This is a genomic window from Rhizobium sp. AN68 (assembly GCF_030758035.1).
Classification (GTDB): domain Bacteria; phylum Pseudomonadota; class Alphaproteobacteria; order Rhizobiales; family Rhizobiaceae; genus Agrobacterium; species Agrobacterium tumefaciens.
In genome coordinates this window covers 2,339,726-2,397,396 of the sequence record NZ_JARWMI010000003.1, presented here as the reverse complement: position 1 = coordinate 2,397,396, position 57,671 = coordinate 2,339,726, and the positions used below count along the sequence as shown (strand labels likewise).

At 59.2% G+C, this 57,671-nt stretch carries 50 protein-coding genes and 2 pseudogenes (2 of these 52 running past the window's edge); 30 read left to right on the top strand and 22 right to left on the bottom strand.

The window, feature by feature from the left end; all coding sequences use genetic code 11:
* Nucleotides 1-1,072, bottom strand: the beginning of a protein-coding gene (locus tag RBH71_RS24745; RefSeq protein WP_323687538.1) for a sensor histidine kinase. It extends 1,091 nt beyond the left edge of the window; the window shows 1,072 of its 2,163 coding nt (coding positions 1-1,072); it begins with the start codon at nt 1,070-1,072; its stop codon lies beyond the left edge, outside the window.
* Nucleotides 1,069-1,809, bottom strand: a complete 741-nt coding sequence (locus RBH71_RS24740; protein WP_003514167.1) for a response regulator transcription factor — start codon at nt 1,807-1,809, stop codon at nt 1,069-1,071. Before RBH71_RS24740 ends, RBH71_RS24745 begins: the two co-directional genes overlap by 4 nt.
* Nucleotides 1,810-2,038: 229 nt before the next feature.
* On the opposite strand from RBH71_RS24740, the gene RBH71_RS24735 reads away from it, so the two are divergent.
* The 4 genes from RBH71_RS24735 to RBH71_RS24720 all read left to right on the top strand — a co-directional run bounded on the left by RBH71_RS24735 (nt 2,039) and on the right by RBH71_RS24720 (nt 7,549).
* Nucleotides 2,039-3,031, top strand: coding sequence for an ABC transporter substrate-binding protein (locus tag RBH71_RS24735; protein WP_035251897.1), 993 nt, complete (start codon nt 2,039-2,041; stop codon nt 3,029-3,031).
* A 116-nt stretch (nt 3,032-3,147) separates the two neighbouring features.
* Nucleotides 3,148-4,173: an ABC transporter substrate-binding protein gene (locus tag RBH71_RS24730; RefSeq protein ID WP_003514162.1), complete on the top strand. Its 1,026-nt coding sequence runs from the start codon at nt 3,148-3,150 to the stop codon at nt 4,171-4,173.
* 86 nt (nt 4,174-4,259) lie between these two features.
* On the top strand, nt 4,260-6,491 hold the full coding sequence (locus RBH71_RS24725) for an ABC transporter permease (RefSeq protein WP_003514160.1): 2,232 nt from the start codon (nt 4,260-4,262) through the stop codon (nt 6,489-6,491).
* Complete coding sequence (locus RBH71_RS24720; protein ID WP_003514159.1) at nt 6,488-7,549, top strand: ABC transporter ATP-binding protein; 1,062 nt, start codon at nt 6,488-6,490, stop codon at nt 7,547-7,549. The genes RBH71_RS24725 and RBH71_RS24720 overlap by 4 nt, the downstream gene beginning before the upstream one ends.
* 27 nt (nt 7,550-7,576) lie before the next feature.
* On the opposite strand, the gene RBH71_RS24715 is transcribed toward RBH71_RS24720, so the two are convergent.
* Nucleotides 7,577-9,613, bottom strand: coding sequence for an NADH:flavin oxidoreductase (locus RBH71_RS24715; RefSeq protein ID WP_003514157.1), 2,037 nt, complete (start codon nt 9,611-9,613; stop codon nt 7,577-7,579).
* Between the two features lie 145 nt (nt 9,614-9,758).
* On the opposite strand from RBH71_RS24715, the gene RBH71_RS24710 reads away from it, so the two are divergent.
* From RBH71_RS24710 to RBH71_RS24695, 4 genes and pseudogenes are all read left to right on the top strand, one after another.
* A complete protein-coding gene (locus tag RBH71_RS24710; protein WP_003514156.1) occupies nt 9,759-10,388 on the top strand; it encodes a TetR/AcrR family transcriptional regulator in 630 nt (209 codons plus the stop codon).
* Nucleotides 10,389-10,527: 139 nt separating this feature from the next.
* A complete protein-coding gene (locus RBH71_RS24705; protein WP_003514154.1) occupies nt 10,528-11,202 on the top strand; it encodes a response regulator transcription factor in 675 nt (224 codons plus the stop codon).
* Between the two features lie 35 nt (nt 11,203-11,237).
* The gene (locus RBH71_RS24700; RefSeq protein ID WP_233283629.1) at nt 11,238-12,635 is read left to right on the top strand and encodes a sensor histidine kinase; all 1,398 of its coding nucleotides are present in this window, start codon (nt 11,238-11,240) and stop codon (nt 12,633-12,635) included.
* Nucleotides 12,636-12,640: 5 nt separating this feature from the next.
* Nucleotides 12,641-12,861, top strand: a pseudogene (locus RBH71_RS24695) (porin family protein); the annotation flags it as partial.
* A gap of 113 nt (nt 12,862-12,974) precedes the next feature.
* Here the strand turns inward: RBH71_RS24695 and RBH71_RS24690 are convergent.
* Both RBH71_RS24690 and RBH71_RS24685 read right to left on the bottom strand, forming a co-directional pair.
* On the bottom strand, nt 12,975-13,361 hold the full coding sequence (locus tag RBH71_RS24690) for a hypothetical protein (protein WP_003514150.1): 387 nt from the start codon (nt 13,359-13,361) through the stop codon (nt 12,975-12,977).
* 104 nt (nt 13,362-13,465) lie between these two features.
* Nucleotides 13,466-13,897 carry a MarR family winged helix-turn-helix transcriptional regulator gene (locus tag RBH71_RS24685; RefSeq protein WP_025594436.1) on the bottom strand — a complete coding sequence of 144 codons (432 nt, stop codon included), beginning with the start codon at nt 13,895-13,897 and terminating at the stop codon, nt 13,466-13,468.
* Between the two features lie 206 nt (nt 13,898-14,103).
* Here RBH71_RS24685 and graD point away from each other — a divergent pair, with 206 nt between their 5' ends.
* The 7 genes from graD to RBH71_RS24650 all read left to right on the top strand — a co-directional run bounded on the left by graD (nt 14,104) and on the right by RBH71_RS24650 (nt 20,768).
* The gene (graD, locus tag RBH71_RS24680) at nt 14,104-14,643 is read left to right on the top strand and encodes an FADH(2)-dependent resorcinol hydroxylase reductase component (protein ID WP_003514147.1); all 540 of its coding nucleotides are present in this window, start codon (nt 14,104-14,106) and stop codon (nt 14,641-14,643) included.
* 36 nt (nt 14,644-14,679) lie between these two features.
* The gene (gene graA, locus RBH71_RS24675; RefSeq protein ID WP_003514145.1) at nt 14,680-15,909 is read left to right on the top strand and encodes an FADH(2)-dependent resorcinol hydroxylase oxygenase component; all 1,230 of its coding nucleotides are present in this window, start codon (nt 14,680-14,682) and stop codon (nt 15,907-15,909) included.
* Between the two features lie 46 nt (nt 15,910-15,955).
* The gene (gene tsdA, locus RBH71_RS24670; protein ID WP_323687537.1) at nt 15,956-16,939 is read left to right on the top strand and encodes a gamma-resorcylate decarboxylase; all 984 of its coding nucleotides are present in this window, start codon (nt 15,956-15,958) and stop codon (nt 16,937-16,939) included.
* A 3-nt stretch (nt 16,940-16,942) separates the two neighbouring features.
* Nucleotides 16,943-17,998 carry a maleylacetate reductase gene (graC, locus tag RBH71_RS24665; RefSeq protein ID WP_003514142.1) on the top strand — a complete coding sequence of 352 codons (1,056 nt, stop codon included), beginning with the start codon at nt 16,943-16,945 and terminating at the stop codon, nt 17,996-17,998.
* Between the two features lie 40 nt (nt 17,999-18,038).
* On the top strand, nt 18,039-18,926 hold the full coding sequence (gene graB, locus RBH71_RS24660; RefSeq protein WP_003514140.1) for a hydroxyquinol 1,2-dioxygenase: 888 nt from the start codon (nt 18,039-18,041) through the stop codon (nt 18,924-18,926).
* Entirely contained in the window at nt 18,923-19,261 is a 339-nt protein-coding gene (locus RBH71_RS24655; protein WP_003514138.1) for a YciI family protein, read from the top strand. Before graB ends, RBH71_RS24655 begins: the two co-directional genes overlap by 4 nt.
* Before the next feature lie 220 nt (nt 19,262-19,481).
* Nucleotides 19,482-20,768 (top strand): MFS transporter, encoded by a 1,287-nt coding sequence (locus RBH71_RS24650; protein WP_003514137.1) that lies wholly within the window; start codon nt 19,482-19,484, stop codon nt 20,766-20,768.
* Between the two features lie 53 nt (nt 20,769-20,821).
* On the opposite strand, the gene RBH71_RS24645 is transcribed toward RBH71_RS24650, so the two are convergent.
* From RBH71_RS24645 to mprF, 4 genes are all read right to left on the bottom strand, one after another.
* Nucleotides 20,822-23,149 carry a DUF1217 domain-containing protein gene (locus RBH71_RS24645; RefSeq protein ID WP_003514133.1) on the bottom strand — a complete coding sequence of 776 codons (2,328 nt, stop codon included), beginning with the start codon at nt 23,147-23,149 and terminating at the stop codon, nt 20,822-20,824.
* Between the two features lie 377 nt (nt 23,150-23,526).
* Nucleotides 23,527-24,852: a telomere resolvase gene (locus RBH71_RS24640; RefSeq protein ID WP_003514131.1), complete on the bottom strand. Its 1,326-nt coding sequence runs from the start codon at nt 24,850-24,852 to the stop codon at nt 23,527-23,529.
* Nucleotides 24,853-25,140: 288 nt separating this feature from the next.
* On the bottom strand, nt 25,141-26,511 hold the full coding sequence (locus RBH71_RS24635) for a virulence factor (protein WP_019565052.1): 1,371 nt from the start codon (nt 26,509-26,511) through the stop codon (nt 25,141-25,143).
* An 11-nt stretch (nt 26,512-26,522) separates the two neighbouring features.
* A complete protein-coding gene (gene mprF, locus RBH71_RS24630) occupies nt 26,523-29,123 on the bottom strand; it encodes a bifunctional lysylphosphatidylglycerol flippase/synthetase MprF (RefSeq protein WP_003514127.1) in 2,601 nt (866 codons plus the stop codon).
* Nucleotides 29,124-29,398: 275 nt separating this feature from the next.
* On the opposite strand from mprF, the gene RBH71_RS24625 reads away from it, so the two are divergent.
* Nucleotides 29,399-29,692 carry a hypothetical protein gene (locus RBH71_RS24625; RefSeq protein ID WP_003514125.1) on the top strand — a complete coding sequence of 98 codons (294 nt, stop codon included), beginning with the start codon at nt 29,399-29,401 and terminating at the stop codon, nt 29,690-29,692.
* 60 nt (nt 29,693-29,752) lie between these two features.
* Here the strand turns inward: RBH71_RS24625 and RBH71_RS24620 are convergent, their stop codons facing one another.
* Nucleotides 29,753-30,793, bottom strand: a complete 1,041-nt coding sequence (locus RBH71_RS24620) for a dipeptidase (RefSeq protein WP_003514123.1) — start codon at nt 30,791-30,793, stop codon at nt 29,753-29,755.
* A 235-nt stretch (nt 30,794-31,028) separates the two neighbouring features.
* Between RBH71_RS24620 and RBH71_RS24615 the strand changes: the two genes are divergently transcribed.
* The 7 genes from RBH71_RS24615 to RBH71_RS24585 all read left to right on the top strand — a co-directional run bounded on the left by RBH71_RS24615 (nt 31,029) and on the right by RBH71_RS24585 (nt 38,723).
* Nucleotides 31,029-32,624 (top strand): ABC transporter substrate-binding protein, encoded by a 1,596-nt coding sequence (locus RBH71_RS24615; RefSeq protein ID WP_003514121.1) that lies wholly within the window; start codon nt 31,029-31,031, stop codon nt 32,622-32,624.
* A 2-nt stretch (nt 32,625-32,626) separates the two neighbouring features.
* Nucleotides 32,627-33,640: an ABC transporter permease gene (locus tag RBH71_RS24610; protein WP_003514118.1), complete on the top strand. Its 1,014-nt coding sequence runs from the start codon at nt 32,627-32,629 to the stop codon at nt 33,638-33,640.
* Nucleotides 33,637-34,539 carry a nickel transporter permease gene (gene nikC / locus RBH71_RS24605; RefSeq protein WP_003514116.1) on the top strand — a complete coding sequence of 301 codons (903 nt, stop codon included), beginning with the start codon at nt 33,637-33,639 and terminating at the stop codon, nt 34,537-34,539. Before RBH71_RS24610 ends, nikC begins: the two co-directional genes overlap by 4 nt.
* A gap of 3 nt (nt 34,540-34,542) precedes the next feature.
* Nucleotides 34,543-35,373, top strand: a complete 831-nt coding sequence (locus tag RBH71_RS24600) for an ABC transporter ATP-binding protein (RefSeq protein ID WP_003503986.1) — start codon at nt 34,543-34,545, stop codon at nt 35,371-35,373.
* Nucleotides 35,370-36,110: an ABC transporter ATP-binding protein gene (locus tag RBH71_RS24595; RefSeq protein WP_003514115.1), complete on the top strand. Its 741-nt coding sequence runs from the start codon at nt 35,370-35,372 to the stop codon at nt 36,108-36,110. Before RBH71_RS24600 ends, RBH71_RS24595 begins: the two co-directional genes overlap by 4 nt.
* A gap of 116 nt (nt 36,111-36,226) precedes the next feature.
* A complete protein-coding gene (locus RBH71_RS24590; RefSeq protein WP_003514113.1) occupies nt 36,227-37,738 on the top strand; it encodes a serine hydrolase domain-containing protein in 1,512 nt (503 codons plus the stop codon).
* Between the two features lie 88 nt (nt 37,739-37,826).
* The gene (locus RBH71_RS24585) at nt 37,827-38,723 is read left to right on the top strand and encodes a LysR substrate-binding domain-containing protein (RefSeq protein WP_003514111.1); all 897 of its coding nucleotides are present in this window, start codon (nt 37,827-37,829) and stop codon (nt 38,721-38,723) included.
* A gap of 6 nt (nt 38,724-38,729) precedes the next feature.
* Here the strand turns inward: RBH71_RS24585 and RBH71_RS24580 are convergent, their stop codons facing one another.
* From RBH71_RS24580 to RBH71_RS24540, 9 genes and pseudogenes are all read right to left on the bottom strand, one after another.
* On the bottom strand, nt 38,730-39,596 hold the full coding sequence (locus RBH71_RS24580) for a D-amino-acid transaminase (protein ID WP_003514109.1): 867 nt from the start codon (nt 39,594-39,596) through the stop codon (nt 38,730-38,732).
* Between the two features lie 20 nt (nt 39,597-39,616).
* On the bottom strand, nt 39,617-40,675 hold the full coding sequence (locus RBH71_RS24575; RefSeq protein WP_003514107.1) for a P1 family peptidase: 1,059 nt from the start codon (nt 40,673-40,675) through the stop codon (nt 39,617-39,619).
* An 82-nt stretch (nt 40,676-40,757) separates the two neighbouring features.
* Nucleotides 40,758-41,780, bottom strand: a complete 1,023-nt coding sequence (locus RBH71_RS24570) for a sugar kinase (RefSeq protein ID WP_323687536.1) — start codon at nt 41,778-41,780, stop codon at nt 40,758-40,760.
* 49 nt (nt 41,781-41,829) lie between these two features.
* Nucleotides 41,830-42,888 carry a sn-glycerol-3-phosphate ABC transporter ATP-binding protein UgpC gene (locus tag RBH71_RS24565; protein ID WP_323687535.1) on the bottom strand — a complete coding sequence of 353 codons (1,059 nt, stop codon included), beginning with the start codon at nt 42,886-42,888 and terminating at the stop codon, nt 41,830-41,832.
* A gap of 32 nt (nt 42,889-42,920) precedes the next feature.
* Entirely contained in the window at nt 42,921-43,757 is an 837-nt protein-coding gene (locus RBH71_RS24560; protein ID WP_003504003.1) for a carbohydrate ABC transporter permease, read from the bottom strand.
* A complete protein-coding gene (locus RBH71_RS24555) occupies nt 43,757-44,695 on the bottom strand; it encodes a carbohydrate ABC transporter permease (protein ID WP_003514101.1) in 939 nt (312 codons plus the stop codon). Before RBH71_RS24555 ends, RBH71_RS24560 begins: the two co-directional genes overlap by 1 nt.
* Nucleotides 44,695-46,025 (bottom strand): annotated as a pseudogene (locus RBH71_RS24550) (ABC transporter substrate-binding protein). Before RBH71_RS24550 ends, RBH71_RS24555 begins: the two are co-directional and overlap by 1 nt.
* Before the next feature lie 104 nt (nt 46,026-46,129).
* Nucleotides 46,130-46,786 carry a GntR family transcriptional regulator gene (locus RBH71_RS24545; RefSeq protein WP_003504009.1) on the bottom strand — a complete coding sequence of 219 codons (657 nt, stop codon included), beginning with the start codon at nt 46,784-46,786 and terminating at the stop codon, nt 46,130-46,132.
* Between the two features lie 21 nt (nt 46,787-46,807).
* On the bottom strand, nt 46,808-47,692 hold the full coding sequence (locus RBH71_RS24540; protein ID WP_003504010.1) for a dihydrodipicolinate synthase family protein: 885 nt from the start codon (nt 47,690-47,692) through the stop codon (nt 46,808-46,810).
* A 281-nt stretch (nt 47,693-47,973) separates the two neighbouring features.
* On the opposite strand from RBH71_RS24540, the gene RBH71_RS24535 reads away from it, so the two are divergent.
* From RBH71_RS24535 to rutF, 7 genes are all read left to right on the top strand, one after another.
* The gene (locus RBH71_RS24535) at nt 47,974-48,585 is read left to right on the top strand and encodes a biliverdin-producing heme oxygenase (protein WP_003514096.1); all 612 of its coding nucleotides are present in this window, start codon (nt 47,974-47,976) and stop codon (nt 48,583-48,585) included.
* A gap of 464 nt (nt 48,586-49,049) precedes the next feature.
* Entirely contained in the window at nt 49,050-50,141 is a 1,092-nt protein-coding gene (gene rutA / locus RBH71_RS24530) for a pyrimidine utilization protein A (protein ID WP_003504013.1), read from the top strand.
* Complete coding sequence (gene rutB, locus RBH71_RS24525) at nt 50,138-50,878, top strand: pyrimidine utilization protein B (protein WP_323687534.1); 741 nt, start codon at nt 50,138-50,140, stop codon at nt 50,876-50,878. Before rutA ends, rutB begins: the two co-directional genes overlap by 4 nt.
* Before the next feature lie 26 nt (nt 50,879-50,904).
* Entirely contained in the window at nt 50,905-51,291 is a 387-nt protein-coding gene (gene rutC, locus RBH71_RS24520; protein WP_003492069.1) for a pyrimidine utilization protein C, read from the top strand.
* Between the two features lie 14 nt (nt 51,292-51,305).
* Nucleotides 51,306-52,097 carry a pyrimidine utilization protein D gene (gene rutD, locus RBH71_RS24515; protein ID WP_003514091.1) on the top strand — a complete coding sequence of 264 codons (792 nt, stop codon included), beginning with the start codon at nt 51,306-51,308 and terminating at the stop codon, nt 52,095-52,097.
* Between the two features lie 17 nt (nt 52,098-52,114).
* Nucleotides 52,115-52,705: a malonic semialdehyde reductase gene (locus RBH71_RS24510; protein ID WP_003514089.1), complete on the top strand. Its 591-nt coding sequence runs from the start codon at nt 52,115-52,117 to the stop codon at nt 52,703-52,705.
* 26 nt (nt 52,706-52,731) lie between these two features.
* Nucleotides 52,732-53,256 (top strand): NADH-dependent FMN reductase RutF, encoded by a 525-nt coding sequence (rutF, locus tag RBH71_RS24505; protein WP_323687533.1) that lies wholly within the window; start codon nt 52,732-52,734, stop codon nt 53,254-53,256.
* 171 nt (nt 53,257-53,427) lie between these two features.
* On the opposite strand, the gene RBH71_RS24500 is transcribed toward rutF, so the two are convergent.
* The 3 genes from RBH71_RS24500 to RBH71_RS24490 form a co-directional block, all read right to left on the bottom strand.
* Entirely contained in the window at nt 53,428-54,861 is a 1,434-nt protein-coding gene (locus tag RBH71_RS24500) for an NAD(P)(+) transhydrogenase (Re/Si-specific) subunit beta (RefSeq protein ID WP_003514086.1), read from the bottom strand.
* A 19-nt stretch (nt 54,862-54,880) separates the two neighbouring features.
* A complete protein-coding gene (locus tag RBH71_RS24495) occupies nt 54,881-56,455 on the bottom strand; it encodes a Re/Si-specific NAD(P)(+) transhydrogenase subunit alpha (protein WP_003514084.1) in 1,575 nt (524 codons plus the stop codon).
* A gap of 188 nt (nt 56,456-56,643) precedes the next feature.
* A protein-coding gene (locus tag RBH71_RS24490) for an MFS transporter (protein ID WP_003514082.1) crosses the window boundary here: on the bottom strand, nt 56,644-57,671 show its 3' portion. The gene runs 856 nt beyond the window's last position; only the last 1,028 of its 1,884 coding nucleotides appear in the window; its start codon lies beyond the right edge, outside the window; the stop codon is at nt 56,644-56,646.

The window sequence follows — 57,671 nt, the reverse complement described above, 5'->3', positions numbered from 1 at the left end:
CCGCCGTGCGCCGCAGGCGGGAGACACGATCGACGCTGTCATGGAAAGCCCGGAAAGCATCGAGCAGGCGGATCAGTTCCGTCTCCGATCCGGTATAGGATGGCGGGCCGACATCCTTTTCACCCTTGGCGAGCGCGTTCATGCCGTTGGAAAGCGTCGCGATCCCGCGTGAGACACGCATCACCGATCGAATCGAGAATGTTGCCATGACCAGAACCAGAAGCGAAGCGACTGCGACGATGACCAATAGCCGGCTCAGAGCGTCCGAGGTCGAGATCAGATCCTCGTTGAGGCTGCGGGCAACCGCATCGCTCTGGGTTTCTGTGACATGGGACAGATCGCGCGACACAATGTGAAGCCGCGACACCGAGGCGCGGATCGCAAACATTTCCAAGAGGTAACGGCTCTGCGCTTCAAAGACCCGCTCATAGGGTTGCAGCTCGGCCACGGGGAGCCGCTCTCCGGGATAACCTTCCTGGCGCGCGGTGGTTTCGGCAACATAGCGGCGGCGCAGTTCACCAAGCTGGAAGAGGCTGTCTGATGCGGATGCGGCCTGCACGATGCCGTTCATCCGCCGGCGCAGTTCGGGATCGGTGATGCCGCGACCCGTGGCAATTTCGCCAAGCGCGGCTGCCGCTTCCGCCTTGTGGCCCTGCGCCGCATCGGCATCCTTTGCCAGATCCAGCGTCTGTGTTCTGATCAATTCAAGGAGTTCGACGATGCGCTCGTTGGCAAAGCCGCGGGCGACCCGATCACCGTTGCCTGGCCCTGTCATCTCCAGCAGGATATCGACCTGCTGGACCACGGACCGGCTTTCGCTGGAGACGCGATAGGGCGAGGCGGCATTCATCAGGAAAGGTGCACTCGAGACGAGGTCGGAGACCTGCCGCGAAACCAGCGATGCCTTGGCAAGGCTGGAAAAGGCCTGCAGGCCGTAGGCGGCCATTTCATCGCGAGCGCGTTGCAGGCCGTAGATGGCGATGGCGGATAGGCTGAAGACGAGGATGCAGATGAAGACGATCGCAAAGGGCAGGCGAAAGGCGATCGAGGAAAGGAAGGAACGGCTGATCACGGAGAAAGCTCGCCCTCGTCGGTGTGGAGCACATAACCCCTGCCGCGCCGCGTCTTGATGTGACGCGGCAGATCGGGGTTTCGCTCGATCTTGCGCCTCAGCCGCAGCACCAGCACATCGACGTTTCTATCAATATAGCGGTCGCTTTCCGAGCCCAGCCTGTCGAGGATCTGGGAGCGACTGACGGGCTGGTTTGGCGTTTCGGCCAGAATTTCCAGAAGTGCGAATTCGGCACTTGTCAGCGTTCTGCTGCGATCGGTCAGGCAGACCGCCTGTCGGGCATTGAGATCAATCGCCCAGTCGCTGAGGAGCAATGCCGCCCGGCCGTGGTCGCGCTCACTGTCCTTTTCCTGCTTTAAGGAGGGGATTGTCCGACGCAGAACGGCCTTGATCCGTGCCGTGAGTTCGATCGGTTCGAAGGGTTTGACGACATAATCGTCGGCCGCTGTTTCCAGGCCGAGAACCCGGTCGGCGGCGCTGCCGGCAGCCGTTACCATGACGATGCCGATATCGACCTTGCTGCGTAGTCTCTGGGCAAAGGTGCGGCCGGAGGTGCCGGGCAAGTTGTGGTCCACGAGCACCAGCTGCATCACGTCCTTCGCCAATATCTCGTCCGCTTCCTCGGCGGAGCGCGCGCAGGTGGGCAGCCAGCCCTCGGCCTCGACGAGGTCCGAGATAAGCTCTGCCATATCCGGATCGTCCTCGACGATCAGAATGCGAACCTTCTGATTAAGCACTGCGTATTCCTCCCGCCATCATCATAGGCGCGGCAGACGCGATCTTCAAAGCCTAGCTGGTTATCCGCCCTGTCATATTTGTAATATCTGTAATCTTGTTCGGAAAGATTGGTAACCATTCTTCGATTGCGGTGCGGTCAGGATGTGACATGCTAATGGCGGAGATTGGAACGGGGAGGTTCCGAGCAGGGAGGCTCAGTTGAGAGCATTGACCGCACTTGCGGCGAGCATGGCCTTATGGCTGTGCGGCGCAGGGCATGGCATGGCCGCCACGAAGTTGAACGTCCTGTGCGGCGTCGACGAGGCTTGGTGCGTGACCATGCAGCGGGCTTTCGAAGCGCGGATGGGGGTCGAGATTTCGATGGTTCGCAAGAGCACTGGCGAAATCCTCGATCAGATTCGTGCCGAACGCGCCCATCCGACAGTCGACGTCTGGTGGGGCGGTACAGGCGACACTCATTTGCAGGCGGGTTCGGAAGGCCTTCTGGAAGAGTATCAGCCCGCGCATCAGCAGGATCTGCTGCCATGGGCGCAGAATTTCAATGCGATGTCGGGATCGAAATCGGCCGGAATCTATGCCGGTGCGCTCGGTTTTGCCTATAATTCGGAACTGCTTGCCAAGAACAATCTGCCGGCCCCGACATGCTGGAAGGATCTGGCGAAGGAGATTTATCGCGGCCATATCCAGACCGGCAACCCGAACTATTCGGGCACGGCCTTCACCATGCTTGCTACGCTTGTCCAGCTCTTTGGCGAGGAGGAGGCTTTCAGTTTCATGGGCAAGCTTAACCAGAATGTGGTGAGTTACACCAAGGTCGGCTCGGCGCCCGTAAAGGCGGCGGCGCGGGGGGAGGTTCTGATCGGGATTTCCTTCATGCATGACGCCGTGACACAGAAGATCGAAGGCTTTCCGCTGGTGATCGTCGCCCCTTGCGAGGGAACCGGTTACGAGATCGGGGCGGTCAGCATCGTCAAGGGCAACCACAACGATGCGCTGGCGCAGGCCTTCGTTGAATTCGCGCTGACCCCGGAAGGACAGGCGACCGGGGCAAAGGCGGGGCAGAACCAGGTGCCATCCAACGCCCGAGCGACATTGCCGCTGACGGCGCCCGATATATCGATGATCAAGATGGTGGATTACGACTTCGCCACCTTTGGCCAACCCGAAGAGCGAAGTCGATTGTTAAGCCGCTTCGACAACGAAATTCACCCGACCCAGTAGGGTCAGCAATCCAAGACCGAAAAGACAGACAGCGTGGCAGCACAAGATGCCGCGACCGGCAGCGCCATGTTTGTGGACTGCCGAACCATTCAGACGCAAGCTACAGGAGGATAACCATGCGACTGACGATACTTTCCACATTGCTTTTTGCCGGTACGGCACTCGGCACCACATCGGTGCAGGCGGCAGGCGAGCTTAACCTGATATGCTCTGCCGATGTCGTCATCTGCGAACAGATGAAGGGCGATTTCGAAAAGTCGCATGACATCAAGGTCAATATGGTTCGCCTGTCTTCCGGCGAAACTTATGCCAAGGTGCGTGCGGAAGCCCGCAACCCGAAGACCGATATCTGGTGGGCCGGCACCGGCGATCCGCACATGCAGGCGGCCTCCGAAAACCTGACGCTTGAATACAAGTCGCCGATGCTGGATCAGCTGCAGGACTGGGCCGTCAAACAGGCGGAAAGCACCGGTTACAGAACCGTCGGCGTTTATGCCGGCGCGCTGGGCTGGGGTTACAACACCGAAATCTTCAAATCCAAGGGTTACAAGGAGCCGAAGTGCTGGGCCGATCTGCTGGCACCGGAACTGAAGGGCGAAATCCAGATCGCCAATCCCAACTCTTCTGGCACAGCCTATACGGCGCTTGCCTCGCTCGTGCAGATCATGGGCGAAGACCAGGCGATCGATTATCTGAAGAAGCTCAACGCCAACATCTCGCAATATACCAAGTCCGGCTCCGCGCCGGTGAAGGCGGCAGCGCGTGGCGAGACGGCACTCGGCATCGTCTTCATGCATGATGCCGTGGCGCAGACAGCGGAAGGTTTCCCCGTCAAGTCCATCGCGCCCTGCGAAGGTACCGGCTACGAAATTGGCTCCATGTCGATCATCAAGGGTGCCCGCAACCTCGAAAATGCCAAGACCTGGTACGACTGGGCGCTAAAGCCAGAGGTCCAGTCACGCATGAAGGACGCCAAGTCCTTCCAGCTTCCATCCAACAAGACCGCGGAAGTGCCGAAGGAAGCGCCGAAGTTCGAGGACATCAAGCTCATCGACTACGACTTCAAGACCTATGGCGACCCGGCCAAGCGCAAGGCGCTGCTGGAACGCTGGGACCGCGAGGTCGGTGCAGTCGCAAACTGATCTGAACTCCGGCGATCGGCATCCCGGCTTTTGAAAGCCGGGATGTCCGCCGTTCTTTCATCGGCATGAAATAAGCGAGGTCGGCCATGACACGTGGCAATCGCAGGCTGAACATTGTCCTGGCGCTCGGGGCTTTTGCCCTGGTTTTTCTTCCCTGGTATCGCATTGAAGGCGGCTTCTTCAGCTTCCGCTGGCTGTCTGAGTTTCTCTCTTCCCCCAGCAATGCGCCCGGTGTGCTGCAAATATTGGTTTACGGAAAACCCTGGCTTGCCGGTGCCGGCCTGTTTTTCGTTGCCGGATGCCTTGTCCGCCCGATCGGCGATCCGATGCTGCGGGGCAAGCTGCTTGCGTGGATTGGTGCTGCCGGTCTCGTGGTTCTGATTTTGCAGGGATTGGCGATCGGCTTTACTGGCTGGACATGGAGTTTCAGTGAAAACCTGTTCGGCGTGCTTTCCGATGGCCAGCCCGCCATGGGCGCCGGTGCCGTCGTCATGTCGCTGGTCTTTGTGCTTTTCTTTGCCTTCGGGCTTGCCGAACGCGGCGTGATGAAGGGCGATGCCTTTGTCGTCGGCTCGATTTCCATTCTGGCCTTCCTCGTTACCGTTTTCGTGTTCTATCCGATCGGCAGCATGCTGATCGCATCCGTTCAGGATTTCGATGGCTCCTTCAACGCCGATGGTTTCATCCGCAATATTCAGGATCCCGGCATCTGGAGCCTTGGCTGTGTCACGGGTGAAGAACGCTGCGGCGTTGCCTGGCGAACGCTCTTCCTCGCCTTGATGACCGCCTTCGGCTCCACAGTGCTTGGGTTGGGTTTCGCGCTGGTCGCCACCCGCACCCGTTTTCCGTTCAAGAAGGGCCTGCGCCTTCTGACGGTTCTGCCGATCATAACGCCGCCTTTCGTCATCGGTCTTGCCCTGACGCTGCTCTTTGGCCGCGCCGGTGTCGTCACTGAATGGCTTTCCTATCTCTTCGGCATCGAACCCGGCCGCTGGCTTTACGGCATGACCGGCATATGGATCGCGCAGGTTCTCTCCTTCACGCCGATATCCTTCCTGGTGCTGATCGGTGTCGTCGAAGGTGTCAGCCCGTCGATGGAGGAGGCGTCGCAAACGCTTCGCGCCGACCGCTGGCGCACCTTCTGGCGCGTGTCGCTGCCGCTGATGAAGCCGGGTCTCGCCAATGCGTTTCTCATCGGCTTCATCGAAAGCATGGCGGATTTCGGCAATCCGCTGGTGCTTGGTGGCACGCATGGGGTGCTGTCGACGGAAATCTTCTTTGCCGTCGTCGGTTCGCAGAACGACCCTTCACGCGCCGCTGTTCTCGCCATTATCCTCCTGTGCTTCACGCTTTCGGCCTTCCTCGCCCAGCGTTTCTGGCTGGCCGGCAAGAACTTCGCCACGGTTACCGGCAAGGGCGACAGCGGCGCGCATATCGCGCTGCCACGCGGCCTGTCCATTGGTGTCCATGCCGTCGTCGTGCCGTGGATGGTCTTCACCATCGTCGTGTACGGCATGATCCTCGTCGGCGGTTTCGTGAAGACCTGGGGTCTGGACAATTCGCTGACGCTCGACCACTACATCCGCGCGTTCTCCGTCAGCTTCTCCAACGGCTCGATCGCCTGGACCGGTGTTGCCTGGAACTCGTTCTGGACGACCATGGAGATCGCGCTGGTGTCGGCGCCGCTGACCGCTGCCGTCGGTCTGCTGACGGCCTATATCATCGTGCGGCAGAAGTTTGCCGGTCGGAACATCTTCGAATTTGCCCTGATGATGAGCTTTGCCATTCCCGGAACGGTTATCGGCGTCAGCTACATCATGGCCTTCAACCTTCCGCCGGTGGAAATGACGGGATCGGCGCTGATCCTGATCGCCTGCTTCGTCTTCCGCAACATGCCGGTCGGCGTGCGCGGCGGCATTGCGGCAATGAGCCAACTCGACAAAAGCCTCGATGAGGCCTCGCTGACGCTGCGCGCCGACAGTTTCCGCACGATCAGGAAAGTGATCCTGCCACTGCTCCGCCCGGCGATCACGGCGGCTCTGGTCTACTCCTTCGTCCGAGCGATTACCTCGATCAGCGCCGTCATCTTCCTCGTCAGCGCCCAGTACAACATGGCGACCTCCTATATCGTCGGTCTCGTCGAAAACGGTGAATACGGTGTCGCCATTGCCTATTCCTCCATGCTGATCGTGGTGATGATCACTGTTATCACCGGCTTCCAGCTCATTGTAGGCGAGCGTCGCCTGCGCCGCGAAAACCGCGTCGCGGGACTGCCGTCCGCATCCTCCGTTCCTCTCGCTCAGGAGAAAACCGCATGATTTCCGTAAAGCCCGGCTCCGTCACCTTTCAGAATGTCCGCAAGACATTTGGCGCCTTCACCGCCATCCCCGACCTTTCGCTCACCATCGAACCCGGCACGCTGGTGACACTTCTCGGTCCCTCCGGTTGCGGCAAGACGACGACGCTGCGCATGCTGGCGGGGCTCGAACATCCGACGGCCGGTCGCATTCTGATCGGCGACAAGGATGTGACCATGCTGCCGGCCAATGAGCGCGATGTCTCGATGGTTTTCCAGTCCTATGCCCTGTTCCCCCACATGACGGCGCTCGACAATGTCGCTTATGGCCTGCAATCCTCCGGACTGCGCAAGGCGGAAGCACGGGAGAAGGCCGAGGAAGGTCTGAAGCTCGTGGGGCTGGCCGGCATGGGACATCGTCTGCCTGCCGAGCTTTCCGGTGGTCAGCAGCAGCGCGTGGCGGTTGCCCGTGCTCTGGTGCTGGAGCCGCAGGTGCTGCTGCTCGATGAACCCCTTTCCAACCTCGATGCGCGTCTTCGCCGCCGGGTTCGTACCGAAATCCGGGAATTGCAGCAGCGGCTTGGTTTTACCGCCGTTTATGTGACGCATGATCAGGACGAGGCGCTGGCCGTTTCCGACCGGATCATCGTGATGAAGGAAGGCGAGATCGCCCAGTCAGGCGCGCCGCGGGAACTCTACGAGGCGCCGGCTTCTTCCTTCATCGCCGACTTCATGGGCGAGGCGAATGTCGTCGGCTGCGAGGTGGTCAGCCTTGAGGGCGCCGATGCGTTGATCCGCGTTGGGGGGATCGATCATCGTGTTGCGGCACGCAACGCTAAACCCGGCCCGGCAAAGCTTGCGGTTCGTCCGGGTTCGATTTCCATCGCCCAATCGGGCGGGCAGGGACTTGCCGGGCGGGTGCTGCACAGTGCCTATCTCGGCGGTCACGTCGAATATGAAGTCGAGACCGATATCGGCACGCTCTTCATCATCGACCATGCCGTCGAGACCAGCCTGCCGCCCGAAAGCGATGTAACACTCGGGTTCAAGAACCGTGGCATTGCCTTGATCCAGGCCTGAGTTTCAAAGCGTATCGCGGCGGCCCTCTCAAATGTCCTTTGCGAGACGAAGCGCATCGTAGATCGCCGCATGTGTATTGCGTGCGGCGACCGCATCGCCGATGCGGAACAGCCGGTAGGCACCGCAAGGGTTGCGCTCGACGGTTTGGGCGGAGCCCTCCAGCAAGGCGTCGTAGGATATTTCGCCAAGGTTCTTGGAGCCCGGCTTGAGGTCGAAATAGAGATCGTCCAGCGGCACCGTGCCGTGATTGACGACGATCTGGTCCACGGTCCTTGATTTCGTCACGCCGCCATAATCGCTGCCGATGTGGGCGACGAGCTGGTTGCCGTTTCTTTCCGCCGCTTCCAGCCGATAGGTGACGGTGAAGGTGACGTCGAGTTTTTGCAGTGAGCGCATGTAAGGAACTAGGTTCATCGCCATGACTTCCGGCGCGAAGGCGCGATCCGGGGTCATGATCTCCACTTTTGCGCCCGCCTTTGCGAGAAATTCTGCTGCCTGCAAGCCCGCATGGTCGCCGGCATCGTCGAAAACCAGCACATTCGTTCCCGGCTTGACGTCGCCGGAAATGATATCCCACGAGGAAACGACCAGATCATTGCCGTTTGAAAGCACATCGGTATGCGGCAATCCGCCGGTGGCGATGATGACGACATCTGGGCTCTCCGAGAGAACCGTGTCCGCTTCCGCCCAGCTGTTGAAGTGAAAGGTAACGCCGAGCCTTTCGCACTGGCTCATGCGCCAGTCGATAATGCTGATCATTTCGCGGCGGCGTTCGCTTTGCGCGGTCAGGCGGATCTGGCCGCCCGGATCGTTTGCGGCCTCGAAGACGACGACCTCATGGCCGCGTTCGGCACAGACTCGCGCGGCCTCAAGCCCGGCCGGACCGGCGCCGACGATCACGACCTTCAGGCTTTCCGTCGCCTTGGTAATTTCGTGCGGCATCGTTTCTTCGCGGCCTGTCGCCGGATTGTGAATGCAGAATGCGAGGCCGCCCTGATAGATGCGGTCGAGACAGTAATTGGCGCCAACGCAAGGCCTGATATCGTCCTCCCGCTTTTCCATGATCTTGCGCACGATATGCGGGTCCGTCATGTGGGCGCGGGTCATGCCGACCATATCGACCTTGCCGGAAGCGATGGCGTATCTGGCGGTGGCGACATCCTGGATCTTGGCGGCGTGGAAGGTTGGGAAACGGGTTGCCGCGCGGATTTCGCCCGCGAAGTCCAGATGCGGCGCGTTCGCCATGCCCTGAATGGGAATGACGTCGGTCAGGCCGGGATCGGTGTCGATATGGCCCCTGATAACGTTGAGATAGTCGATCAGGCCGCTATCCCGCAACCGGCGCGAGATTTCGAGGCCTTCCGCCTTTCCGGTGCCGCCTTCAAGACATTCGTCGGCGGTATAGCGAACCCCGAGGATGAAATCGTCGCCGACACGTTCGCGCATCGCCCTGAAGACGTCGAAACAGAAACGCATGCGGTTGTCCAGCGAGCCGCCATAGGGGCCATCCAGCTCGTTGGTTAGCGGCGAGACGAACTGGTCGATGAGATGGCCATAGGCTTCAAGCTCCACCCCGTCCATGCCGCCCGCCTTCATGCGTTCCGCAGCGTCGGCGAAGTCCTTGATGATGCGCTCGATATCCCAATCCTCGATCTTCTTCGGGAAAGCGCGATGCGCGGCTTCCCGCTGGTGGGATGGTGCCAGCACCGGCAGCCAGTCGCCCTTGTCCCAGCGCGTGCGGCGGCCGAGATGCGTCAGCTGGATCATGATCGCTGCACCCTCTTCATGCACGGCGTCGGTCATTTCCCTGATCCACGGAACGATTTCATCCTTGTAGGCCAAGAGGTTGTTGAAGACGGGCGGGCTGTCTTTCGAGACGGCTGCGGAGCCTGCCGTCATCGTCATGGCGACGCCGCCCTTTGCCCGCTCGAGCGTATAGGCGCGGTAGCGCCCTTTCGGCATGCCGTCCTCCGGATAGGCGGGTTCATGCGAGGTAACGATGATGCGGTTTCGCAGGGTGAGATGCTTTAGCTGGTAGGGCTGAAGAAGAGGGTCATTCGACATGGCGACCGGGCTCCGAGAACGTCTATCGGAGAAGGCTAAGCGGGAATGTACATAGGTGTCAATTAATAAAACACTTGTGTTTATGCATTCGACATGAGTGGACATTCGCCTTGTCGCGACCAGACCGATTTGCTAGGAAATCATCATGGAAGCGACATTGAACGAGACCGGTTGGCGCGGATCGCAGGAGGGCTGGCTTGAGGCCGCCTACCAGGCACTTCTCGAATCCGGCGTGGATTCCGTGAAAATCCTGCCGTTGGCGAAAAAACTCGGTCTGTCGCGCACGAGTTTCTACTGGTTCTTCCGGGATCGGGAGGAGTTGCTGGCCGCACTCGTCTCCCGCTGGCGCGAAAAGAATACCGGCAGCATCGTCAGGCAGTCGGAGGCCTATGCGGAGACCCTGGCCGAAGCGATGCTGAATGTCTTCGATTGCTGGCTGGATGCTGGCCTCTTCGACAACAGGTTCGAATTTGCGGTTCGCAGTTGGGCTCTTCAGTCCGATGATATTCTTGCCGAGGTGCGTAAGGCCGATCAGACGAGAATGGATGCACTTTCGCGCATGTTCATGCGGTTTGGCCATTCGGAAAATATGGCGGATGTGCGTGCCCGCACCACCTATCTCGTGCAGATCGGCTATATCTCCATGCAGTCGGAGGAAGATATGGCCGTGCGCATGAAAAGGATCCCGGACTATATTGCGATCTACACCGGTGAGGTGCCGAAGCAGCGCGAGCTTGACCGGTTTTATGCAAGACATGGGTACAGGCCGGGATAAGGCATCCAAGGTGTGACGGTCGATTTGCGTCTGGCAGGAGGGTGAGAGAAGGATAGTCCGGCTCCTTGCCTGCAATGTAGCTGTAACATTCACCGACCAGTGGTGAGGACGGCAAGCATTCACCTTTGGGGAAAAGTCATTGCGGATCCTGCTTCTCGAGGATGAACCTGAAATGGCGCGGGCCCTGCTCGAAGCCCTGCGACGGCGTGATGTGCTTGCGGATCATGTCAGGACGATTGCCGATGCCGACGCGCTGGCGCGTGACGGGTCTTACGATGTGCTGGTTCTGGATCGTCGCCTTCCGGATGGTGAAGGGTTGAACCTTGTGTCTTCGCTTCGCAAAGCCAGGCATTCGGTGCCGATCCTCGTTCTGACGGCGCTCGGAAGTGTCGATCACCGCGTTGACGGTCTTGACGCCGGAGCGGATGATTACCTCGCCAAGCCCTTTGCGATCGAGGAATTGCTTGCCCGCCTTCGGGCGCTGCACAGGCGCGGCCCTTCGCTTTCCAGCCAATATGTGAGCTTCGGAAATCTGAGCATTGATCCGAAGAGCAATGAAGTCACGGTTGCCGGTGCCATCATCGAGTTTCGGCGGCGGGAATATCTGGCGCTCGAGGCTCTGATGCGACGCCCGAACCGCATCGTGACGCGTTCCAATCTGGTCGAAGCGGTTTACAACCTGGATGATGAGATCGAATCCAACGCTCTCGACGCCCATATCTCCCGCATCAGGAAGAAGCTCGCGCAGGCCGAAGCCACCGTCGAGATAAGAGCCGTGCGAAACATCGGCTATCTCATCCGAGCGAACACATGAAGCAGGAGCGCAACCGATCCCTGCGGTGGGCGCTGATGAAGCGTCTTTTCGCCTTGCAGGCGTTCTTGCTCGTTCTGTTTGTCATCCTCCTCGTCGGCTGGATCTGGATCATTGATCCACGGCTGGAGGGCGCCAATGAAGAGGCTGTCCGCATCGTTGCGGAAAGCGTGACAAAGGATGGGCAGGGCCGGGCGCAAGTTCTGCCCACGCCCGGATTGGTCGAGCTGAAACAGCGCTATCCGAATCTTTGGTTCTTGGTGCGGGACGCCGATGAAATCGTCCTGCGATATGGAGAAATCCCAGTACCGGCTTTGGCGGCAGTTTTTCCGTCAAGCATCGAAAGGGCGCGTCTGGAAGCGGGGGAAACAGTCCGGGCCACCATGGAAAACCGTAATACGCCTGCCGGGCGGCTGCAATTCATTGCCGGGACGGAAAAAGGCATCCCGAATGACGGCCTCAGCCTATGGATCAGTATGCAGTTAGATCTGGAAAAAGATGCCAACGGCGAGATCCGCTGGCTTACTGTCTTGCCGGGTGTGGGCTTCGTCATTCTTATCGCCGTCGTGCCCATGCTGATCCTGACTGGTATCGCGACATTGATCGTGACCCCGAGGGCGGTCGGCCGTTCACTTGGCGGCCTGATGGAAACGGTCAGCCAGGCGCAATCCATCAATTTCGAGAACCGGTCTGCCCGTATCAATCGTTCCAAGGTGCCCAGCGAAATCATTCCCCTGGTAAATGCCTTCAACGTCGCGCTCTCCAAGCTGGATGAGGGATATAATCGCCGTAACCGTTTCCTCGCCGATGCCGCGCATGAGTTGAGAACGCCGATCGCAATCGCGCGGATCAGGGCCGATCTTTTGCCCGATGACGCGCTGAGCCGACAACTCCGGGCCGATATCGATCGCCTCACACGCGTTGCGCACCAGTTGCTGGAGATGCAGGCAGTCGGCGTGGTGGAATTACCCGCCGAGCGGCAGGACCTGAACATCCTTGTCGAGCGCATCGCGACCGATCTCGCGCCGATTGCGATGGATGCCGGTTACGAGTTCGATTTCGAGCCAAGTGAAGGAGAGGCCGTATTCACGGTCCAGACTTCGATCATCGAGATGGCGGTCGTCAATCTCGTTCGCAACGCAATCGATCATGGCGGCGGCAAGGGTGCTATCACGATCCGGGTCGGTGCTGCGGGCTTCATTGACGTTTGCGATGAAGGCCCTGGCATACCCGTCTCGGAGCGCGAGCAGGTATTCGAGCCGTTTCACCGCGTCAATACGAACTCGCCAGGAGCCGGCCTCGGGTTGAACCTAGTCCAGAAGGCGGCAGAGATCCATTGCGGACGCGTTGTCTTCCTCGACCTCAATCCCGGGTTTTGCGTCCGGCTGGAAATTCGCTCGGTGGCTTCTAAAGATGCTGCGGCTGACACTGTCTAGCTGACGGGATTTTAAGCGATCAGGCATGTTTCCCCGGCCTTACCACCACCAAGTTCAAGGATGGAAACGGCGTCACCGGTCCCGACGGCTGGAAACAGGGCTATCGTTGGCGCTGGCGTCGAACGGAGCTTCGGCGGCGGCCTGTCGGCCAAGTTTGGCGAGCGGCAGGTCGACGACCGATCTAAATGATCACGTCATCAAGGCTGGCCTGAACTACCGCGTCTGACCGGCCCATCCGATGAGAAATCCCAGGGAGAACGTTCCAACGAAAACCGCCGCTTCGAGCATCAAAGCGGCGGTCAAAAATCTGGGAGGGCGGAGTTTGAAATCCGGAAACGATCACTCGCATTCGAGCGCCGGTTGCCGGAAGCTCGTGACATACCATTCGCCGCCGGAATTGCGTGTGTAGAAAGTATAGAAGCAGTCTATGCGCTCGACATAACCCGGCGTCTCGGACACTTCGTAACGCTCTCCGCGCCGTGTTGTCCGCACTTCGCCACTCGATGATCCGGCGACAGCCTGTGTCTTGTTCTTCCGCCACTGGTAGGCCTGCTGTCCACCGCCAAGGCTATAGATATTGTCCGGCGGCCCATAGTCCAGCATCACGCTGGTGATGGGTGCGCCGATGTAGCTTTTCATGACTGTCGAGGCGCAGGCCGAAACCAGGATCGATGCTGTGGCAAGGGCGAGCGTTGTCAGGTAGGCGGGTGACAATCTCTCGGACATGGGCAATTTTCCTCCGCTGTGGTGAGTTGCCACAGGGATAGGAACCAGCCATTACAAGTACATTGCACGCGAAGGTCGTGACGGGTCAGCGGATCCTTGGGGGATCAGAGACCGGCAATGTTGCGGCCGATGTGGCGCAGGATGCTTTTGAAAAGTTTCACTTCGGCCGGGTCAAGGCCTTCGATCGCGGTCTTTTCGAACATGGCGGCGATCGGCATCAGTTCCTCGGCAAGTTCTTCACCCTTTGGCGTCAGCGTGATGCGCACGATCCGCGCATTGTCGACCGGTCGCTCGCGGCTGACGAGGTTGCGTCTGACGAGCAAGCCAACAAGCCGGGAGAGCGTGGAAATCTCCACCGACACGAGGTCTGAAAGCTCGGTCAGCGTTTTGCTTTCCTGTTGTCTCAGCGTTGCCAGCACACGATACATCGGCAGGGTGATGTCATAGGATGCCAGCCTCAGTGAGAAGCGCTCTCCAAGCCGAACACCTACCCAGTTGAGCAGGTAGGGTACCGAGTCGGTGAACTGATAAGACACAAGCAAAACCCCGTTTTGAGAACCACGTGCGCGGGTGACGTGGCGCACCCATCGGCTGTACCGGCATAATCTATCAGTTTCAATAGTTTCGCTCCAGAAGACCGGGGACGGCGAGGCCATATCGCAGCTTCCCCCGCCATAAAACATTTGCATTGACAAATGTTGCAAATGAAAATATTTAGGAATGCAGGATTTGGGAGGATCTTATGACATCAGCACTGTTTGGCCTGAACAATCTTGCGCCTGAAGGCGTCGGCCAGAATTTCCGCACGACGATGCGCCGTTTTCCGGCGACCGTGACGGTCATTACTGCCTGTGCCACGGGTGATCAGCGCGATCACGGCATGACGGTTACCGCCGTCACCTCGGTTTCGATGGAGCCGCCCTCTCTTCTGGTTTGCCTGAACAACCGCACGTTTCTGCACGAATTGCTGCTCTGCCGGCCCGATTTCATCGTGAATGTGCTGACGCAGGACCAGATTGCCTTGTCTGATGCTTTCAGCGGCAAGGTTTCGCCGGAGGAGCGTTTCCGCAACGGCGAGTGGCAGCGTCATGACAACGGTGTTCTTTATCTGCCCACGGCCCATGCCGCCATCGCCTGCCGCCGTGTCGCGGCAATGCCATATGGAACGCATACGGTGTTTATCGGACAGGTGGTGTCGGCCGATGTAAGCGAGACGACACGACCGCTGCTTTACGAAAATGCCCAATATTGCGCCGCAAGCCCGGCAGGCCTGTCCGCCTGATATTTCCCGGCTAGACTATTCTCGGAGGAGACAATCATGAACGATATGAGCCATGCGCCACAGCCGGCGCAAACGAACCCGCACGTCCGCCTCGTCGGTCGCGTTGCCGGTGTAGCGGATCTTTTCCGGTCCAGCGCCCGACAAACAGAGGAGGCGCGCCGCGTTCCCGCCAGTCATATCGCGGCGCTGCGCGGCATCGGCTATTTCGATGTCGTCAAACCGCGGGCCTTCGGCGGGCATGGCGGTGAATTTGCCGAGCTTGTCGAAGCCAATATCGAGCTTTCGGCGGCCTGCGCGTCGACAGGCTGGGTTGCCGGCCTGCTTTCCGCCCATCAATGGCTGCTGGCGATGTTTCCAGAGGAGGCGCAGGCGGATGTCTGGCGCGAAAACTCTGACGCGCTTCTGTGTGGTTCCTATGCGCCGGTAAAGATGGCGGAGGCCGCTGACGGCGGTTACCGCCTGAGCGGCAAATGGGCCTTTGCCTCGGGCTGCGAGAATGCCCAATGGTCTCTCTGCGCCGCCATCCTGCCGCCGCAGGGCGAAGGCAGGCCGGTTCCGGCCTTCCTTCTCGTGCCTGCAAGCCAATATGCCATTGAAGACACGTGGCATGTGGTCGGACTGGCCGGCACGGGTTCCAAGACGCTGGTTCTCGATGATGTCTTTGTTCCCAAACATCGGGTTCTGACCTTTCCGGACGCGACCAGCGGCCACACGCCGGGCGGGCGGTTTTATGCGCAGGAAGGTCTCTTCAACATGCCGCTTCTTACCGGCATTCCTTCCTGTCTCGCCTCGACTGGCGTCGGCGCAGCCAAGGGTGCCCTGGCAGCCTATGTCGATCATGTCGGTGGCCGGGTGACCCGCGGTGCGGTGGCGGGCGGCAATAACCGCATGGCGGAATTTCCAACCATCCAGCTGCGTGTCGCGGAAGCCGCTGCGAGCGTGGATGCCGCTTGTGAAATCCTGTTGCGCGACGTTGCGCGGGCTCAGGCACTCTCACAGGCAAGGCTTGAAGGGCGGGCGGAATTTTCGGTGGACGACCGGCTATTGAGCCGTCGCGGCCAGTCCTTTTCGGTCTCTCTGGCGCTGCGCGCCGTGCAGGCACTCAACGATTCCACCGGCGGTGTCGGGCTCGATCTTTCCAATCCGGTCCAGCGGGCCTGGCGGGATGCGAATGCGGTGGGCCGCCATATCAGCATGAACTGGGATGCCGTGGGCACCATGATCGGCCAGAGCATGCTCGGCCTGGAACCCAAGGGCCAATATTGACCGCACACGTGGCGGCAACTGAACAGCGATTTTCGGAGGAAATAACATGCAAGGCAAGGTCGCTCTCGAAGAGCATTTCGCAATCCCGGAAACACTTCAGGATTCGGCCGGGTTCGTGCCCGGTGATTACTGGAAGGAACTGCAGCATCGCCTACTCGACATTCAGGATACGCGCCTGAAGCTGATGGATGCGCATGGCATCGAAACCATGATCCTGTCGTTGAATGCGCCGGCGGTGCAGGCTATTCCCGACAAGAAGAAGGCGATCGAGATTGCGCGCCGCGCCAATGACGTCCTGGCTGAAGAATGCGCCAAGCGGCCGGACCGCTTCCTCGCCTTCGCAGCCCTGCCGTTGCAGGACCCGGATGCGGCGACCGAGGAGCTTCAGCGTTGCGTCAACGATCTCGGTTTCGTCGGCGCGCTCGTCAACGGCTTCAGCCAGGAGGGCGATGGCCAGACACCGCTTTATTACGACCTGCCGCAATATCGTCCATTCTGGGGCGAGGTGGAAAAGCTTGATGTGCCTTTCTATCTGCATCCGCGCAATCCGCTACCGCAGGATTCCCGCATCTATGACGGCCACCCCTGGCTGCTTGGCCCCACCTGGGCGTTTGCGCAGGAAACGGCGGTTCACGCGCTGCGCCTCATGGCATCAGGCCTGTTCGACGAGCATCCGCGCCTCAACATCATTCTTGGCCATATGGGCGAGGGCCTGCCCTACATGATGTGGCGCATCGACCACCGCAATGCCTGGGTGAAGCTGCCGCCGCGCTATCCGGCCAACCGCCGTTTCATGGATTATTTCAACGAGAATTTCCACATCACCACCTCTGGCAATTTCCGCACCCAGACCCTGATCGATGCCATTCTGGAAATCGGTGCCGACCGCATCCTATTCTCCACCGACTGGCCCTTCGAGAACATCGATCATGCCTCCGACTGGTTCAATGCGACGAGCATTGCCGAGGCCGACCGGGTAAAGATCGGCCGCACCAATGCGCGCCGCCTGTTCAAGCTCGACGGAGCCTGAGCCATGCAGCCGTTCGTCTATACGACGGCCCCGGCCCGCATCGTCTTTGGCACGGGTAGCTCCGTGGGGGTGGCGGAGGAAATCCGTCGCCTCGGGCTGTCACGGGCGTTGGTGCTTTCCACACCCCACCAGAAGGGCGATGCGGAGGCTTTGGCCGCCCGGCTTGGCCCATTGGCTGCCGGTGTTTTTTCCGATGCGGCCATGCATACGCCGGTCGAGGTGACGAAAAGGGCGGTCGAGGCCTATCGCGCTGCCGGTGCCGATTGCGTCGTATCGCTCGGCGGCGGCTCTACCACCGGTCTTGGAAAGGCCATTGCCTTGCGCACCGATGCGCCCCAGATCGTCATTCCAACGACCTATGCCGGCTCTGAGGTGACGCCCATTCTTGGCCAGACGGAAAATGGAGTGAAGACCACCCTGCGCGGTCCGGAAATCCTGCCGGAAGTGGTGATTTACGACGCCGAGCTGACACTTGGATTACCGGTTGGTATCAGCATGACCAGCGGGCTAAACGCCATGGCCCACGCGGCAGAGGCGCTTTATGCTCGGGATCGCAATCCGATCGCCAGTATGATGGCGGTGGAAGGGTTGCGGGCGATGATCGAGGCGCTTCCCGGTGTGAGGATGGAGCCGCAAGATACCAAGGCGCGCGAAACGGCACTTTACGGCGCGTGGCTGTGTGGCACGGTGCTTGGCGCTGTTGGCATGTCGCTGCATCACAAGCTTTGCCATACGCTGGGCGGCAGTCTGGACCTGCCGCATGCGGAAACCCATGCGGTGCTTCTGCCGTACACCATCGCTTATGTGGAACAGGCGGTGCCGGATCAGCTTGCGCCGCTGGCCGCACTTGTCGGTGGCAGGGCAGGGACGGGTCTTTACGATTTTGCCGCCCGGCTGGGCGCGCCGGCAAGCCTTGCAGCACTCGGTGTTGGCGGGGAAGATCTCGACGCTATGGCCGAGCTTGCGACCGCCAATCCTTACTGGTGCCCGCGGCCAGTTGAAAAAACCGCGATCCGCGCCCTGTTGCAACGCGCCTTCGAGGGCGCAAGGCCGGAGTGATCCGGCAAGCAGGGAGCGGCAATGATGGGAGGAGGACATTATGGACATGAAAACAACCGGTGACGACGGCTATTTCGTCGAGGAACGTTCGGCCGAAACCGTGATTGCCCGTATGCGCGATTGTGACGATCCGCGTCTCAAGGAGATCATGGCGGTCGTCACCCGCAAGCTTCACGAGGCGGTGAAAGAGATTGAGCCGACTGAAGAGGAATGGATGAAGGCGATCCATTTTCTGACCGAGGTCGGCCAGATCTGCAATGAATGGCGGCAGGAGTGGATCCTTTTTTCCGATATTCTCGGCGTTTCCATGCTGGTCGATGCGATCAACCACCGCAAGCCGAGCGGCGCGTCGGAATCCACCGTTCTCGGGCCTTTTCATGTGGCCGATGCGCCTGAGATGCCGATGGGCGCCAATATCTGCCTCGACGGCAAGGGCGAGGAGATGCTGGTAACCGGCCGCATTCTCGACACCGACGGAGTGCCGGTCGCAGGCGCCCGCATTGACGTCTGGCAGGCCAATGACGAAGGTTTCTACGACGTGCAGCAGAAGGGCATTCAGCCCGATTTCAACCTGCGTGGCGTATTCGTCACCGGTGAGGACGGACGCTACTGGTTCCGGGCGGCGAAGCCGAAATATTACCCGATACCGGATGATGGCCCCGTGGGGCAGCTTCTGCGGGCCATGGGGCGTCATCCCTACCGACCAGCGCATCTGCACTACATCGTTTCGGCAGAAGGCTTCACCACGCTCGTCACGCATATTTTCGACCCTGATGATCCTTACATTCGTTCGGATGCGGTTTTCGGTGTGAAGGAAAGCCTGCTGGCCGATTTTCAGCGGGTGGAGGATGCGCAGAGGGCGCAGGAGCTGGGGTTCGCCAACGGCTGGTTCTGGTCGGTGGACCACGATTTCGTGCTCGCCCGATGACCCGCGGTAGCGACCGTCCCCGGCTCTATGTGCGTTTTGCTGAAAGTGATCCCGCTGCCGCTGAGCAAAGGTTGGCGCAGATGAGTGCCCACAAGGCTCATTTACGCAACGAAGATGGCGTTCCGGAAGGATTCAGAATTCTCGCATCCGGCCCGATGCAGGCGGAAAGCGGAGGGTCTGCCGCGGCCCTCATCATTGCTGAAGCCCGCTGTATCGAGGACGTCATGGCTTTTAGCGACGCCGACCCTTTTGTCATTCACGGCGTCTATAACCGCATTCGTATTTTGAACTGGACGCCGACTTTGTCGAGGATTTCGGGGCTGCAAGGCGACTGAAAACCACGCCTGCAATGGCTGTTGGCGATTGTTAATATTTCAATTGCAATTTTTGCAAACGCAACATTTAATCGAAGGCGGGTGATACCGGCGATATGTGTCTTGACAGGAGCGAGACGCACATCAGGGTGGAGCAAGCCGGGCACCCAGGGAGCAATCGCAGGAACGGGAAGACGTCGATCCATTCCGGGTGGCGCGTTCATGCGTGAAAGGGAGGAATATGTCCACGAACTATATGAGCGCCGCCTCGGTGCGGACGAAGAACCCGGCTGGCGTCATCGCGACATGCGGCCTGATGATCATGTTCGACGGTTACGATCTTGTCGTTTACGGCGCGGTTGCACCGGCGTTGCTGAAAGAAGGCGCATGGGCGCTCAATCCAGCCATGGTCGGGCGGGCTGCCGCCTTGACGCTGGTGGGCATGCTGCTCGGCGCGCTGTTTGCCGGCACCATGGCGGACCGTATCGGCCGCCGGAAGGTCGTTCTCATCAGCCTTGCCGGATTTTCAGCGATGATGATCGCCTCGGCCATGACGCCGAACTTTCTTGCTTTCGAAATCACGCGCTTCTTCGCCGGTCTCGGCCTTGGCGCGCTCCTGCCGACGGTGACGGCGCTGGTGCTGGAGTTCTCGCCGCCCAAGCGCAGGGCACAGGCAAACTCCCTGTCGTTCCTCGGTTATCTTATCGGCGGCATCATTTCCGGCCTCATGGGTATTTTGCTTCTGGAGAGCTATGGCTGGCGGCCATTGATGCTGATCGGCGGCCTGCCGCTTATTCTTCTGCCGATCTTCATGCGGTTCCTGCCGGAATCGCCGGAATGGCTGGCAAGCAAGGGCCGGCAGGCAGAGGCAGACGGGATTTGCGACACTTACGGCCTGCAACGCATTACGCCGCATGCCAAGATCCAAAAGGGCGGCGTGGGCGCCCTCTTCTCGGAAGGCCGGCTGCTTTCAACGCTGAATGCCTGGGGCATTCACTTTTGCTCGCTTCTGCTGACCTTCGGCATGGTCAACTGGCTGCCCACCATCATGAACAAGATGGGCTACGACATCAGTTCGGCGCTCAGCTTTTCCATCATGCTCAATGTCGGAGCCGCAATTGGCATTCTCATCGGCGGGCGTTTCGCCGACAAGGGTAACGTCAAGGTGGTTGTGGCCGTCCTGTTTGCCATTGGCGCGGCCTCGATCTGGGCGTTGACGGTAAACAAGGGGCCGTTGCTCTATCTTTTCGTTGCCCTTGCGGGTGCGGGAACGATTGGAACCCAGATTCTTGCAAATGTTCTGGTGGGACGGCTTTATCCTGTCCATATTCGCGGTACGGGTCTTGGCTTTTCCCTAGCCGTCGGGCGGCTGGGCGGCATCGCCGGTCCGATGATCGGCGGTCTCGTGCTGCAACGGGGCCTGGCTCCGGAGTGGAACTTCTACATTTTCGGCTCGATCGCGCTGGTCGGGCTGGCTTTGACCGTATTGACCCTGCTCTACCGCACTTCAGGCGACGGGCGGGTTTGACTAAGATGATGTTGGCCGCAGGGCAAAACCTGCGGCCAGCACTAATAGATGGTCTAACCTCTGCGGCGGCTGCGGAGTTGCCCCAACGTCGCGAGTGTATTGCCGCTGATGGACGTGCTGCCGCTGCCGAATAGAGCGAGACGCGGATCCGACGTTGCGTTGTTCGCTTCGAATGTCAGCAAAAAGCGATTGACCAGTTTTTCGACCTTCTTGGGGTCCTGCAGGTCCTTTATCTTCAGTTTCTTCTCGATCATCTTTGCCTGCGCATCCACCTTGGAGTTTGCGGTTTCTGCGGGAATTCCAAGGGCGGTGCGGGTGAACTCCGCAAGCGCATTGTCGGCGAGTATGTCGTAGGGATTGGAAATGCTGGCGGCCATGCGCTTGAAATAGAGCGCAAGGCGAACGCCGGAATTTTCTTCGCCGACCCGCTGTTCCAGCGTCTGCCGAACATATTTGTCGCGTGTTTCCATGAGGCTGCGGGTGTTCTGCACGCTCTGGCCGGCTTTCGCGACGATATTCCCCTTGGCGTCGAAATTGAAGGAGCCGGCAAGTGCGCGGAAGCGGGCATCTTTTTCCGTATTGGCGAAGCTTTTGGGGTCCTTGAGGTCGGACTTGAAGATCTTCTTGAGGTAGTCGGTGGTGACCGTTTTGGGGTCGATACGCTGCGCAATCAGCATGAAATCGAGAAGGCGGCGGTCGGAGAGCAATTGATCGACGGTTTCAATCGTTTCCATTTTCTGGCGATAGTAGGTGACCTCCTTTTCGCCTTTCTCCCTGACCTTTTTGTCCTTGTCCCAACGGGTAACTTCCTTCAGATAATTTCGTGATATTCGGGTGATCTCGTTTTCCGACTGGGCGAGCCGGGGTGAGCCGATCTTGCCCTCGGCATCAAAGTTGAAAGCCTTGGCCAGCCGCACGAAACGCTCGTCTTTCAAAGTGTAAACGTAACTTTTCGGGTCTGACAGATCGCTGGTAAATACCCGTTTCAGCGTGAAGGACGAGGCTTCTTCAGCGGTAATATCGAAGGCCTTCAGGGCGAAGTTTCGAATGATGACCGCGCCCTGCGCGTTCGACAGAAAATCCTCGAGATTTTTCGTCAGGCCGATATAGCGCTGGTAGTTCTTGATTGCCTTTTCGTCCGCTGCTTCGTCCTTGTCATCGTAACGGCTGAAGTAGAGGTTCATCATGGTGTTGAGCTGTTCGGCGGTCTGCGCGACCTTGCCGGTCTTGATCTTGCCATCCGCACCGAAATTGAAGGCGCGTGCCAGATCGACAAGACCTTTGTCCTTCTCCTTGTGGATAGGGCTTTTCGGATCATTCGGATCCTGCAAGACGGCCCAGCCGATTTTCTTGTCCGTTTCATCATTGTCCGTCAGATTGAAGCTGACGATGAGCATCGTTCTCAGGCGCGCAAACTGCGTCATCTGGCTGGCGTCGGTGATGGTTTTCATCTTGTCCGCGAAATACTCGCGGTTGAGAACAGCTCCGGCCTGCGTCAGGCGGGGATTTGAAAGAACGTAGGTTTCGTTAATCAGTCGCCTCTGCGCAGCCGTCTGCGCCGGCATGCCGTCATCTACGCGGCCGTCGTCCCGGAAATTAAACGCGGCCGCCATCTCGAACAGTTTGTTGGCATCGTTGATACGCTTGTTATATTGGCTGATCAGGTAGTCGATCTTTGCGAGCGCCGGTTTGTCGGTGGACGCGACGCCTGCACGTTCTATGCGCAGATCGGCCGCCTTTGCCTTCCACTCCGGGATCAATGACTTGTAGGTCTTGTTGATGTAGCTATCGGCATTGCTGATATCGCTCGTCAGAACGTTTTTGACGTGCTTGTAGCTGAAGGTCTCGGGGTCGATGCCGAAGGATTTGAAGATATAATCCCGAAGCCGCGTGTTCTTGAAGATATCGTCGACATGCCCGACCTTCTCGATGGCCATGTTGTAAAAACGGGTCTCTTCCTTTAATTCGGCGCCTTCCTGTTCGATCGTAGCATGATAGGTGGCAATCAACCGGTCCTGCTGGGATTTTGTCTGAACCGATTTTTCCGCTTTGATCGTGCCGAAATCGAAAGAGGCAGCAAAGTCGCGGTATCGCGTATCCTTCAGTTTGTTGGCGAAGCTGTTCGGATCGTTGAGATTGCTTTCCAGCACCTTTTTCATGAAGGCGGTGGCATAGATCATTTCCTCCAGTCCATGTGCCTTCATGGCGTAGGAATAGAGCCGGAAGTCCTTCAGGAACGCGTCGAGGTTTTTGACCTTGCCGATATTATCCGCATAATATTTGGCGTCGCGCGATACGACGGGGTCGTTCGCGACGCGTTTCAGCGACAATTCCATATCACGATTGTAAAGAGCGTAAGTCGTATATGCGGGCAGCACCATGTGTCTCCGAAAAAACTATGGCAAAATCTGTGCGTGAGCCAGTTATGAAGCGGATAATTGCAGTATAGTCTTGCGCGTAGCTGTATAATTAAAAGTAATATTTAGGATAAATATTTTGTATTATTAAATTAGTTGAGATTTATATTGATTGTTTGGTGCGTGGCTGCGTTCAGATCGCGTGCAGGCAGAAGCGGCCCCAAGCGCCAACGCCAACACCACGCCGGCAGACAAAGGGGGAAGACTTGGCAAAAGCTGAGGGCGGCACATTTGTCCGGGCTGTTGGGACAGACATGCGAAAATACCGCTGGCAGCGTGTTCAGCGCTATCCTGAGGCAAGGCCGGATTAGAGGCTTTTTCTAGTGCAGTTCCGGGTACCGCTACGGGTTCTTGCGGGAGGCGGGGGCGATGGTCGCCATCTGCAACAATGTGCGCTCATTCGTGCGTTTGGCTCGCGCCAATGCATCGTCGCGATCTTCCGGCAGCGTGTAGGTCATGTAGGACAGCGAGGTTTCGAGGTCGTTATTGTTGTGTCCGAGGATGGCCGCGAAATAGCTGTTCTTGGTGACATGGGGCGGCGCGAAATTGTGATACGCCACCTCCGCATAAAGGTGCCGCAAGCCATAGGGCTTGGGCAGTTCTTCCTTCGGCCAGAAATCCTCGAACAGATTAAAAACCGTGTCCCGAAGCAGCAGGCGGGTTTCCGATGAAAAATCGTCGATCGACATGCCGTGCCACAATTTTCCCTGCCCGCTTTCGCGCAGGCGCTGGTAGGCGGACAGGATGGTTGCGGAGCGTGCAAGGACCGGGATCTCGTAGGTAATCCCGAATTTCGTTCCTTCGCCCTGCTTCGTCTTGGCCTGGCCGTTAAACAGGATGCTCCATTTGGAAACGCCCTTGCCATAGGGGGCGGGTGAAAACTCGGCCTGCGTAAAGACCTCGTAGGGGCGTCGCCCCGTCATGCCGATCAGGCCGATGCCGATCATCAGCGGATCGCTGGACTTGAGACAATCCTCGCAAATCTTCAGAACCTGCCGGTAATTTTCGAACGTGATCAGCGCACCATGCTTATTGGCGATCTTCTCCATCTTGACCCGGCGCGCATCGTCGTACATCGCTGCATCGCCGGTGGCGATCTTCAGCATCGGATGGTCGTCACCGAAGGCTTCGCGGATGGCGTTACGATATTTGGTGATGTAGGAAATGATCGTCGTCTGGGCGCGGCCCTTCATGACGGCGATTTCGGCGTCCCACAAGGCCTGCATCTCTTCTTTCGAGCCCAGGCCGTTCATCGCTGCAATAAAATCCGCGATCCGCAAAAGCACTGTCGGCTTGCGGCCGGCGGTGTTGAACTCCGCCCGCTCGATCTTTTCGACAATGGAGGTCGCCACGCCGGTTTTCGGATAGTCGGCCCGCTCTATATAGGTCTTCAGCCGCTCCCGCAGCTTTTTCATGTTGCAGATGGCAAGTGGGGTGCTCTTTGCGCCAAATTCGGCCTTCAGGGCATAGCGATATTTCATGATGTAAAGTTCGAGCGTCTTTTCCGTGCGGCCATTGTCGAAATGGTAGCGGACCTCTGCGTCCCAAAGATCGCGGATTTTTTTGTTTCGCAACGCCTCGCTGCTTTTCATCGCCTCCCTGACCCGACCGACGAACTGGTCGATGCGTTCCACGAGAACTGGAGTTTTGGTCTTTCGTGCGAGCATGCGGCGGCCCCTGAACCGGTCGGGAAATATAAAATCTATGATTGGCAATCAACAGAAGCATGGTTGCGGAAATGCCATGGATATCCGCCGCCAGCATATTTCTTTTGAATAATAGTTTAATCGATTCCGCAAGTATGGCCGTGATGCGTGGAACCTTCAAGGAAGGTCTGCGAGCCGAGATCGGTAAGTCGGGGAGCCGACATCCTGCCGGCGGCGCTTCAGGTGATTGAATTCTGATGGAAGTATGGGCTTCGGGAATTCTCCCGAAGCCGCAGAGGTTGCGACAGCCTATTTCGGTAGCCGGGTTTTCAGGGAGGTCACGATGCGCTTGGCAAGCCCCTCATAGTCCTCATCGAAATGGTGGCCACCTTCGATGCCGACCGTCTCCACGCCCTTTGCCTTCAGGCCGGGGCAGGGGTCTTCATCTTCTTCCTCCGTGCCATAGACGCATTGCACCAGCTTCGGATCGATCTTGACGATGTCGTCGATGGTCTTGCCGCCCTTGCCTTCGCCGGCAACGCCGAGCCAGCCCTGGACGGAAATCTCGAAATCGACTTCGGTCGAAAGTCCAAGCAGCGTCAGCTGCACGACATGGGATTTCGCGCGTTCGGGCAGGAGATTATAGGTGGCGGGAATGATATCGGCGCCAAAGGAATAGCCGATCAGCACGACGTTCCGAACCTTCCATTCCTTGCGGTAGGTGTCGATGATGCGCGCAAGGTCATTGGCCACTTCCTGCGGTTGTTTTTCTTTCCAGAAGTAACGCAGGGCATCGACGCCGATCACAGGTATCCCCTGCTTTTGCAGCGCGCCGCCGACTTCCTCGTCCAGATCGCGCCAGCCGCCGTCACCGGAATAGATCACCGCCATGGTGTCCATCGCCGGGCTCGTTTCGAGAACCGTGATCGGCAGGCCTAGCGGGCTGCTGGTATCGCCCGCCGCATCGACCTTGTCGGACAGGGTCTGAGACAAGATCTCATCCGCCTTGCCTGTCACATCAGTCACTTCGATATCGGGATGAAGCTTCACCAGGGCGTTAACGTGGTCGCGGCCCTTCTGATCCGCATCGGGCGTGAACAGCACGCTGACAGGAGCTGGCAGCGGGCCATCGGTCAGGCCATAAACCGTTTCACCGTCCACCTTGTCCTTGGTGGCGGGGGTGCAGAGTATCTTCTCAAGCGGCAGGCCAGCCTTGGGGTCGACCGCGATGGCTTCCTGAACGGTGGAGACCGGGCTTTGCGCGATCATGGCGAGCGCCAGCGTTCCGCCCTTGCCGATGCCGGTGAGGATAGGCTGGCGATAGCTGGCGGTCCCGGCGGTGCGCTGGATCTGCTGCGACAGCGACTCGATGTCCGAGATCATATAGATACACTCGTCATCATCGGCCTCGAGTGCCTTAAGATATTCCTTGAAATCGATGCCGACCACCGCGGCACCCTTTTCCACCAGTGCTTTGGCGCGTTCTTCGTCGGTGCCGGTCCATCCGTCCGCATCGGAAATCAGGAAGACGCTGGCGAGAATTTCGCCATCAGGCACCATGATGTGCTCGGCGGGGATCATGCCGGTGTCATAGGCTGGCTTGTCCTGCGAAAAGGCGGCACTGGAAGCAAACAACGGGGAGAGGAACAGGGCGGAAGCGGCAAGCGCTGCCTTCAGCATGCTGTATTTTCTCATTTTCCGATCACTCCTCTGACACCGCCACTGATCAGAACCGTCGCGTCCATCAGCGCCAGAGCGGCGTCTGCGCCATTCTGTACGGCGAGGTAACGCGGTTCCCATTTCGGGTGGAACTTCGTCTTGAACGCACGAAGGCCCTTAAAGTTGTAGAAACGTTCGCCATGTTCGAAAAGCGTGCTGCCAATGCGGTCCCAGACCGGTGCCGCATCGCGCTTCGACATGCCGGACATGGGTGCCATGCCGAGATTGAAGCTTTCATATCCCGCCTCGCGTAGATGCTGCATGATGCTGACGAAGAGGAAATCCATCGAGCCGCGCGGTGCATCCGGTAAAAAGCGCATGAGATCGACGGTGGCTTCCTTTTTGGTGTCCGTCACCATCAGATTGGCGAAGGCGGTGATCTTGCCATCCTTGCGCAGCACGGCGACGGGCTGGGAGAGAATGTAGTTGGGCTCGAACGCACCGAGAGAAAATCGCTTTTCCCTTGTATTGTGGTGGGTGAGCCAGCCATCCGAGACCTGCTTGAGATCATCCAGAATATCGGCAACATGCGATTGCTCGACAACTTCGAAGGTCAGCCCGTCGCGGGCGCCGCGGCTCAGTGATTGGCGAAGGGTCGCGAGCTTGCCGCCCTTCAATTCGAATGCGGTAAGATCGACCAGCGCCAGTTCGCCAAGCTTGAAGGCACGCAGGCCCGCATCGGCGCAATGGGACAGGAGGAAGGGCGAAATCTGGTAGAAGGCGGCGCGCGCACCCGCCGAACGGGCGGATTCCACGAATTGCCAGACCAGATCGGGAAAATCCTCTTCGTTGCCGACGGGGTCGGCGAAGGCTATCCATGACCGGCCTTGAATGCCGTACATGATGAAGGCGCTGCCGCTTTCCGAGAACATCACATGCTTGTCGCCCATGCGCACCAGATTGGCATCGGCCGAGTCCTGCTGCATGACGATGTCGGTTGCACGTTCAACGTCTTCCGGCTGGATGGAGTCCGGCTTGAAGGTGACCGGCCGCATCAGGCTGAAAATTGCAATGGTCGAGGAAGCGAGCACCAGGCCGAGAAGGGCGCGCAGACCGCGCGGTGCTTCCTCGGAGAACTCGAATTCCCACCACAATGTGTGGCTGTAATCGGTGTCACGGTAGACGAACAGAAGGATCGTTGCCGCGCCGGCGATGATGACGGCCATAGCGGCGAGCCAGCTTGGTCCCAGCGCCTGTTTGACCAGCGAGGCATGACGGTTGAAGCTGCGCATATTGAGGGCGAGCGCCGCGATGAAGATGCCGAGGAAGATTGCCTCGAAAACGGCGATCGCCTTCACCAGCGACAGGATGAGCGCCAGCGATGCAGCGACAAGGGCAATCCACCACGCCCCATCCAGCCGCTGCCCGAGGCCGCGGGAGGCGACAACGAGGCCGAGGCCGAGAATACTCGTCAGAAAGTGCGCCGCCTCGATGATCGGCAGTGGCACGAAATTCGACAGGAAATCCAGATTGCTGCCGGGCGTCGGCGTCACGCTCGAAAAGATCAGCATGGTGCCGAGAATGATCGCGAAGGTCGAGAGCAGCGGCGGCGCCAGCCGCACGGCAAGCTGGCTGATATCGGAGACCACCGGCTTGGCCGCGAACTGCTTCATTTCGGAAACGATCATTACCAGAATGGCAACAACCAGCGGCAGGACGTGATAGATGACGCGATAAAGAACGAGGCTTCCGAGCAGCTGATCGACGCTGATCGCGTTGCCGAGCCCGGCTACCATGACCGTTTCGAACACACCGAGACCGGCGGGAACGTGGCTGAGAACGCCAAGGCCAACGGCGGTGGCATAGATCGCGAAGAATGTCGGCCAGCCGAGATGCGTCTCGGGCAGGAGCACGTAAAGCACGGAGGCGGAGGCGGCGATATCAAAGGCGGAGACGAGGAACTGGCGCGAGGAGGTGCGGCTGTCGGGAAGGCGCAGTCGCCATTTGCCAAGCCGGATCGCCTTGCCGTTGCGGCCGATATAGGCGGTGGCAACGAGAACGGCAATGACGGCGAGCGCTCCGCCCCTTAGAACAGTCGGGTCGAGACCGATGATGGCGGCGATGCGTGGTGCGACGATGAAGGTCGAAAGGGCGCTGACCGACAAAAGCCCCAGCCCGAAGGACAGCGTGACGAAGGCGATGACACGGGCGATGTCACCCGGCGAAAGTCCCAGCCTGGAATAGGCGCGAAAGCGTATGGCGCCGCCGCTCAAGGGGCCAAATCCAGCAGTGTTGCCGATGGCGTAAGCGGCAAAAGCGGTGGCCGCCATGGACGGGAAGCGCACCTTTTTGCCGACATATTCGATCGCGTTGGCGTCATAGAAAATCAGCGACAGGAAGCTCAGCGCCGTAAAGACCATTGCAAGAAGAATGGCCGGAAGCGAAGTGTCCAGAAGGGCTGCGATCACATCATCGTACCGCACTTCGGATGTGAGGCGGTAAATCGCAAACGTCATCATCACGAAGATGAGCGTGATGGCGATGGCCGTCAGATAGGGCCGGTTTCTGGCAAAGAAGCTTTCAACCGGGGATTCGGTAATATCGGTCTGTATAATTTCGCTCTTGTCTGCCATTTGCTTTTTCCAGCGCCAGTCCCTTGGTTGGCGAACCACAGGATTGTGTCGCTAATTCGTTTCGGTTGAGGAAATTTGCTTAGCAGAAATGCGTGACGTGTCGATGTGAAGTTTGGCGACAAACCAACGGGATTTTCGCCGTTAAAATGAAAAATGCAACCAAAAAGAGCGATGTTCAAATTTTAGATCAAAAACTCCGTGAATTAAACGTTCCGATTGCTTGGAGGCGATGTTTGATGTGATTAAACGCTTCTTTCAATTGAAGGAAATGCAAAATGAACATGCCTACAAGAATAGTAATTTCGCTGATCGCAGCCCTTTTGGTGGGCGGCGGCTACATGGCTTATGACAAGATGCGGGGCGCCGAATGGGTTGTCTCGCCGCAGCAGATCGCTGATGCGAAGGCCGGCGGGCAGGCCGGATATGAATCGCGTCCGGGAACAGTGACCGTTCTGCCGATCCGTAGCGAGACGGCGGATGTACTACCGATCAAATGGGCCATTGCTGGTCTGGTCGCAGGCCTGCTGGCGTTTCGGTCCACGGGCAAAAAGAAAGCGGCAAAGGCCTGAGGCCTGCCGCTTCATGTCTCCGGCACGGAAGTCCGGGGAGAATGCCAAAGTCGGGGCGCGTTACGCGCCCCACGTTTTCTCCAGCACGCGTACCCAGTTGCCATGGCAGATCTTGGCGAGTGCGGCGTCGTCATAACCGCCGTTGCGTAGGGCTGTGACCAGCAATTGCAGATCGGCCGCATCCTTCATGGCTGCTGGAATGGTGGTGCCGTCGAAATCCGAGCCGAGTGCGACGTGATCGATGCCGATGCGGTTGACGATATAGTCGACATGGCGGACCAGTTCGCCAAGATCGGTAGCCGGGTTCTTCACGCCGTCCTGGCGCAGGAACAGAACGCCGAAATTGATGCCGGCAAGACCGCCTGTGTCGCGGATCGCGTCCAGCTGGCGGTCCGTCAGGTTGCGGCTGTGGTTGCACAGCGCATAGGTGTTGGAATGGGACGCCACCAGCGGTGCGTCCGAAATCTTCGCGATGTCCCAGAAACCCTGTTCGTTCATGTGGGACAGGTCGACCATGATCTTCAGTTCGTTGCAGGTCTTTACCAGCCGTTTTCCGGCATCGGTGAGGCCGGGGCCGATATCCGGTGTCGACGGGAAGCGGAAGGGAACGCCGTAGGCGAAGATGTTCGGGCGGCTCCAGACCGGGCCGAGCGTGCGAAGGCCAGCCTCGTGGAGAACATGCAGCGCATCCAGATCGGCGCCGATCGCTTCTGCGCCCTCGATATGGAAGACGGAGGCAAAGGCGCCCTCTGCCATCGCGCTGCGGATCTCGGCGGCCGTGCGGCAGACTTTCAGCGCACCGCCTGATTGTTTCTCGGCGCGGAACAGCAGGGCCGCCATGCCAAGCGTCGCCTTCAGCGCGTCCGCTTCAGCCGGTGTCGTGAAGTCGCCGTTCGCGTCCTTCTCCATGCTGGGCGAGGGGACGTAGATGGCGCAGAGGCCACCGGCCAACCCGCCCTTCCTGGCGCGCGGCAGGTCGATGTGGCCGACCGTATCACCCTCGATGAGAAGCGTTTCGGGAGAGGTATTGCCCGATCGCCATAACCGCAGAAGCACGTCGTTGTGGCCGTCGAAGACGGGTACGGTTTTTTCATCGGTCATGGTCATTCACCTTTGGATACGGGCGGGGCGCGGGCGCGCGGTCGTCAGACTTTTGAGAATTGGTAGATGAAAGGTCAAGGTCGGAGCAAATGCAATCCGTGCATAGGCTCTGCCAAATTTGGAATTGGTCGCGCCTCGTTTGCTCGTGGTAATCGCGGGAAAACATAAAAAAAATGACTGGATTGGGGCGAACCCATACCGTTTCCGAAAAATAAGGTCCGAAAGGGGATTTTCGATGATTTCAAGACGCAACCTGCTGATTGCCGGCGCTGCCGTACCGTTCCTGTCCTATGCGCACATTCCGGCATTTGCTGCGACGCCCAAGGATATTCTGGTGGTCGCGCAGCAGCTGGACAACATGACGAGCCTTGATCCGCATGAGGGTTTCGAAGCCGTCGGCGGTGAAATCATGTCCAACATGTACCAGAAGCTGGTGCGGGCGAACCGTGAAGATTCCACCAAGGTCGATCCGGTCATCGCGAAGTCCTGGGAAGCCGATGCGGAAAGCAAGGTTTTCACCTTTGTGATCGGTGACGATGCGACCTTCTCGAGCGGTGCGAAAGTGACCGCGGAAGACGTGGCCTTTTCGCTGCAGCGCGCCATCAAGATGAACAAGAGCCCGGCCTTCATCATCGGCCAGTTCGGCTTCACGCCTGACAATGCCGAAACCACCATCGTTGCCGCCGACGAAAAGACAGTGAAGCTGACGACGGCAAAGCCGACCGCAATCTCGTTCCTGCTCTATTGCCTCTCCGCCAATATCGGCGCGATCGTTGAAAAGAAGGCCGTGCTGGCAAATGCCTCGGGCGAAGACCTCGGCAATGGCTGGCTGCAGAAAAACAGCGCCGGTTCCGGCGATTTCATGTTGCAGGCCTGGAAGCCGAGCGAGAGCGTAGCGCTCACCGTCAACCCGAATGGCCCCTACAAGGGTAACATCAAGCGCGTCATCCTGCGCCATGTCACCGATCCGTCTTCCCAGCTTCTGATGTTGCAGAAGGGCGATATCGACATTGCCCGCGACCTGACCTCGGAACAGCTGCGTACCGTCCAGAACGACGCCAACATCGAGTTGCAGCGCAAGAGCATCGCCTCGCTGGTGCTGATCTCGCTCAATCAGGGCAATGAGAACCTTGCCAAGCCACAGGTCTGGCAGGCCATCAAATGGGCGCTGGACTACAAGGGCATGCAGGAAAACATCGTGCCGCTGACGCACAAGGTTCACCAGAGCTTCGAGCCGGAAGGTTTCCCCGGCGCCGTCAACGACACGCCGTACCAGCGCGATGTCGAAAAGGCCAAGGCGCTGATGGCGGAAGCCGGTCTTGCCGACGGTTTCGAAATCACCATGGATCACTATTCCGCCCAGCCTTACCCGGATCTGGCGCAGGCCATCCAGGCAAACCTTGCCGATATCGGCATCAAGGTGCGTCTGCAATCTGCCGAGAACCGTCAGGTTCTGACCAAGATGCGCGGCCGCGAACACCAGATGGCGCTTTCCGCCTGGGGCACGGATTATTTCGATCCGCATTCCAATGCCGATGTCTTCAACATCAACAAGGACAATGGCGACGACGCCAAGTCCAAGCCCTTCCTGTGGCGTTCGCGCTTCAAGAACGACGACTTTGCCGCGAAGGCAGAAGCCGCCCGCGACGAGAAGGACCCGGCAAAGCGCATCGAGCTTTATGAAGCGCTGCAGCGCGAGCATATGGAAAACAGCCCCTTCGTCTTCATGTTCCAGACGACGAAGACTGCCGCGTTCCGCAAGGGCGTTTCCGGCTTTGAACTCGGCGTTCTCTCCGAGGGCAATTCCTACCACGATGCTAAGAAAGCGTAACATTGAACAAGCGCGTCAAAAGCATATCGTCGACACTGAGCAGCGTCATTCTGACGCTGTTCGGGTTGATGGTCATCACCTTCCTGATCGGGCGCGTCATGCCTGTCGATCCCGTCATTGCGGCAGTCGGCGACAACGCGCCTGAAGACGTCATTGTGCGGGTTCGGGCCGAAATGGGCCTGGACCAGCCACTGGTCGTTCAGTTTTTCCACTATGTGTCGCAAGTGCTGCACGGTGATTTCGGCAATTCCATTCTGACCCGCAACCCGGTCTGGATCGATATCAAGCGCGTTTTCCCCGCCACCTTCGAGCTTGCTACGGCAGCACTCATTCTCGCTGCGCTGATCGGCATTCCGCTCGGCGTATGGGCCGCCGTGAAGCAGGGTAAGTTGACGGACCAGATCATCCGCGTCGTCTGCCTTGCCGGCCATTCCGTGCCTGTCTTCATGCTGGCGCTGATTTCGCTGCTGGTATTTTACGCCACGCTTGGCGTCGCACCCGGACCGGGCAGGCAGGACATCATCTATGACGGCATGATCTCGCCGGTCACGGGCCTGATGACGGTCGATACGCTGCTTGCCGGCGACTGGGACGCGTTTTACGACGCCATCGCCCATATGGTGCAGCCCGTCTGCATCCTTGCCTATTTCAGCATGGCCTATATCACCCGCATGACACGCGCCTTCATGATCGATGCGCTGAAGGGCGAATATGTCATTACCGCCCGTGCCAAGGGGCTTTCGGCAATGACCGTTATCTGGGGGCACGCCTTCCCGACGGTTGCCGTACAGCTCGTCACGGTTCTCGCACTCACCTATGCCGGCCTTCTGGAAGGTGCCGTGGTGACGGAAACCGTCTTCAGCTGGCCGGGCCTTGGCCAATATCTCACCGTCTCGCTCATGAACGCGGACATGAACCCTGTCGTCGGAGCGACCCTGTTGATCGGCCTGATCTATGTCGGCCTCAACCTGCTCGCAGACGTACTTTACCGAGTAATGGATCCCCGCGTTCGATGATGTTAGCAACTTTCAGAAACTGGGCTCTGGATGAGACGCCGCATTCCCGCAGGCAGGCTGCCTGGGGAAACCGGTACCGCATCTGGCTGAACCTCAAGTCCAATCCGCTGGCGGTGGTCGGTCTCACGATCATCATCGTCTTCATTGCGCTGTCGCTGCTGGCGCCGTTCATCGCGCCTTACGATCCGGCCGCGCAGAACCTCGGCAACCGCCTTGCCTTCCCGAGTGCCGAGCACTGGTTCGGCACGGATGAGCTGGGTCGCGACATTCTTTCCCGCATTCTCTATGGTGGTCGCGTCACGCTTGGCATGGTCATTGCCGTCGTCGTTCTCGTTGCGCCGATCGGTCTCGCCATCGGCTGCATTGCCGGTTATTTCGGCGGTATCGTCGATACGGTGTTGATGCGGGTGACCGATGTGTTCCTGGCCTTCCCGCGCCTCATCCTGGCGCTTGCCTTCGTCGCGGCGCTGAAGCCTGGCGTCGAAAGCGCCATTCTCGCCATCGCGCTCACCGCCTGGCCGCCCTATGCGCGTCTCGCTCGCGCCGAAACAATGACGGTTCGCGGCAGCGATTTCGTTGCGGCCTACCGGCTGACAGGCGCTTCCGCCTGGCGCATCATCGCCCGTCACATCGCGCCGCTCTGCGTGCCGAGCCTCATCGTGCGCATCACGCTCGACATGAGCTCGATCATCATCACCGCCGCAAGCCTCGGCTTCCTCGGCATGGGCGCGCAGCCGCCTTCGCCGGAATGGGGTGCGATGATTGCGACGGCCAAGCGCTTCATCTTCGAACAATGGTGGGTCGCCACCATTCCGGGCATCGCCATCTTCCTCGTCTCGCTCGCCTTCAACTTCCTTGGCGATGGTCTGCGCGACGTGCTCGACCCGAAGGGACATTGAGCCATGCTGGTCGAAATCGAAAATCTGAAGATCGCGTTCCAGACCCGCACCAGCCGCTTCGAGGCGGTGCGCGGTGTTTCCATGAAGCTCGGAACAGAAAAGCTCGGTATCGTCGGTGAATCCGGTTCGGGCAAGAGCCTCACGGCGCGCGCGCTGATGAAGCTTCTGCCCTCCAATGCTGATATCAGGGCCGACAAGCTCTCCTTTGACGGTATCGACGTGCTTTCCGCCAGTGAAAAGCAGATGCGCCAGATCCGGGGAAAACGGGCAGGTTTCATCCTTCAGGATCCGAAATATTCGCTGAACCCGGTCAAGACCATGGGTGCACAGATCGCGGAAGCCTGGCGCGCCCACAAGGGCGGCAGCAAGCGTGCGGCCATGGAGGCGGCAATCGCTCTGCTCGATCAGGTGAAGATCCGCAATCCGCGCCAGGTCGCTTCGTCCTACGCTCACGAGGTTTCCGGCGGCATGGGCCAGCGTGTCATGATCGCCATGATGCTGGCGCCCGATCCCGAGCTTCTGATCGCCGACGAACCGACGAGTGCTCTCGATGCCACGGTGCAGGCGGAAATCCTGCGGCTGATCGAGGAGCTGGTATCGGAACGCGGCATGGGTCTCATCCTCATCAGCCACGACCTGCCGCTTGTCTCGCATTTCTGCGACCGCGTGGCTGTCATGTATTCCGGCCGGGTGATGGAGGAACTGAAGGCTTCCGAACTCCTGAAAGCACAGCATCCTTACACGCAGGGTCTCTTGAACTGCATTCCCTCGCTGACGCATCCGCGCGAGCGTCTTCCCGTTCTCAACCGTGATGCAGCGTGGTCCAGCCTATGATCGACGTCGAAAATCTCCGTATCAAGTTCGGCGACCGTGAAGTGGTGAAGGGCGTGTCCTTTTCGGTCGAAAAGGGCGGCAGCTTCGGCATCGTTGGCGAAAGCGGCTCGGGCAAGTCCACCATCCTGCGCGCCATGGCCGGCCTTAATGAAAGCTGGGAAGGCCGCATCGCCTTTGCCGGCAAGGATGCGCCGCTGAAGCGCACGCCGGAATTCTTCCGGCAGGTGCAGATGGTGTTTCAGGACCCCTATGGTTCGCTGCATCCGCGCCAGACCATCGACCGCATTCTCAGCGAATTGCCGTTGGTGCACGGCATGGACAATATCGAAAAACGCATCCAGCAGGCGCTATCGGATGTGGCCCTGCCGCAGGCGGTGCGCTTCCGTTACCCGCACCAGCTCTCCGGCGGTCAGCGTCAGCGCGTGGCGATTGCGCGTGCGTTGATTGCCGATCCGCAGGTCCTGCTGCTCGATGAGCCGACTTCGGCGCTCGATGTTTCAGTGCAGGCGGAAATCCTGAACCTGTTGCAGGATCTGCGGGCGGCGCGCAACCTCACCTATATCCTCGTCAGCCACAATCTGGCTGTTATCGCGCATCTGTGCCCACAGGTGGGCGTGATGCTGAATGGTGAAATGGTCGAGCAGCTGAATGCAGGCGATCTGCGCGAAGGCCGCACGAAACACCCGCATACAGAAGAGTTGCGCAGCCTGAGTATCCGGTTGGAAGAGCCGGCTTGAGCCCACGTCGCACATAGATCGAGCGGGTGCTGCTCGCTTCTTCTTCCCACCGGCGAGAAGGTCGCGGCAGCGGTATGAGGCTTCCCACAAGACCCACGAAGACACGAGACCGAACAATGTCACAGCAATTCGACTGGAACGCCGCTTCAACGCTTGCCGAGAGTTTCGTCTCGCAATGGGCCGGCAACGAGCCAGGCGGAGCAGTGATCGGTTTCGATCTCAATGGCATCCGTTTTGCCCATGCGGGCGGGGTTGAGAGCCTTTCGACGTTTACGCCGTTCACGCCGAAAAGCGTGGTGCGTTACGCATCCGTCACCAAACATGCCTTCTGCGCCATGGTGCTTGCCCATTCCGATCTGATCGGGCTTGACGATCCGCTCGGAACGCATCTGCCGGAGCTGCAATCGCCGCTCCGCGACGTCACTGTCGGGCAGGCGCTGGATATGAGCGGCGGGTTGCCGGACACGCGCGAATGCCTCTCGCTGCTTGGTCTTTCCGTCTACACCGAAACGAAGGCCGGCCCGCTTCTAGACTATCTGTCGCGGCTGACCCGGCTGAACTTTCCGGCCGGCAGCGAGGTTTCCTATTCGAATACCGGTTATCGTCTGGTCGAGGCGGCGCTGGAGCGCCATGGCTTCCGTTTTGACGATTTCGTGCAGACGCAAATTGCCGGACCGTTCGGTGTTTTCCTAAAGGCGCCGGACGTCTGGAACGATCCGGTGGACGGATTGGTGCCGGGTTACTGGAAGGCTGAAAGCAACTGGCAACTTTCGGCGGCGGGGCTGCATATTTCCGCTTCGGGCAGTCTTGCCGGCAGTGCCGAAGCGCTGACCCGCTGGCTGCAGGGGCTGATGCGCGGAGAGGGCAGCTTTGCCGCCGTTCTGGACGGGCTTTCCACCGAGCGGCGGCTCGCCGATGGACGGATGAGCGAATATGGTCTCGGCCTGCGCTGGTCACATCTCGGCGACAGACGTTTCGTCGGTCATGGCGGTTCGCATCCCGGCTACAAGACGTACTTCCTTCTCGATCCGGAAAACGGCACGGGTTTCGTCGTGGTATCGAACCGCGAGGATACCGACGGCTTCAAGATTGCGCTGGAAAGCATGGCGGCCCTGACCGGTTTGCCTTTACCCAAACCCGCCGCCAGCTTGCCGGAAGGCCTCTATGTCACCGAAAGCGGACCGTGGTGGCTGGAGATCAAGGGCAGTACCTCGACCTTCATCGATGGCGACGACACGCTTTATGAAGATGCCGATGGCTGGGTGTCATCGCGCTCCGCATCCTCTCCGATGCTTCTGAGGCTCGAGGGCGACGCGATCGTCGGCGAGGCAGGCCACGCCGCTCGTCGGTTCCTTCCGGTTGGCGACCATGCGGTGCCCGATGAGCTTTCCGGAACTTGGCGCTCTACCGAAGGGGCGGAATTTACGATTTCCGGTTCGTCGCTGACCATGGGTATCGGTCCCACGCGCCGCTCCATGCCTTTGACGGCGCTCGGCAATGGTCGCTTCCTCTTCACGCTCTCGGACGGGCCGTGGACGAAGCGCATCTGCCTCAATCAATTGAGCGACAGCCGGATAGAGCTTGTGGCGAGCCGGGCGCGAATGATCGAATATTCAAGAAGCCTTTAAGAGGGTTTCAATCAGCTGCTATTGCTCCTAATAAAGACCCTTGTTCCAGCTAAAGGCCGGTTCAACATCTTTGTGGGAGAACAGGCCCTTGGAAGTCAAATGGCTCGAGGATTTCCTGGCGCTGGCCGGAACGCTCAATTTTTCGAAGGCGGCGGAAGAGCGGCATGTGACGCAATCCGCTTTCAGCCGGAGGATCAAGCAGCTGGAAGCCTGGGTGGGCGCGACGCTGGTCGATCGCGCTTCCTATCCCTCACGGCTGACCGAGGCCGGGGTGAAGTTCGTTCCGGTGGCGCAGGAAACCCTGAAGCAGCTTTACCACGCCCGTCGCACCCTGTTGCAGGAAGACGGTGAGGATGCCAGAACAGTGCGGCTGACGGCGCTGCACACGCTGTCTTTCACCTTCTTCCCGGACTGGCTGAAACGGGTGAACGAGAAGGCGGGACCGCTGTTTTCGGTTCTGCGGCCTGATTCCGGCAGCATGGAGGAGAACCTCAATTCGCTGGTGGACGGGCAGAGCGATTTCCTTCTGACCTACGCCCACCCCGAAGTGCCGATGCTGCTCGATGCGCAGACCTTCGAATTCCGCGTGCTTGGCGCGGAAAACATCATTCCCGTTTCCGCCCCCACAGAGGACGGCGCACCGCTGCACAGCCTGACGGAAAGCGCGAAAAAACCCTTTGCCTATCTGGATTACGAAAAAGCATCGTTCTTCGGGCCGCTGTTGCGCGATCTCCTGAGTGCGCGCCTGCCGAAATTCGAGCGGGTGCATGAGGGCAGCATGTCGGTGGGGCTGAAAGCCATGGCGATGGCGGGATGGGGTGTTGCCTGGGTGCCGGAAAGCCTGATGCGGCACGAGCTGGATAGCGGCGCGCTGGTGCGTGCCGCCGATCACAGTTTCGATATTGCCGTGGATATCCGGCTTTATCGTTCCAAGGAGAACCGCCGTCCCGTTGTCGAGCGCATATGGGCGGTTCTCGAAGATTGATCCCGGTCAGATCGCGGTGCGGTGGGCGTTTTCGAGATAGAGCGCGCGCAGGCGTTTCACCATCGCGCCTGGTTTGCCATCACCCACCGGCTTGCCGTCGATCTTCGTCACCGAAACCACGAAGTTGGAGGCGCTGGTCAGGCAGGCTTCGTCTGCGTTCATCGCCTCTTCCAGCGTGAAAGGCCGTTCTTCCAGCGTGAAACCGGCCTCCTTGGCCAGTTGCAGGGCGGCAAGGCGGGTGCAGCCGGGCAGGGTCTTGTTGCTGTTGCCGCGGGTGATGATCTTCCTGTCGCCGGTGATGATATAGGCGGTGGAGGATGCGCCTTCGGTGACGAAACCATCCTCGATCATCCACGCCTCATCGCAGCCTTCAGCCTTGGCGATGCGTTTTGCCATGACCTGCGGCAGCAGGCAGACGGTCTTGATATCACGGCGCGCCCAGCGCTGGTCGGGAACGGATTTGACCGCAATGCCGGCCTCTTCCACGGCGGTGCCGACGAGTTTCTTGGCCTGCGTGAACATCACCAGCGTCGGCTTCAAATCGGCGGAAAACAGGAAGTTGCGGTCTTCCGCGCCGCGCGTCAGTTGCAGGTAGATCATGCCTTCGACAAGGTTGTTGTCGGCAATCAGGCGACGTTCGGCCTCGACGATTTCCTTTGTTGTGACCGGCAGCGGCACGTCGATTTCGCGGGCGCTGCGTTCCAGCCGCGCCATGTGCAGGTCGCTGTCGATCAGCTTGCCTTCGAGAACGGAGGTGACTTCATAAATGCCGTCGCCGAACAGGAAGCCGCGGTCGAAGATGGAAAGGCGGGCTTCCGCCTCGGGCAGAAATTCGCCGTTGAGATAAACGATGCGACCGGATTGGCTAGTCATGAAAACTCCGTCTGGAAAAGTCAGGCTGAAAGAAGGGTTTTAAGGGTATCGATGCAAATGGCCTCAACCGTTGCGGCCTTGCCGGTTCCAGCGTTGAAGCCTGATGTTGTTGTTGACGCGCAGAGCGAATTGAGGATCGCCTCCTCGGTTGCCTCTATTGCGGCTTCGAAGAGCGGCGAGATCGCATCGTTGGAGAGCTCAGGATAGTCTGTAACTGCCTTACGGCGTGCGGGCGTGCGGCGAAGGCGCTCGTTGGTCGAAAATGCCAGCGCGTAATCGCCGGAACCATTGCTCAGTGCCGCACCGGTGCGCGAGAGGCCGCCGAAGCTCCTAGCGGCCAAGCGCTTCAAATTGCGCGACGACAGCGGCGCATCGGTTGCGATGATGATGACAATCGAGCCGTCCTTGTCCTTGTGCTCCGGGCTCACATAGGCTTTGCCACAGACGAGAAGATGGCCGCCATAATTGGACTGCACGAGAACGCCGAGCGTATAGGCCTCCCCCGCGACGGTGACGATGCGGGATGCGGTTCCGATGCCGCCCTTCATGCCGAAAGCCACCGTGCCGGTCCCGGCTCCAACGCCGCCCTCGGCCACCGGGCCTGTGGCAGCGTTTTTCAGCGCGGCCGAAATTTCCTCGACGGTCGGGCGTCCAGCGCGGATGTCGTTGAGGCGGGAATCGTTGGTCTCTCCGACGACCGCATTGATCGACACCACTTTTTCGTTACCCGGCTGCGCCAGTGTGTGGCGGTTGATCGTCTCGATTGCCCGGCCGGTTGCAAGCGTATTGGTGAGGATGACAGGCGTTTCGAGTTCGCCGAGTTCCTCGATCTGGGTCGAGCCGGCAAATTTGCCAAAGCCGTTATAGACCGCAAAACCCGCAGGCACCTTGTCCTGAAAAAGATTGCCGCCATGCGGCAGGATCGCGGTTGCGCCGGTGCGGATCGTGTCGCCTTCGATGACGGTCGAATGGCCGATCGTCACGCCTTCGACATCGGTGATGGCATTGAGCGGGCCGGTCTCGAAATGGCCGGGCGGCAAGCCGATATCGCGCAGTCTCGGGCGGGTCGTCTGATGCATCGGGCGATCACTTTTGCGGAATGCAGGCTCAAGGTGGAACAAGCGCGGCTTGCGAAAAGCTTTGCTCTGACTTGACGTTAGCCTAGTTCGCCGGGAAACGGCATCGCAAAAATGGAATAGTTTTATGCGGGCAATGGATGCGCTCAGAAGGCGCGTAGCGCCGGTCCCGTTCACGCTCCAGCCATTGCCGCATCGCGTCTTCGGTCTCTTCGCGTGTGGGTGCGCCGATGCGGCCGCCGAAGACCGTGCATTTGAGCGCAGCGGCAACGGAGGAGAGCCGGATGGCGGCGCGGCTTTCCATGCCTTCGGCTATGGCAAGCGCAAAGGTGCCGTGGAAAATGTCGCCTGCCGCCAGCGTATCCACCGCCTTGACCTGCATCGTTTCCTGAAAATGGACAGTGGGATCGCCAGCTTCCGTCCACCAGCAGCCTGCCGGTCCGGCGGTGACGGCGATGAAGGTTTGCGGGTAGCGGGCGTGCAGCACCGGCAGCATGTCCTCTACCGTCTCAAGCCCCGTCAGCCGGGCGGCGGCGGGTTCGGAAAAAACGATGTGGGTCGCGGCGGGTGCGAGCTTTTCGAGGATTTCGACCGGCGCGACGTCGCCGTCGAGAATGGCGTGTTTGCCGAGCGCGCGTGCCACATCAAGAACATCGAGCGCCAGTTCCGGCCAGCGCACATCCACCAGCACGGCGTCGTAAGCGGCGAGGTCCGCTGGTGTGCAGGAGCGCTTTTTCTCATGCAGCCTGTGATCATAAAAAGGCACGATCAGCCGCTCGCCGCGATCATCGATAATGATCGTGGAGAGTGCGGAGCGTGCGCCGGCGGCGACTGTCATGCCTGTGGTGTCGATACCGCTTTCGGCGAGATCGCGCAGGATGCGGGTTCCGGTCTCGTCGTCGCCCACAGCACCCCAAAGGCTGGCGCGCCCGCCCATGCGGTGCACCGCATAGGCTGCGCTGGATGCCATGCCCTCGGCGATCTGCAACATTTCGTAGGGCAGGACCTTGCCTTCGCCCTTTGGCATGTCATGGACGCGAAACAGGGTGTCGAGCACGGCTGCACCCACGCACAGCACATGTTTGCGGCTCTCGTGTTGGCTGTCCATGCCCGTCACCCTATGTCTTTGTCTTACGCAATTTTACTCGGCATGCGCCTTAGATGCGCTTGCCGGTTGCCTTGTCGAAAAGGTGAACCATTTCCGGGTCGATGGCGATATGGATCTTATCGCCGAACCGCACGTCCAGCCGCTCGCGGAACAGGCAGGCAATCTCGTCGCCATTGCAGTTCAGCTTGGCATAGATTTCCGAGCCGGTGCCTTCGACCAGTTCGACCCGGCCTTCGATACCGCCGCTTGCTGCACGGATATGTTCCGGGCGCACGCCGTAGACGAGGTCGCGGCCGCCCGGTGCGGCGATGTCGCTGTTGGCGGGCAGGGGAAGGCTTAAGCCCTTCACAGTGCGGAACACGCCTTCTTCGACGCGTCCACGAATGAAATTCATCGCAGGCGAACCAATGAAACCGGCAACGAAGAGGTTGGCCGGACGGTCGTAAAGCTCGAGCGGTGCGCCGATCTGCTCGATCACGCCGTCATGCAGCACCACGATCTTGTCGGCCATGGTCATGGCTTCCACCTGGTCGTGCGTGACGTAGATGGTGGTGGTGCCGATGCGCTGGTGCATGGCCTTTATCTCGCCGCGCATCTGCACGCGCAGCTTGGCGTCGAGGTTTGACAGCGGTTCGTCAAACAGGAAGACCTGCGGATCGCGCACCAGCGCGCGTCCCATGGCCACACGCTGGCGCTGGCCGCCCGAAAGCTGGCGCGGATAACGGTCGAGCAGCTTGTCCAGCCCCAGAATGGCGGCGGCCTTGTCGACCTTGGCCTTGGTTTCGTCGGCGCTCACCTTCTTCAGCTTCAGCGCGAAGCCCATATTATCCTTCACCGTCATGTGCGGATAAAGGGCGTAGTTCTGGAAGACCATGGCGATATCGCGGTCGCGGGCAGGCAGGTTGCTCACCTCACGCGCGCCGATGTGGATTTCGCCGTCGCTGACTTCCTCAAGCCCCGCAATCATGCGCAGCAGGGTGGATTTGCCGCAGCCGGAAGGGCCGACCAGCACGACAAATTCGCCATCCTTGATATCGATATCGATGCCGTGGATGATATTGACCGCGCCGAAGCGCTTCTGGACGTTTAGAATATTGACCGGTGCCATGTTTTTGGTTCCCGTATTTTTAATTGGTTGATTCAGCCGCCCTTGACGGCGCCGGCGGTCAGGCCCGCCACGATCTGTTTCTGCGCGAACATGGTGAGCAGCAGCACCGGCAGCGTCACGATCAGCGCGGCTGCGGCAAGCGGTCCCCAGCTCACCTGTTCGAAGGACAGCATGTTGTAGACCGCCACCGGCAGGGTGCGCGTTTCACGGCTGGCCAGCACGATGCCGAAGACGAAGTTGTTCCACGAGAAGATGACCGCGAGGATAAAGGAAACGACGATGCCGGGCTTGGCAATCGGCAACGCCACCAGCCGGAACACCTGCCAGGAGGATGCGCCATCGATGCTTGCCGCTTCTTCCAGTTCCTTCGGCGTGGTTTCGAAATAACCGATCATGATCCAGACCACGATCGGAACCGTCACCACGAGATGGATGATGATCTGCGGCCAGAGTGTGCCGAGCAGGTTCAGCCATTGGAACAGCAGGAACAGCGGAATGAGGAAGGAGAGGCCGGGCGTCATGCGGGCGATCATGATGACGACAGCCGACTTTTCCGCCTTCAGCCGGGCGATGCCGTAACCGGCGGGCACGCCGATCACCAGCGCCAGAATGGTGGCCGCACCGGTGACGAGCACCGAATTCCAGAAATAGAGGAAGAAATTATTCTCCTCGAACACCTTCACATAGTTCGACCATGCGAAACGCTCGGGGATGAGGATCGGCGGATAGGCGCCGTTGTCGATTTCATATTTCAGCGATAGCGAAATCATCCAGATGAAGAAGAGGATGACAGGCGAAATCATCACCAGCGCCACGAAAAACAGGCCGATGCGGTCGAGGTTTTTACGTTTGAGCAATTGGCGAGCCATCAGCGATCCTCCATCTCGTTCCATTGCGCACGCTGGCGCACCATCAACAGCACAAAGGACAGCGCCACGATGATGATGAAGAAGACGACGGCCATGGCCGAGCCGTAACCGATATCGTAGTAGGAAAACGCCGTGTTGTAGAGGTAGATGTTGATGGTTTCCGAGGCCGTGCCGGGTCCGCCCTGCGTCATCGCGTAGATGATGTCGAAGCTTTTGACGGCATCGATGGAGCGGATGATGACGGCGATCATCAGGAACGGCGCGATCATCGGCATGGTCAGGTAACGAAACTTCTGCCAGGCGTTGGCACCATCGATTTCGGCGCTCTCATAGGGTTCGCGGGGTACTGCAGCCAGTCCGCCGAGCACGATCAGCATGACGAGCGGCGTCCATTGCCAGGTTTCCACCAGCACCAGCGAGGGGATGACGGTGGACTGGTTGTAGATCCATTCCAGCGGTCCGATATGGATGAAGGACAAGAGATAGTTCAGAACGCCGAGCTGCGGGTGGAACATCATGGTCCAGACGAGCGCGATGGCGACCGGGGTCGCCATCATCGGCATCACGAACACGCCGCGCAGAAAACCGCGCAGCGGAAACTGCGCATCGAAAACCAGCGCCGCCAATGTTCCCAGAAACAGCGGAGCGACGACGGACAGCACGGTATAGATGAGGGTGTGCCAGAGCGATTCCCAGAACCTCACGTCGCTTGCGAGCCTTATATAGTTATCGAAACCGATAAAGCTCTGCTCCTGTCCGAGCGTCCAGCGATGCACGCTCATCCACAGGGTGAAGACCCACGGAAAAACGATCACCGCCGAGATAACGACAAGTGCCGGTATAACGAAAGGCCAGTAGTTGGGAGCAAGCCTTGCGGGCCTGCTCCCTTCTTTCCGGCTGACGCCTGTTTTGGTGTTTTCGATGCTCACGGAGGCCATTATCCCTCGCTACGCGCCAGAACGGGTGCGAACTGTTCCGTCGCTTTTTTCAACTCAGCTGCCGGGTCGGCGCCGCCGATCATGTTGGTGAGGCCGACGCCGTAGATGTCGCGGAATTCCGTGACCGGAATGATGACCGGCAGGGCAAGCTGCGAGACCTTGCCGGAACCGACGACCGCATCCAGCCAGGCGGCCGGCATCTTCACGCCTTCGCGCACCTTCTGGTCTTCGAGGATGGACTGGCGGAATGGAACACCCGCACCTGCCTGCAGCAGGCGCGCACCCATGTCGTGCGAAATCGCCCATTGGCAGAAGAGGTAGGCCGCTTCCTTCTTGCTGCTGGCTTCGACGACACCGAGGCCATCGCCGAAGGTGCCGGCCGCCTGTACTGCCGGGCCCTTCGGCATGACACCGTAACCGACCTTGCCGACAACGCGGGATTTTTCCGGGTTTTCGATCGGCGGTGCAAAACCGACGCCATCGAACCACATGCCGATCTTGCCCTGAAGGAAGGCAGACTGCGCTTCGGCCCAGTTGAAGCCGGAAACGCCGGGAGGGGCGGCTTTGGTCATCAAGCGTTGATAGAGTTTCGCGGCCTCGACCGCTTCCTTGGATCGGTGTCGACCTTTCCGTCCGCGCCGATCGGCTTTGCGCCGTAACCCAGCATCAACGAAGTCCAGACCGGGGTGTTGGCGTTCTTCAGGCCGCGGGCGACGAAACCGTAGGTGTTGGTTGCGGGATCGGTGATCTTTTCCGCTGCCGTCACCAGTTCCTCGAAGGTCTCAGGGTATTTCAGGCCCTTGGCTTCGAAGAGTTCCTTGTTCCAGTAGACGATCCAGTAATCCACCGAGAAGGGCAGCGAGCGCAGCACGCCGTCGCTATCCTTGGCAAACAGCATGCCGGCTTCGGCAAAATCCTTTTCGACGAGGGACGGATCGGTCAGCGAAGGGTCCTTCAGGAAGCCGCTGATATCGGCCAGCCACTTGCCCTTTTCGAACTGTCTCTTCTGCACGTGGTAGCTCAGATGAACGACGTCGAAGCTCGGCTTGCCGGAGGAAAGCTCGATTACCACCTTCTGGCGCTGCTGCTGTTCAGGTGTTGCTTCGGCATTGACCTTGATGCCGGTCAGTTCCTCGAATTCGCCCAGATATTTGATCAGCGTTTCGCTGCGCGGGCTTTTGACCAGGTTGACTTCAAGCGTGGTGCCGGCGTGTTTTTTCCAGTTCACCGCCGCCGATGCGGGGCGGATGCCGAGCACCGCGCTGCCACCGATCGCTGCCGTGCCTGCCAGAAAGGCGCGACGCGTGGGGTTGAGCAATGAATGCGTCATGTCAGTTCTCCTCCAGTTAGCCGGAAATTCTCCTCACCTCCGGCTTGTTGCTTATTTTCATGCAATTCCGGGCAGGACCTTTCTTCTGCCCTACCGGAATTGCCCTATACTGCCAGCGCCCTGTCCCTTGCGTTGCGGATATGGGCGGTCAGCCGCTCCACAGCGTCTTCGACAGATCGCTTCTCAATGGCTTCGAGAATGGCGAGGTGTTCTTTCATCACCGATTTGACATGGCCTGCGATGCGAAAGCGCTCCTGATTGATGAGGCGCATCTTGATGGAGTTGACCCTGTAGGCGTTCGAGATGATCGAATTGCCGAGACTATCGATGAAGGCGTCGTGCATGCCCCAGTCCACCTGCTGCGCGTGCTGGTCCAGCTCCGGCGATTCCCCACCGTTTTCCGTCGCCTCGACGATATCGCGGTGCTGTTTCAACAGCTTGGCGATGGTCTCGTCCGAGGCCGAACGCGTAAAGAGCGCCACGGCCTCCTTCTCGAGAAAGATCCGGAACTGGAACGCCTCGCGGATGAGGTTGATGTCGATATGGGCGACCTGCAATCCCCGCTGCGGCACGGTCTTGATCAGACCTTCCGCCTCCAGCCGTGGAATTGCTTCCCGGATCGCGCCCAGCGGCAGACCCGTCAATTCCACGAGGCGGCGTTGCGAGATGAATTGCCCAGGGCGAACGTCGCGCGAGAGAAGGTGATGCGTAAAGCTTTCATACGCCCGTTCCCGCAATGTCTGTTCGCCGGTATCGTCCATGCTCAACCTTTCAAGGTCTGTTCAGGCGGCCTGTTTGCGAAACAGCGCGTCGAATGCGCCTTCGATCTGCCGCCGGCCCTCCGGTGAAATGGCAACGAGCGGCGCGCGCACGTCAGACCAGATATTTTCCCCTGTCGTGTGTGATACCAGCACCTTGACGGCGGGCGTAACCGGAAATTTCAGAAGTTCCACAACAAGATCGACGATGCGCGCATCGTCCTTGCCGTCAACGGCCATGGCGCGGACTTCCTGCGTCAGGAAATTGGCAACGCCGGAGATGGCTCCCTGACCGCCCAGGCGAACGCCCTTGGCCAGATCACGCTCATCGCCGATCAGAATGGCGAGATCGCCGTGTTCTTTCAGCAGGCGCTCTGTGTGGCTCCAGTTGCCTGAGGAGTCCTTCACGCCGGTGACGATGCCCGGAAACGCTTGTCTCAGCCGCCCCACCAGTTCGACCGACAGTGTTACCATGGTCACGGAAGGGATGTTATAGACGAGAATGTCGCGCGCGCCCTTGCCGATCTTTTCGAAAACTGCCGAGAACCAGGCAAACAGGCCGTCATCGCTGACATTCTTGAAATAGGATGGTGGGGCCAGAAGAATATTACGGGCACCTGCGTTCAGGGCCTCGGCGGACTGGTCGGCCGCATCCTCGATGGAATCCACGAGAACGCCGGTGACCAGACGGGAAGGCGCAATGCCTGCCTCGATGAAGCGGGAGAGAATGACCTGCCGTTCGCGGCTGCCGACGGAGCATCCCTCGCCGGTGGTGCCGAAGAGTGTCACGCTGTCGCAACCATTTGCAAGGCAACGGCGGGCATGCGCGATCATGGCGTCTGTATCGACGGTTCCGTCAGTTTTGAAAGGGGTCGTCAGTGCTGCCGAAAGGCCGAATTTCTGGGTCAATTAAGATGCTCCTCCAAGATGGCTGCAGATTGATGGCACACTGACATGTTAGTTGTAAAGCGGTAATTGCAGAATGATTGTTCAGGAGGCTGGAATGGGGGGAATTGGCTTCTAAAGCTGCCTCAGGATCGGTGTTGCGCCCGGTGGGGGCATGGAATGTTTACACCGGTTTACGCGAATGCCATTTTTTAGCGATGCACAGGAAAAATGCTAAAATAAATTTGACTGTTTAAGTAAAGATTTTTATCAGGCAATCTGAATATGGGATAAAGGGAAGCGTCATGACCATTGTGGAGCCATCAGCGCCTGTGGAAGAGATCGAGCAGAGCCGCGTGAAGCGCCTGAGGGCTGCCACGCGTGGCGCGCATGGTGGTCTCGACACATTCATCATGGCAGCGAAGCCGTTCGAGAGCCGGGAGAACTTCGGCAAATTCGTGGAAACGCAATATCTTTTCCATCGCGACCTCGATGCGTTTTTCTCCAATGAAACGCTTGATGGCCTGCTGCCTGATCTTAAGGGTCGTCGCCGTCTCTCCATGATAGAGCAGGACCTTGCCGATCTGGGACACGCCATTCCTGAAACAAACGAGCCGCGCTTTACCAGCGAAACGCCGTTCGATCTACCTGAGGCCATGGGCTGGCTTTATGTGGTCGAAGGCTCGAACCTCGGCGCGGCTTTCCTTCTGAAAGATGCAGCCAAGCTTGGCCTCACCGAAGAATTCGGCGCGCGCCATCTGGCCGGCGCTCCGGAAGGGCGCGGCCTGCATTGGCGTACCTTTACGGCCGCGCTCGATGAAATTTCGCTGACCATCGAAGAAGAGGAGCGGGTCGTCGCCGGCGCCGAAGCCGCCTTCAGGGCCGTGCATGCCTACGCGCAGCAACGCCTCGGTTGAGGTTTTGGCATAGCTTGTCGCTGGTTGTCTTCACAGCGCTTGAAATGCCTCGTTGCACATTCGTGCTGACCTCGTCTTAGCATCCTCACGCCGTCACCCCGGGCTTGGTCCGGGGTCTAGTGCGATCAAGTGTTTGATCGCGCGGGGCTCTATTGGCGGCGCGGACGGGCCGCGGCTGGATACAGGATCAAGTCCGGCGTGACGGAGGAGTGGTTTTCGGCTGTCGTGCAACGCTTCAGAACCATTGTGAGAGCCACTCATTTCCCGCACATTGCGTTCGATATTTGCCGAATAAACAGGCATGTTAATTTACCAAATGATAAAATTTTTATCTTTTGGTAAAAAGAAATTGGCCTCCAAAAAATTATCCAATTGATAAAATTATTTTTTTTCGTCTGGCACGGAACCTGCTACTCTTTCTTCAAATCAGGAAAACGCCTGATGCCAAAAAAGGGAACAGCGAGATGGAAGTTGGTGTTTTTATACCGATCGGGAATAATGGGTGGCTCCTTTCCGAGAACGCGCCGCAATACAAGCCAAGCTTCGACCTGAACAAGGAAATCACGCTGAAGGCGGAAAAGTACGGCTTCGATTTCGCACTGTCGATGATCAAGCTGCGCGGCTTTGGCGGCAAGACCGAGTTCTGGGATTATAATCTGGAATCCTTCACCCTGATGGCGGGCCTCGCCGCCGTGACCTCCAAGATCAAGCTGTTCGGCACCGCCGCCACGCTTGTCATGCCGCCGGCCATCGTTGCGCGCATGGCGACGACGATCGATTCCATTTCCGGCGGGCGTTTCGGCATCAACCTTATTACCGGCTGGCAGCGTCCTGAATACAGCCAGATGGGGCTTTGGCCGGGCGACGATTATTTCGGTGATCGCTATGAATATCTCGGCGAATATACCTCCGTGCTGAAGGAACTACTGACGGAAGGGCAGTCGGACTTCAAGGGCAAGTTCTTCCAGATGGATGATTGCCGCATGAAGCCGGTGCCGCAGGGGGATGTGAAGCTCATCTGCGCCGGTTCCTCCAATTCCGGCATGGCGTTCTCTGCCAAATTCGCCGATTACAGCTTCTGCTTCGGCGTCGGCGTCAATACGCCAAAGGCTTTTGCACCCACCAATGAGCGACTTCTGGCGGCAACGGAAAAGTCGGGTCGCGAGGTTAAATCCGTCGTGCTGACCATGATCCTCGCGGAAGAAAAATCCGAGGATGCCTGGGCGAAGTGGGAGCATTACAAGGCGGGCGCGGATGAGGACGCGATCAAGTGGCTCGGCCTGCAGAGTTCTGTCGACACCAAGTCCGGCTCTGATACCAATGTCCGGCACATGTCCAATCCCGTCTCGGCGGTCAACATCAACATGGGAACGCTGATTGGCTCCTATGAGGAAGTAGCGGCGATGCTGGATGAAATGAGCGAAGTGCCGGGAACGGGTGGCGTGATGCTGACCTTTGACGATTTTCTCGAAGGCGTCGAAAAATTCGGCAAATATGTACAGCCGCTGATGAAGAGCCGCCAGCATGTGCTGGCCGAACTGGAGGCAGCGGAATGAGTGAAGCCGTCGTGGCGGGTTACAAGGGGCCGGAAAGCCGTTCGGAAAGTGTCACACTTCCCGCAAGGCCGGAGCCGATTACCCTCAAGCCCAGCGAGACCGCCGTTGTCGTGGTCGACATGCAGAACGCCTATTCGACCGAGGGCGGTTATGTCGATCTTGCCGGGTTCGATATTTCCGGCGCCAAGGGCACCATCGCCAACATCAAGAAGACGCTGGATGCAGCGCGGGCGGCAGGTGTTCAGGTCATCTATTTCCAGAATGGCTGGGACAAGGATTATGTCGAGGCCGGTGGGCCGGGTTCGCCCAACTGGCACAAGTCCAACGCGCTGAAGACGATGCGCAAAAGGCCGGAATTGCAGGGCCAGCTGTTGGCCAAGGGCACATGGGACTATGCCATCGTTGACGAGTTGCAGCCCCAGCCCGGCGATATCTTGGTGCCGAAGACGCGTTACAGCGGTTTTTTTAACACCAATATGGACAGCGTCCTGCGCGCCCGCGGCATCCGCAATCTGGTGTTCGTCGGCATCGCCACCAATGTCTGCGTCGGTAGCTCGCTGCGCGACGCTTTCCATCTCGAATATTTTGGGGTGATGCTGGAGGATGCCACGCATCATCTGGGCCCGGACTACATCCAGCAGGCGACGGTCTACAATGTCGAGAAATTTTTCGGCTGGGTGGCAACTGTCAATGATTTCTGCGGCGTCATCTCGCAGGCCGCACCCGTCAGGGATTGATCCCCAAACACAAAGAGGAGAATGAAATGCCGAAGAAGATCGTCGTGCCTGCCGGTACAAGCAAACCCATCGCCCCTTTTTCGCCGGGAACCCTTGCCGATGGCGTGGTTTACGTTTCCGGAACGCTGCCATTCGACAAGGACAATAATGTCGTGCATGTGGGCGATGCCAGCGCCCAGACACGCCATGTTCTGGAAACCATCAAATCCGTTATTGAGACCGCCGGCGGCACGATGGAGGACGTGACGATGAACCACATCTTCATCACCGACTGGGCGAATTACCAGGCCGTGAACACGGTCTATGCCGAATATTTCCCCGGCGACAAGCCCGCGCGTTATTGCATCCAGTGTGGCCTCGTAAAGCCTGATGCACTGGTGGAAATCGCCACCGTCGCACATATCGGCAAGTAAGGCGAAACGGCAAAATGATGCATTTCGAGGTTCATGGCCGGGCCGAGCCTGAGGCGCCCAGTATCCTGCTGTCATCGGGGCTGGGTGGATCGGGCGCCTATTGGGCGCCGCAGATCGAGGCCCTTTCCAGCCATTTCCGGATCGTTACCTATGACCATCGCGGAACTGGCCGGACCGGCGGCGAGGTGCCGGCAGATGGCGGCATATCGGCGATGGCCGATGATGTGCTTGAGATCGTCTCGGCGCTGAACCTCGAAAAATTTCACTTCATGGGCCATGCGCTTGGCGGTCTGATCGGACTCGATATCGCGCTTCGCAAGCCCGGCCTCATCGACAGGCTTGTTCTTATCAATGCCTGGAGCAAGGCCGATCCGCATTCCGGGCGCTGCTTCGATGTGCGGATCGAGCTTCTGGAAAAATCCGGTGTCGAGGCTTTCGTGAAAGCCCAGCCGCTGTTTCTTTATCCGGCGGCCTGGATGTCAGAGCATCAGGAGCGGCTGGCACGTGACGATGCGCATGGCGTCGCGCATTTTCAGGGCAGGGCGAATGTGCTTCGGCGCATCGCGGCGCTCCGGGCCTTTGATATCGACGCGCGCCTCCGCGAGATCGGCAATCCGGTTCTGGTAGTGGCAACCAAGGACGATCTTCTGGTGCCCTATACCCGGTCGCTGCGTCTTGCGGAAGGTTTGCCGCAAAGCGAGCTTTGCCTTCTCGATTTCGGAGCGCATGCGGTCAATATCACCGATTCTGACCTTTTCAACGCGCGGCTTTTGCAGTTTCTGCTACCGGCAACACAAACATTCTGACGGGATTTGAGAGTAAAATGACGAGAGCATTGGACGACGCTGCATTGGCAACACTTTTCACCGAGGCACGCACCCACAATGGCTGGACGGACAAGCCAATCGGGGATGAGACGCTGACAGCGCTTTATGACCTGACGAAGATGGGGCCGACTTCGGCCAATTGCTCGCCGGCGCGTTTCGTTTTCGTGCGCAGCCCGGAAGCCAAGGAAAAATTGAGGCCGGCGCTTTCTTCGGGCAATCTGGAAAAGACCATGGCAGCACCCGTCACGGTCATCGCTGCCATCGACAGCGAATTTTACGAGAAGCTGCCGGTGCTGTTTCCCCATGCCGATGCGCGTTCCTGGTTCACCTCCAGTGCGGCGATGGCCGAGGAAACGGCATTCCGCAATGCCACGCTGCAAGCCGGTTATCTCATTCTTGCCGCCCGCGCGCTCGGGCTTGATACCGGAGCCATGTCCGGTTTCGACAAGGGCAAGGTGGATGCCGCTTTTTTTGCGGGTACGACGTGGAAATCCAATTTCCTCATCAATCTTGGTTACGGCGATCCGTCGAAGCTGTTCGGCCGCCTGCCGCGACTTGCGTTCGAAGACGCCTGTGTTCTGGCTTGAGGGCCTGTTAAGGAAGGATGGTTTAGATGCGGATGATGTCTCTTGAAAAGGAAGCGGAAATGGAGACGAAGACTGCACAGGAACGCAGCCTCGATTATAGAAATGCCATGGCGCGGCTCGGTGCGGCAGTCAACATCGTCACCACGGACGGTGCGGCAGGCCGTGCGGGATTTGCAGCGACGGCCGTTTGCAGCGTTTCCGACAATCCGCCCACGCTTCTCGTCTGCCTCAACCGCGGCTCTTCCGCTTATAATGTGGTGAAGGGCAATGGCGTCATCTGCGTCAACACGCTTGCTTCCAAGCACGAGGTGCTGAGCACCCTGTTCGGCGGCAAGACACCGGCGGAAGAACGTTTCGCTGCCGGAAGCTGGGGCGTGCTCGAAACCGACTCGCCTGTTCTGGAGGACGCACTGGTCTCCTTCGATTGCCGCATTCGCGAGGCACATGATGGCGGCACGCACGATATCCTGATCTGCGATGTCGTCGATATGAAGATCAATGAGGGCGACGAAGCACTGATGTATTTCAACCGGCGTTACCGGGTGCTTTGAGAGCGGTCTCTGGGGCCGGTTTACCCTTAACTCACGATCAGCTATTTGCGCGCCGTCATCCTCGGGCTTGTCCCGAGGATCTGCAACCGGGACAAGCCCGAGGATGACGGCGGAGCTTTCTTTTCACGTCAGTAAGAAGGGCGCTCCTGGAAACCGGAAACGCCCTTTTCATTACTTGATCAGCGGCAAAAGATCGTTGATCGACTTCTTCGCATCGCCGTAGAACATGCGGGTGTTGTCCTTGTAGAACAGCGGGTTCTCGATGCCGGAATAGCCCGTGCCCTGGCCGCGCTTGGAAACGATGACCAGCTTGGATTTCCATACTTCCAGAACCGGCATGCCGGCGATGGGCGAGTTGGGATCGTCCTGTGCCGCCGGGTTGACGATGTCGTTGGAGCCGATGACGATGACAACGTCGGTATTGGGGAAATCGTCGTTGATCTCGTCCATTTCCAGCACGATGTCGTAGGGCACCTTTGCTTCGGCGAGCAGCACGTTCATGTGGCCGGGAAGACGACCCGCAACCGGGTGGATGGCGAAACGCACGGTCTTGCCGTCGGCGCGCAGCTTGCGGGTCAGTTCGGAAACGGCCTGTTGCGCCTGTGCCACCGCCATGCCGTAACCGGGCACGATGATGACGCTGTCAGCGTCGTTCAGCGCTGATGCCACGCCTTCGGCATCGATTGCCACCTGCTCGCCCTCGATTTCCATCGCCGGACCCGTCGTGCCGCCGAAGCCGCCGAGGATGACCGAGATGAAGGAGCGGTTCATGGCCTTGCACATGATGTAGGACAGGATCGCACCCGAGGAGCCGACAAGCGCACCGGTAACGATCAGGAGATCGTTGCCGAGCGTGAAGCCGATGGCGGCCGCCGCCCAGCCGGAATAGCTGTTCAGCATCGAGACGACGACAGGCATGTCTGCGCCGCCGATACCCATGATCAGGTGATAGCCGATGAAGAAGGCGGCAAGCGTCATCAGCACCAGCGTCCATGCGCCAGCACCGTTGCAATACATGATGAGCAGGACGAGCGACAGGATCGCGGCACCGGCATTGAGGACGTGTCCGCCCGGAAGCTTCTTCGCCTTGCCGTCCACCTTGCCGGCAAGCTTGCCGAAGGCGACGACGGAACCGGTGAAGGTGACGGCGCCGATGAAGACGCCGAGGAAGACCTCAACCTTCATGATTGCCAGTTCTACCGGCGTCTTGTGGGCGAGGAGGGCGGAAAAGCCTGTCAACAGGGAACGCGCCGTCTCATCGAGCGAGGCGACATGCGCTTCCTCGATATGGGCGTTGAAGCCGATGAAGACGGCGGCCAGACCGACAAAGGAGTGAAGTGCTGCAACAAGCTGCGGCATCTCGGTCATCTGCACGCGGTTTGCGACGAAGTAGCCGAGAACGGCGCCACCCGCCAGCATCAGAAGTACGATGAACCAGTTGCCGACATCAGGTCCGAAGACCGTGGCGACAATGGCAAGACCCATGCCTGTTATGCCGTACCAGACGGCGCGCTTGGCGCTTTCCTGCCCGGAAAGACCACCGAGGGAGAGGATGAAAAGAACGGCTGCGGCAACATAGGCCGCGGAAACGATACCAATGGTCATTATGTGTCCCCTACACGGCTCAGGACTTCTGGAACATGGCGAGCATGCGCCGTGTCACGAGGAAACCGCCGACGATGTTGATCGTCGCGATCAGGACGGAAAGTGAGGCGAGGATCACCACCAGCCAGTTGCCGGAACCGATCTGCAGCAGCGCGCCGATAATGACGATGCCGGAAATCGCGTTCGTCACCGCCATCAGCGGCGTGTGCAGCGAGTGGCTGACATTCCAGATGACGGAGAAGCCGATAAAGCAGGCGAGCACGAAGACGATGAAATGGCTCATGAAGCTTGCCGGCGCGTAAAGGCCGACGAGAAGCAGGGCCGCCGTACCGATGACGAGCAGACCGACCTGGCTTTTCGTCTGCGCCTTGAACTCGGCCCGTTCCTTGGCGTGCTTTTCCTCAGGCGTAAGCTCTTTTGCTCGTTCCTTGGGTTTCTGCGCGGCGATGGCCTGGATCTTCGGTGGCGGTGGCGGAAAGGTGATGTCGCCCTGATAGGTGACGGTCGCACCGCGGATGACGTCGTCTTCCATGTTGTGAACGACCTTGCCGTCCTTTGCGGGCGTCAGATCGGTCATCATGTGACGGATGTTGGTGGAATAGAGCGTTGAGGCCTGCGTGGCCATGCGGCTCGGGAAATCCGTATAGCCGATGACGATGACGCCATTGTCCGAGACGACGCGCTGGTCGGGCACCGTGAGATCGCAATTGCCACCGCGCTCGGCGGCGAGATCGATGATGACCGAACCCGGCTTCATTGCCGCCACCATGTCGGCCAGCCACAGCTTCGGGGCGTCACGGCCGGGTATCAGCGCCGTGGTGATGACGATATCGATCTGCGGTGCCAGCTCGCGGAATTTCTCAAGCTGCTTTTCGCGGAATTCCGGCGAGGAGGGGGCGGCGTAACCGCCGGTCGCTGCGCCATCCTGGCTCTGGTCGGCGAAATCGAGATAGACGAATTCGGCGCCCATGGATTCGATCTGTTCGGCCACTTCCGGGCGCACGTCGAAGGCATAGGTAATGGCGCCGAGCGAGGTTGCCGTGCCGATGGCGGCAAGACCGGCAACGCCGGCACCGATGACCAGCACCTTGGCGGGCGGCACCTTGCCGGCGGCGGTTACCTGACCGGTGAAGAAGCGGCCGAAATTATTGCCGGCCTCGATGACGGCGCGATAGCCGGCGATGTTGGCCATGGAGGACAGCGCGTCCATTTTCTGGGCGCGGGAAATGCGCGGCACCATGTCCATTGCGATGACATTTGCGCCCTTTTCCTTCGCCTGCTCCAGAAGGTCCTTGTTCTGTGCGGGATAGAAGAACGAGATCAGCGTCTTGTCCGAAGACAGGCGATCAATCTCCGACGTTTCCGGCGGACGAACCTTGGCGATGATGTCGGCACCGGTATAAAGCGCATCGGCGCTATCAACGATGGTGACACCGGCTGCGCGATAGGCGTCGTCGGAAAATCCCGCCGCCTTGCCCGCGCCTGTTTCGAGGATGCAATCATATCCGAGTTTCTGCAAGCCTTGCGCGCTGTCGGGCGTCATGCCGACGCGCGCCTCGCCATCATATAATTCCTTAGGCGTCCCGATTTTCAAAATGGCTCTCCCTTTTCCGCACGATAGGGCGTCATAGCCTATTTCGAGCGTTTTTGTCTTGTTTTTGGCGGTTTCTACCTGCGGCGGATTGACAGCCTGCGAAAGGCCAGTTCGGGCACTGGCGGTACTGCGGCAATAAAAAACCCGGCGCGTCAGCGCCGGGTCTCTATCGTCGGGAGCGAAACCGCTCACTCCATGGTGTGGATGTCGCGATCCTTGGTTTCCGGCAGGAACAGCAGGCCGATGACCAGCGTGATGCCTGCGAAAACGATCGGGTACCAGAGGCCGTAATAGATATCGCCCTTCGCCGCGCTCATCGCAAAAGCGGTGGCGGGCAGCAGGCCGCCGAACCAGCCGTTGCCGATATGGTAGGGCAGCGACATGCCGGAGTAGCGGATGCGGGTCGGGAACAGTTCGACCAGCAGGGCCGCAATCGGGCCGTAGACCATCGTCACGTAGATCACGAGGACGGTCAGGACCGCGATGATGACGACCCAGTTCACGGCAGCCGGATCGGCGACCATGGCGAAGGTACCACCACCGGCAATGCTGTAGACGGCCATTTCCGCCGCTCCGGCGGTCTCGGCCGGCGTCAGCAACTTGTCGGCCACCAGCTTGTCGGTCGCCACCATCTTCTTGTCGGCGGCGCGAACGGCTTCCGCATTGAGGTTGAGTTCCGGGTTGGCGGCAATGAAGGCATCCAGTTTTGCGTCCGGCACCTGTGCTACGCCGCGCACCAGCGGGTAGCCGCCGTCATGCAGCGCGATGTTGACCTGTTTCTGGAAGGCCCTGTCTTTTGCGGCAGCATCCGCGCCGGCTGCGATGGCGTCGTAGCTCGCAATGGTGGCGTCGCCGATCTTGACGCTTGCCGGCGTTCCAGCCGCTCCAGCAACGACGTCATAGGGAACGGAGTTGCGTGTCAGGAACGAGGTGGCGATATCGCAGGATGTGGTGAATTTCGCCGTACCTGTCGGGTTGAACTGGAATTTGCAGTCTCCCGGAGCAGCGGTCACGGTGGCGCGAACGCTGGCTTGTGCTTGCGCCAGTGCCGGGTTGCCCGCCCATGTGAGCGCCTTGAACAGCGGGAAGTAGGTCAGCATCGCGAGAACGAGACCCGCCATGATGATCGGCTTGCGGCCGATCTTGTCGGAAAGCCAGCCGAAGAGCACGAAGAAGCCCGTGCCGAGGATGAGGGCCGCCGCGACCATGATGTTGG

Excerpts from the sequence above, each read along its gene's own strand:
- RBH71_RS24735 (WP_035251897.1), top strand. The coding sequence starts at position 2,039 with ATGGCCTTATGGCTGTGCGGCGCAGGGCATGGCATGGCCGCCACGAAG.
- RBH71_RS24730 (WP_003514162.1), top strand. The coding sequence starts at position 3,148 with ATGCGACTGACGATACTTTCCACATTGCTTTTTGCCGGTACGGCACTC.
- RBH71_RS24725 (WP_003514160.1), top strand. The coding sequence starts at position 4,260 with ATGACACGTGGCAATCGCAGGCTGAACATTGTCCTGGCGCTCGGGGCT.
- RBH71_RS24720 (WP_003514159.1), top strand. The coding sequence starts at position 6,488 with ATGATTTCCGTAAAGCCCGGCTCCGTCACCTTTCAGAATGTCCGCAAG.
- RBH71_RS24715 (WP_003514157.1), bottom strand. The coding sequence starts at position 9,613 with ATGTCGAATGACCCTCTTCTTCAGCCCTACCAGCTAAAGCATCTCACC.
- RBH71_RS24710 (WP_003514156.1), top strand. The coding sequence starts at position 9,759 with ATGGAAGCGACATTGAACGAGACCGGTTGGCGCGGATCGCAGGAGGGC.
- RBH71_RS24700 (WP_233283629.1), top strand. The coding sequence starts at position 11,238 with ATGAAGCGTCTTTTCGCCTTGCAGGCGTTCTTGCTCGTTCTGTTTGTC.
- RBH71_RS24690 (WP_003514150.1), bottom strand. The coding sequence starts at position 13,361 with ATGTCCGAGAGATTGTCACCCGCCTACCTGACAACGCTCGCCCTTGCC.
- graD (WP_003514147.1), top strand. The coding sequence starts at position 14,104 with ATGACATCAGCACTGTTTGGCCTGAACAATCTTGCGCCTGAAGGCGTC.
- graA (WP_003514145.1), top strand. The coding sequence starts at position 14,680 with ATGAACGATATGAGCCATGCGCCACAGCCGGCGCAAACGAACCCGCAC.
- tsdA (WP_323687537.1), top strand. The coding sequence starts at position 15,956 with ATGCAAGGCAAGGTCGCTCTCGAAGAGCATTTCGCAATCCCGGAAACA.
- graC (WP_003514142.1), top strand. The coding sequence starts at position 16,943 with ATGCAGCCGTTCGTCTATACGACGGCCCCGGCCCGCATCGTCTTTGGC.
- graB (WP_003514140.1), top strand. The coding sequence starts at position 18,039 with ATGGACATGAAAACAACCGGTGACGACGGCTATTTCGTCGAGGAACGT.
- RBH71_RS24655 (WP_003514138.1), top strand. The coding sequence starts at position 18,923 with ATGACCCGCGGTAGCGACCGTCCCCGGCTCTATGTGCGTTTTGCTGAA.
- RBH71_RS24650 (WP_003514137.1), top strand. The coding sequence starts at position 19,482 with ATGTCCACGAACTATATGAGCGCCGCCTCGGTGCGGACGAAGAACCCG.
- RBH71_RS24645 (WP_003514133.1), bottom strand. The coding sequence starts at position 23,149 with ATGGTGCTGCCCGCATATACGACTTACGCTCTTTACAATCGTGATATG.
- RBH71_RS24640 (WP_003514131.1), bottom strand. The coding sequence starts at position 24,852 with ATGCTCGCACGAAAGACCAAAACTCCAGTTCTCGTGGAACGCATCGAC.
- RBH71_RS24635 (WP_019565052.1), bottom strand. The coding sequence starts at position 26,511 with ATGCTGAAGGCAGCGCTTGCCGCTTCCGCCCTGTTCCTCTCCCCGTTG.
- mprF (WP_003514127.1), bottom strand. The coding sequence starts at position 29,123 with ATGGCAGACAAGAGCGAAATTATACAGACCGATATTACCGAATCCCCG.
- RBH71_RS24625 (WP_003514125.1), top strand. The coding sequence starts at position 29,399 with ATGAACATGCCTACAAGAATAGTAATTTCGCTGATCGCAGCCCTTTTG.
- RBH71_RS24620 (WP_003514123.1), bottom strand. The coding sequence starts at position 30,793 with ATGACCGATGAAAAAACCGTACCCGTCTTCGACGGCCACAACGACGTG.
- RBH71_RS24615 (WP_003514121.1), top strand. The coding sequence starts at position 31,029 with ATGATTTCAAGACGCAACCTGCTGATTGCCGGCGCTGCCGTACCGTTC.
- nikC (WP_003514116.1), top strand. The coding sequence starts at position 33,637 with ATGATGTTAGCAACTTTCAGAAACTGGGCTCTGGATGAGACGCCGCAT.
- RBH71_RS24600 (WP_003503986.1), top strand. The coding sequence starts at position 34,543 with ATGCTGGTCGAAATCGAAAATCTGAAGATCGCGTTCCAGACCCGCACC.
- RBH71_RS24595 (WP_003514115.1), top strand. The coding sequence starts at position 35,370 with ATGATCGACGTCGAAAATCTCCGTATCAAGTTCGGCGACCGTGAAGTG.
- RBH71_RS24590 (WP_003514113.1), top strand. The coding sequence starts at position 36,227 with ATGTCACAGCAATTCGACTGGAACGCCGCTTCAACGCTTGCCGAGAGT.
- RBH71_RS24580 (WP_003514109.1), bottom strand. The coding sequence starts at position 39,596 with ATGACTAGCCAATCCGGTCGCATCGTTTATCTCAACGGCGAATTTCTG.
- RBH71_RS24575 (WP_003514107.1), bottom strand. The coding sequence starts at position 40,675 with ATGCATCAGACGACCCGCCCGAGACTGCGCGATATCGGCTTGCCGCCC.
- RBH71_RS24570 (WP_323687536.1), bottom strand. The coding sequence starts at position 41,780 with ATGGACAGCCAACACGAGAGCCGCAAACATGTGCTGTGCGTGGGTGCA.
- RBH71_RS24565 (WP_323687535.1), bottom strand. The coding sequence starts at position 42,888 with ATGGCACCGGTCAATATTCTAAACGTCCAGAAGCGCTTCGGCGCGGTC.
- RBH71_RS24560 (WP_003504003.1), bottom strand. The coding sequence starts at position 43,757 with ATGGCTCGCCAATTGCTCAAACGTAAAAACCTCGACCGCATCGGCCTG.
- RBH71_RS24555 (WP_003514101.1), bottom strand. The coding sequence starts at position 44,695 with ATGGCCTCCGTGAGCATCGAAAACACCAAAACAGGCGTCAGCCGGAAA.
- RBH71_RS24545 (WP_003504009.1), bottom strand. The coding sequence starts at position 46,786 with ATGGACGATACCGGCGAACAGACATTGCGGGAACGGGCGTATGAAAGC.
- RBH71_RS24535 (WP_003514096.1), top strand. The coding sequence starts at position 47,974 with ATGACCATTGTGGAGCCATCAGCGCCTGTGGAAGAGATCGAGCAGAGC.
- rutA (WP_003504013.1), top strand. The coding sequence starts at position 49,050 with ATGGAAGTTGGTGTTTTTATACCGATCGGGAATAATGGGTGGCTCCTT.
- rutB (WP_323687534.1), top strand. The coding sequence starts at position 50,138 with ATGAGTGAAGCCGTCGTGGCGGGTTACAAGGGGCCGGAAAGCCGTTCG.
- rutC (WP_003492069.1), top strand. The coding sequence starts at position 50,905 with ATGCCGAAGAAGATCGTCGTGCCTGCCGGTACAAGCAAACCCATCGCC.
- rutD (WP_003514091.1), top strand. The coding sequence starts at position 51,306 with ATGATGCATTTCGAGGTTCATGGCCGGGCCGAGCCTGAGGCGCCCAGT.
- RBH71_RS24510 (WP_003514089.1), top strand. The coding sequence starts at position 52,115 with ATGACGAGAGCATTGGACGACGCTGCATTGGCAACACTTTTCACCGAG.
- rutF (WP_323687533.1), top strand. The coding sequence starts at position 52,732 with ATGCGGATGATGTCTCTTGAAAAGGAAGCGGAAATGGAGACGAAGACT.
- RBH71_RS24500 (WP_003514086.1), bottom strand. The coding sequence starts at position 54,861 with ATGACCATTGGTATCGTTTCCGCGGCCTATGTTGCCGCAGCCGTTCTT.